We start from the raw sequence: 57,671 nt of genomic DNA, 5'->3' as shown, positions 1-57,671 counted from the left end.
GGCCCGTTTCTACGAGCTTATCTCGCGCCAGACCCGCCTGTGGTCCGAAGACAGCCGTGGCGAGCGCTGGTACGCCGCCGATGCCCTGGCGATGGCCTGGGCGCTGCAGCCGGAAGGCGCGCTGCGGGTCGAATCGCGTCCGCTGAACGTGGAACTGGCCGGCGTGCACAGCCGGGGTGCTACCATTGTCGACTGGAACCGCCAGACCGGGCAGCCTGACAACACTCAGCTGCTGATGGCCTACGACCAGGGTCGCTTCGAGGCCCAGGTGAGGGCGGCACTCGGCGTCTGATGACGCCGCTGCGGCGGACCTTTCGCACGGTTGATGGACCCGGCTTGCCCTTTGCGGCGGCCGGGACTATAATGCCGCTCTTGACCACCAGCCCTTATTACGGTGCGCGCCCATGAAGGCCGATATTCATCCTGCTTACCGCGACGTGGTTTTCCACGACGTTACCTCTGATTTCAAGATCCTGACCCGTTCGACCATGTCCACCAAGGACACGATCAAGTGGGAAGACGGCAACGAGTATCCGCTCGTCAAGGTTGAAATCTCCTCGGCTTCGCATCCGTTCTACACGGGCAAGCACAAGGTGATCGACACCAGCGGCCGTATCGACAAGTTCCAGAAGCGTTTCGGCAAGCCGGCGCCGACCGCGGCCTGATCTGTCGACGCAGCTGCTTGAAAACAACGGTCGCCTCGGCGGCCGTTGTTTTTTGTTGTCCCCGGTTTGCTGAACGCCAGGTGAGGCCTGCATGCCCCGCCGACGGAACGCTGTGTCCGTGCGTTGGCGCGAGCCCTTGCGCGCGCTGGCACAGCGCCTGCGGTGCGGCCTGGAAGCTGCGTCTACGACTTCCGTCCTAGGGCGTCAAAAATGTTGCTGTGCGATAATGGCGGGATCCACGATAATGATCGTGGACTTCCTTCACGTGCCTGACCCATGCGCTTGGGCGGGCGCCTTCCCTCGAGGAGCGCACACAGTGTCCGATCTTGATCAGGTCACGCTCAACGCCGGCGACACGTCGGTTGTTCTGCCAGTCATCAAACCCACGCTCGGCAACGATTGCGTCGATATTTCGAAGCTGACCAAGGAAACCGGTCTCTTCACGTACGACTCCGGCTTCACCGCCACCGCCAGCTGCAAGTCCGCCATCACCTATATCGACGGTGACAAGGGCGTGCTGCTGTATCGCGGCTATCCCATCGAGCAGCTCTCGGAAAAGTCGAGCTACGTCGAAGTGGCCTACCTGCTGATCAACGGCGAGCGTCCGAGCGCCGAGCAGCTGAAGGCCTTCACCGACGAGCTGGCGGCCGAAGCCGATGTGGATCCGTCGATCAACACGCTGATCGGCAGCTTCGCCAAGGATGCCCATCCGATGGCCATCCTGACCGCCGCCATCGCGCAGCTATCGGGCATCTACCACGCCTCGCTGGACCTGTCCGACGCCGAACAGCGTCGCCACGCCGCGGTGCGCCTGATCGCCAAGGTGCCGACCCTGTCGGCCCTGATCTACCGCCACGGCAAGGGCCTGCCGGCCAACAAGCCGGACACCTCGCTGGATTACGTCAGCCGCTTCCTGAAGCAGACCTTCGAGTCCGCCGATGGCCAGTACGAGCTGAACCAGGACGTGGTCAAGGCACTGGATCTGCTGTTCATCCTGCACGCCGACCATGAGCAGAACGCCTCGACCTCGACCGTGCGTCTGGTCGGTTCGACCGGCGCCAACCCGTACGCATCGGTCGCCGCGGGCGTCACCGCGCTGTGGGGTCCGGCCCACGGCGGTGCCAACGAAGCCGTGCTGAAGATGCTGGAAGAGATCGGTTCGGCCGACAACGTCGAGTCCGCCGTGCTCAAGGCCAAGGACAAGACCTCCGGCTTCCGCCTGATGGGCTTCGGCCACCGCGTGTACAAGAACTTCGACCCGCGCGCCAAGGTCATCGGTGAGATGACCGGCAAGGTGCTCAAGCAGCTGGGTGTGCAGGATCCGCTGTTGGACGTGGCCGTCAAGCTGGAACAGGCCGCGCTGCAGGATGACTACTTCGTCGCCCGCAAGCTGTACCCGAACGTCGATTTCTACAGCGGCATCATCTACAAGGCGCTGCAGATCCCGACCGAAATGTTCACCGTCATGTTCGCTCTCGGCCGTACCTCCGGCTGGGTGGCGCATTGGCTGGAACAGCAGGTCGATCCGGAAATGAAGATCGGCCGTCCGCGCCAGGTCTACACCGGCAGCGACGTGCGCGACTACCAGGGCTGATCGCCCCGGCAGGTTGTGATGAAAACGCCCCGCACTGCGGGGCGTTTTTTTTGGGCGCCGCCGGGCACCTCTTTTCGTACTTCTTGCATGGGCCTCACTTCGATCGAGGTACAACCATGGCGGTCACCCTCACGCCCATGGAGTCCCTCATGAATCGTCTGATCGCCGTTGTCCTCATCGCCGCACCGCTGAGCCTGGTCAGCGCCGGCGCACATGCCCAGTACACCGGCCCTGGCGCGACCAGCGCGGTCACCACCGTCGCCGAAGCACGCGACCAGCGCGATGACCAGCCCGTCGTGCTGCAGGGCACGCTGATCGCCAAGATCGGCCACGAACGCTATCGCTTCAAGGATGCCACCGGCGAGATCGACGTCGAGATCGATGACAAGGATCTGCCTGACCGGCAGCCCGTCAGCGCGACGACCGTGGTGGAGTTGCAGGGAGAAGTCGATACCCATCGCTTCAAACCCACCGATATCGATGTGGAGCACGTGCGGATCATCGGCACGCGCTGATCTGCCTGCACCGTCGAACGCCCCGCAGTGCGGGGCGTTCTGCGTTCATCGTCCGGCGGCCCTCAGCGTGTTTCCACATAGCGGCTGGGCGGTTCCCCCAGCACGCGACGGAACGCCGACGAGAACGCACTTGGGCTGGCGTATCCCAGATCCAGTGCGATCCGGGTGACCGGCTGCCCGGCACCCAGGCGTTCGATCGCGGCGAGCAGGCAGACCTGCTGGCGCCATTCGGCAAACCCCACCCCGGTGTCCGCGCGGAACTGGCGGGTGAACGTGCGTCGGCTCATGCCCGCCTCGGCGGCGACCTCATCGAGCGAGGCGGCGATCGAGGGCGCATCGAAGAGCCGCTGGCAGGCGCGCGCCAGGCGCGGGTCGCGGGGCAGCGGTGCATGCAGTGACAGCCGTGGCATCGCAGCGATCTCCGCGACCAGCAACTGCATCAGCCGGCCGGCACGCCCCTCCAGGTCGTACAGTGCCGGCAGATCGACCGCATCGTCCATCAGGTGCCGCAGCAGCGCCGATACGGCATGCACGCCGCAGCGGGCCGGCAACTGGACCGCCGCCACTTCTTCGGCCGCTACGAAGACATTGAGCATCGTGACCGGGCCACGCATCGCCATGGCGTGCGCGACGCCTGCCGGCACCCAGCAGGCACGCTGTGGTGGCACCAGCCAGTGTCCTTCGGGTGTGGTGAGGCTGATGGTGCCGCGCGAGGCAAACGCGAACTGACCGCGCCGATGAGCGTGATCGGGGAAGACGGATCCGGCGGCGTAGTCGTTGGCGGTGACCACCACGGCGCGCGGCAGATCTTCAAAGGGGTCGAGCAGGGTATTGCGCATGGCCCGGATTCTATCGTCATCGGCCTGGCGTCGACGGCGGGCCACGCGCCGCCGCCCTAACATCGCGGCCCAACCTCACGTTTCCATGGTGCCGCCATGCCCACTACCTTTCATCGCGTCGGCACTGGCGCCCATCCTGTCCTGGTCCTGCACGGCTGGTTTGGCGACGCCCATGCCTTCGAACCGATCGAGCCGTGGCTGTCCGGTGAGGTGTTCAGCTACGTCTTCATGGACTGCCGCGGCTACGGCGGGATGCGCGATGTGCGTGGCAGCTACACCATCGACGAGATCGCCAATGACGCACTGACCTTGGCCGACACGCTCGGCATCGAGACCTTCAGCTTGGTCGGGCATTCGATGGGCGGCATGGCCATCGAGCGGATCGCGGTGCTCGCCCCGGATCGCGTGCGCGCGCTGGTCGCCGTCGCGCCCGTGCCCTGCGGTGGCATTGCCTACGATTCCCCGACCCGGCAGTTGCTTGAAGCGGCCGCAGGCAGCGTGAGCATCCGCCGGGGCATCATCGATCGCAGCACCGGTGGGCGGTTGCCCGCCGCGTGGCTGGACTGGAAGGCGCAGTACTCGATGGCGCACGCCTCGCCGGAGGCATTCGCGGCGTACTTCCCGGCCTGGGCGGACACCGATTTCAGCGCGGAGATTGCGGACCGGCATCCGGTGAAGGTGCTGATCGGCGAGCACGATCCTGTGTTCAACGCGGCATTGATGGGCAGGACCTACCTGCGCCGCTATCGGCAGGCGACCGTGGAGGTGCTGGAAAATGCGGGTCACTACCCGATGAACGAAACGCCGCTGGCCCTGGTCGCGGCGATCGAGCGCTTTCTGGTTCCGTTCGCCGAGGCCTGAAGGAGGCCGCGCGTACTCTCAGCGGCTGCCCAGATAGCCCTCGATCTCGCTGTCGGCCAGCAGCTCCCGGACCTGTGCAGCCGACGCACGCCGCATCGGCTTCTCATCGATCGCCGACAGCGGCGGCTGGCGCAGGCCGTCATACGGCAGTACCGCGATGTCGAAGGTCAGGTCTTCGGCGCTGAACACCCAGACCGGGGCGTCCAGGCTGCGCTCGCGGTCCAGCCGCAACCGGCGCGTCCGTGATTCGGCCGGAATGCCGTGCTCATCGAGGTAGCGCTGCACGGCATCGGCATCGTCGCTGTGCACCTGCAGCTGCACGGGGCTGTTGGCGTCGGCGGTGCCGTCCAGTACGGGGCCACACAGGCGGGGTGAGAAACCCTGCAGAAAGTCCATCGCACGCAGGGCGGCCTCGCGGCGCTGGCGCAACTGCGCGCCATGGTCGGCACCGGCGAACAGGCGCTGGTACTCGCGCAGGGCGTCTTCGATCTCGGTGTTGCGGGGCAGGGAGGCATCGTCATGGATGCCGAGCCGGGTGGCCGCCTTGAGCTTGGCTTGGTGATAGTCGCGGATGCCGCCCTCGGCCATCAGCCGGGCGGCTTCGTGCGCCAGCTGGTGGCGGCGCTCACGGGTCTGCGTGGCTGCATGCTGGCGGGCTCGATGCATGACCGGTACTCCTTGGCGACCTGCACGGCAATGTACACCGGCGATGTGACAGGCGGGTAGAGTCGCGCCACAGGCCGACGCCGGGGGACATTCGCCGGCAAGGGCATCGCGGCCCAGCGCCCGACTCCCTGGCCGCCGCGCCTGCAAAGATGCAGAGCGCGCTCCATGCTTGCCATGCTGATGGAAAAGAACCAAAAAAAGGCCGGGCAATGCCCGGCCTGTATTCCATCGCGGCGCCGGGCGTAGCCGGCGCATGCGGTCAGAAGATATCGAACGCGGCGTCGTCGGCCTGTGGCGCATGGCTGTTGAAGTCGTACTCCTCCAGCTTCTCCATGTCCTCCACCTTGACCCACTCGGTCGCGCCGTTGAGCGTGGCCTGAACCATGCCCGAGGGCGGCTCGTTCTGCGCGATCGGGGTGTCCTTCAGCGCCACGCGCATGTACTCGATCCAGATCGGCAGGGCAGCGCGGCCGCCGTACTCGCGGTAGCCGAGCGAGCGGAAGTCGTCGCGGCCGACCCATACGGTGGTCGCGTAGGGGCCACCGAAACCGGAGAACCACGCATCGCGGTGATCGTTGGTCGAGCCGGTCTTGCCGCCCACGTCCTCGCGGCCGAGCACCTTGGCCGCGGTGCCGGTGCCGCGCTGGACCACGTCGCGCATCATGGAGTTGAGCTGATACGCGGTGCGCGCATCGATCGCGCGCGGGGCGACCTTGGCATCCGGGTTCACCGCTACCGGCGTTTCGGCGGCGGCGGTGGACGTGGCCTGCTGCGGCTTGGCCGGCGCGGCATTGGCCGCCGGTGCGGAGCCGAAGTTGAAGCCATCCACCACCTGGCTGACCGGCACGCCGCTGGTGCCGGCGCAGTCGCGGCAGGCGATGGCCGGGTTCTCCTTGAACACTTCCACGCCGTCGCGGTCGGTCACCCGGTCGATCAGCCAGGTGTCCACGCGCGAGCCGCCGTTGGCGAACACCGCGTAACCACGCGCCACCGAGAGCGGGGTCAGCGAGGCGGTGCCCAGCGACATCGACAGGTTCGGCGGCAGCTCGGCCTCGGCGAAGCCGAACTCGCTGATGTACTTGCGCGCGTAATCCACGCCCATGCCATCGAGCAGCCGCACCGAGACCAGGTTGCGCGACTGCACCAGCGCTTCACGCAGGCGCATCGGGCCGCGGAAGCCGCCGCCGTCGTTCTGCGGCGACCAGGTCTTGCCGCGGCGGTCGCGGAACACGACCGGGGCATCGAGCACGATCGAGGCCGGGTTGAAGCCCTTGTCGAAGGCGGCCGCGTAGATGAAGGGCTTGAAGCTCGAGCCCGGCTGGCGACGCGCCTGGGTGGCACGGTTGAACTTGTTGCCGGAGAAGCTGAAGCCGCCCACCAGTGCCTTCAGTGCGCCGTTTTCAGCGTCCAGTGAGACCAGCGCGGCCTGGCCGCGCGGGATCTGGTCGAGCAGCCACTCGCCTTCCTTCTCGCCGGCGCGCACGCGCACGATGTCGCCGCGGGTGACCAGCTTGGCCGGGGTCTTGTTGGTCCAGCGGGCAGCGCTGGCCGGCAGCACCACCTCGCTGCGGTTGCCCAGCACCACGGTCGCGCTGCCATCGGCGGCGGTGGCTGCCACGATCGCCGGCAGCAGGCCGGTCTGGGCCGGAATGCCGGCCAGCTTGGTGGCCAGCGCGGCGGCATCGGCGTCGGCCGGCACCTCCACGTGCTGCTCCACGCCATGCCAGCCGTGGCGGTGGTCGTAGGCCAGCAGGCCATCGCGCACCGACAGGTTGGCCGCGGTCTGCAGCTCGGCGTTGATCGTGGTGGTCACGTGGTAACCCTTGTTGACCACGTCGCCGCCGAAGCGGGCGATCATTTCCTGGCGCACCAGTTCGGCCACGTAAGGCGCTTCGACCTGCACCGGCGGCTCATGCGCGGTGGCGTGCATCGGCACGGCCTTGGCCGCGTCGGCCTCGGCCTGGGAGATGAAGCCCAGGCTGGCCATGCGCTGCAGCACATAGAAGTCACGGCGCTCGCGGGCACGCTCGGGGTTGCTGATCGGGTTGCCCGAGGAAGGGAACTTGGGGATGCCGGCCAGCGAGGCCATCTCATCCAGGTCCAGCTCGCCCAGCTTCTTGCCGTAATAGAACTCGGCCGCGGCGGCCACGCCATACGCGCGGTTACCGAAGAAGCTCTTGTTGAGGTAGAGCTCGAAGATCTCGTCCTTGCTCAGCTCGCTCTCGATCTTGCGTGCCAGCAGGATCTCGGCCAGCTTGCGGGTGTAGCTGTATTCCGAGCTCAGGAAGAACTGGCGGGCGACCTGCTGGGTGATGGTCGAGCCACCGGGCACGCGCCTGTCACTGGTGGTGGCCAGCAGCCAGACCGCGCGGCCGATGCCCTTGTAGTCCACGCCGCCATGCTCGTAGAAGCGCGCATCCTCGGTAGCGAGGAACGCCTGCTTGAGGCGCTCGGGGACGTCCTTCATGGTGATGGGGGTGCGCCGGGTTTCCCCGAACACCGCCATCAGCTTGCCATCGCTGGCATAGACGTACATGGGCTCCTGCATCTCCACGTCGCGCAGGGTCTGCACGTCCGGGAGCTTGGAGGAGACGGCGTAATACAGGCCGCCGGCAACCGCAGCGCCGATCAATGCCAGGACCAGGAACGCGACCAGCATCCAGCGCAGCCAACGGCGAAGACGTGTCATCAGTGACAGATTCCGATTGCGAATTTCGTGGTCGCAGAGTATAGATTACGCAAGGGAACGGCTGGGGGTGTTCCCGGGGAGAGCAGTCGATCACCGTCTGGGGACGCGTGAAACGAGCCGTAGTGCTCGTTTTACAGCTTGACGGTTGCGATTTGCAAAAAAAACGTTATTAATGCGCGGTCGCAGGTTCTGCGTCCAAGTGCCCATCGGCAGGGGAGAAACCGTGGGGCTTATCCCAAAAAGCCAGTCGCCTCTTATCGGCGTCGATATCAGCTCGACTGCAGTAAAGCTGTTGCAGTTATCCCGCAGCGGCAATCGTTTCCGCGTGGAACATTACGCCGTGGAACCACTTCCGCCGAATGCGGTGGTGGAAAAGAACATCGTGGAGGTCGAAGCGGTCGGGGAGGCCATTCGACGCGCCGTGAACCGCTCTGGAACCAAGGCACGGCATGCCGCCGCGGCCGTGGCCGGCTCGGCCGTGATCACCAAGCTGATCCCGATGCCCGCCGATCTGGACGAGAACGACATGGAAGCCCAGGTCGAGCTCGAAGCGGTCAACTACATCCCGTACCCGATCGAGGAAGTGAACCTCGATTTCGAAGTGCTGGGTGCGATTCCGAACAACCCGGAAATGGTCCAGGTGCTGTTGGCCGCTTCGCGTTCAGAGAACGTCGAGCTGCGCCAGTCGGCGCTGGAACTGGGCGGGCTGGTGGCACGGGTCATGGACGTGGAGGCCTTCGCGGTCGAGAACGCCTTTGCCCTGGTCGCCAGCGAGCTGCCGGTGGCCAGTGATGGCGTGGTCGCGCTGGTGGACATCGGCGCCACCATGACCACCCTGAACGTCCTGCGCGGTGGCCGCAGCCTGTACAGCCGCGAGCAGGTATTCGGCGGCAAGCAGCTGACCGACGAAGTGATGCGCCGGTATGGGCTGACCTACGAAGAGGCCGGGCTGGCCAAGCGCCAGGGCGGGTTGCCGGAAAGCTATGAGATGGAAGTGCTGGAGCCGTTCAAGGAAGCCACGGTCCAGCAGATCAGCCGTCTGTTGCAGTTCTTCTATGCAGGCAGCGAGTTCAACCGGGTCGATCACATCGTGCTCGCCGGCGGTTGCGCGGCCCTGACCGGCCTGCCGGATATGGTGGAAGAGCAGCTGGGCGTGGCCACCGTGGTGGCCAACCCGCTGGCACAGATGACGCTCGGCCCGAAGGTGCAGGCACACGCCCTGGCCCAGGATGCCCCGGCGCTGATGATCGCCACCGGTCTGGCGCTGAGGAGCTTTGACTGATGGCGCGCATCAATTTATTGCCCTGGCGCGCCGAACGGCGCAAGCAACGCCAGCGCGACTTCTACGCCATGCTCGGTGCCGCCGCCATCGGTGGGTTGCTGCTCTCGCTGTTGATCTGGTTCTACTACGACCGTCAGGTCAGCGGGCAGAGCGATCGCAACACCTTCCTGCAGGCCGAGATCGAGAAGGTCAAGGAGCAGAACAAGGAAATCGAACGCCTGGACCGCCAGAAGGACCGCCTGCTGGCGCGCAAGGCCGTGATCGAGGAACTGCAGGCCAAGCGCTCGCAGATGGTGCACCTGTTCGATGCGCTGGTCCGGACCATCCCCGACGGGGTGGTGCTGACCACGCTCAAGCAGGAGGGCGACGTGCTCACCCTGGAAGGCCGCACCCAGTCCAATGCCCGTGTCAGTGCCTACATGCGCAACCTGGAAAGCTCGGGCTGGATGACCAATCCGGAGCTGTCGATCATCGAGGCCAAGGCGCCGGAGCGTGACAAGGCCGGTGCCGCCAGCAGCCCGGTGGCGGACATCAAGTCGCTGCCGTACATGTTCGTGGTCAAGGTCAATCTGCCGGCCCAGAGCAGCGTTACCGAGCTGGCCGCCGATGGCAGCGTGATCGAGCCGACCGCCGATCCGGCACCGCCGGGCGCTACCCCGGTTCCGCCGGTGGCCCCGTTGTCGCCGGCCCCGGCGCCCAACGCACCGGCCTCGCCCGATGCCGCTGATCCGGCCCCGCCGGCCGGCAACAGCCGCATCGTGCCGCCCACGCCCACGCCCTCCGCGCAACCTGCACAACCGGCGGCGCCGGCCCCGGCCCAGAAGGGGGCCGCCGCATGAGCCAGAAGATCAACCTCAAAGAGCTGGACTTCAACAACATCGGCAATTGGCCGCAGAAGGCCAAGGTCGTGTTCTGCGCGCTGTTGGCGCTGTTCATCGTGATCATGGCCTGGTTCCTGCTGATCAGCGGCAAGCGCGATGAGCTGGCGTCGCTGGAAAGCACCGAGACCCAGCTGCGCACCGAGTTCGAAAAGGAACAGGGCCGCGCGGTCAATCTGGAGCCGCTCAAGCAGCAGCTGACCCAGATGGAACAGGTGCTGCAGCAGATGCTGCGCCAGCTGCCCAGCAAGACCGAGATGCCCGATCTGATCATCGACATCTCCCAGACCGCGTTGTCCAGTGGCCTGTCCAACGAGTTGTTCCAGCCCGGTGCGGAGCAGCCCAAGGAGTTTTACGCGGAAAAGCCGATCGCCCTGCGCATGGTGGGCAGTTACCACCAGTTCGGCGCGTTCGTCAGTGGTGTGGCCTCGTTGCCGCGCGTGGTCATCCTGACCATGCACGACATCAACCTGAAGCCGAAGGATCCCAAGACCGGCATCACCGCCCGCAGCGGTGCGCTGGAGTTGTCCGGAACGGTCAAGACCTACCGTTACCTGGATGATGTGGAGATGGAAGCCCAGGAGAAGGCCGCCGCCGAGAAAGAAAAGGCTGCGAAGGGAGGCCGGAAATGAGCCCTCTGACGTCGACCGCACGGGTAGGTGGTCTGTTGATGGTCGTGCTGCTGGCCGGCTGCGCACGCGGCGTGACCAGTACGCCCGGCGATGCACCGAACCTGGAGAAGTGGGTGGCCGACGTGCGTGCGCGTCCGGCGCCGCCGCTTGAGCCGCTGCCGGTGATGCAGCAGTTCGAGACGTTTGAATATTCCGCGCAGGGGATGCGCGACCCGTTCACCGACGCCTGGACCAATCCGCAAGGGGGATCGGGGCTGCGTCCGGATCCGAACCGCCGCAAGGAGCCGCTGGAAGATTTCCCGCTGGACAGCCTGGACATGGTGGGTTCGATCGGCCGTGGGGGCGGACTCGTCGTGCTGGTGATGGCACCGGACAAGGTCACCTATCGGGTGCGTCCGGGCGTCTATCTGGGGCAGAGCGACGGGCGGGTGACCGGGGTCTTCGAGGACCGGATTGAGCTGATTGAACTGGTGCCGGATGGCGCGGGTGGCTGGCTGGAACGGCCGGCAACGCTCGCGCTTGAAGATCAATGAATGATTATGGGGATAGCACGATGACTTTTTCCAACGCCATGCGGCTGCGTTCCGTCCGGCGCCAGAAGTTGCTCCACCTGTGCGCGCTGGGAGTCGCGCTCATGGTGGCCAACGGCACGCTGATGGCGGCCACGCCCAGCGGCGCAGTGCCCAAACCGGCGGCCACCACCGCGCCGGCGACCGCGCCGGCCTCGCTGTCGGTGTCCAAGATCGACTTCAAGCGCGGCGACGATGGCGCCGGCCGGCTGATCCTGCAGTTCGATGGCCAGGGCGCGAGCCCGGATCTGCGCAGCCAGGGCAACAGCGTCGTCATCGACGTCGGCAACGCGCGCCTGCCGGAAAACCTGCAGAAGTCGATCAACGTGACCGACTTCGCCACGCCCGTGCAGCGCATCGATCCCAAGCCGTATGGCGGCGGCACGCAGCTGGTGCTCAACACCAACACCGCGTTCGAGTCGCTGGCCTACCAGAGCGGCAACGAATACGTGGTCGAGATCAGCCCGCGCCAGGCCACCCCGGCGACCGGCGCGGTCACCGCCACCTCGGTCAGCCAGGCCGCGGCGGCCCTGGGCCAGCGCGGCTACAGCGGCAAGCCGGTCACCTTCAACTTCCAGGACGTGCCGGTACGCACCGTGCTGCAGCTGGTGGCGGAGGAATCCAACCTCAACGTGGTCGCCTCCGACAGCGTGCAGGGCAACGTGACCCTGCGCCTGATCAACGTGCCGTGGGACCAGGCGCTGGACATCGTGCTGCGGGCCAAGGGCCTGGACAAGCGCCGCGACGGCGGCGTGATCTGGGTGGCACCGCAGCCGGAACTGGCCAAGTTCGAGCAGGACAAGGAAGACGCGCGCATCGCGATCGAGAACCGCGAGGATCTGGTCACCGATTACGTGCAGATCAACTACCACAACGCCGGGGCGATCTTCAAAGCGCTGACCGAAGCCAAGGGTATCGGCGGCGGCAGCGGTGGCAGTGGTGGCAGCTCGCAGGAAGACAGCGGGTTCCTGTCCTCGCGCGGCCGTATCGTGGCCGACGAGCGCACCAACACCCTGATGATCAGCGACATTCCGAAGAAGATCGCGCGCATGCGTGAGCTGATCAGCGTGATCGACCGTCCGGTCGACCAAGTGCTGATCGAAAGCCGGATCGTGATCGCCACCGATACCTTCGCGCGTGAACTCGGCGCCAAGTTCGGCATCAGTGGCAGCCGCCAGGACGTGTTCTTCGGGGCCAACACCGATCAGAACCACAACAACATCAACGACCGCGGCACCAAGGACACCGAGTACCAGAAGGCGATCAACGAGTGGGTGGCCGGTGGCCGCACCGGGGCGATCCCGGTGCGTGGCGCGACCAAGTTCGCCGAAGGCCTGAACTGGAACCTGCCGGTGGCGGCGATCAACAACCCGGGTTCGCTGGCGCTGTCGATCCTCAATGCCGGTTACCTGCTGGATGTGGAGCTTTCGGCGATGCAGGCCGAATCGCGCGGCGAAGTCATCTCCAACCCGCGCGTGGTGACCACCAACCAGCGCGAAGCGGTGATCAAGCAGGGTAAGGAAATCGGCTACGTCACCATCAGCGGTGGTGGTGCGGCCGGCGCCGCGGCCCAGCCCAATGTCCAGTTCAAGGAAGTGGTGCTGGAGCTGAAGGTCACCCCGACCATCACCAACGACAACCGTGTGTTCCTCAACATGGCGGTCAAGAAGGATGAAGTGGAGAGCTACATCCTGCTGGCAGGCTACGGCCAGGTCCCGACCATCAACCGCCGCGAAGTGAACACCGCGGTGCTGGTGGACGACGGCCAGACCGTGGTGATCGGTGGCGTGTACGAGTTCACCGACCGCACCAGCATCAACAAGGTGCCGTTCCTGGGCGACGTGCCGTTCCTGGGCAATCTGTTCAAGAAGCGCAGCCGCAACAAGGACAAGGCCGAACTGCTGGTGTTCGTGACCCCGAAGGTGCTGCGCGTGGCCAAGGCCAATCCGGCCGTCAACTGAGCCGCACCGCTGCTGCAATGACGAAAGGGCCGCCACGTGCGGCCCTTTCTGCGTTCAGCCAATCTTGATGTTGTAACCGGCGCTGTCCTGCCATCATGGCGATGGAACCTCTGCCCACCGTGGAGGTCACATGGATGCCATGAATCTGCCGCCCCCCATGCCCGATACCCCCACGCCCGCTCCGGTGGAGCACGACCGCCTGCACGAGGCCTTCCGCGCGCTGCGTGACGGCCTGTCCTCCGAGATCGTCGGCCAGAGCGCGCTCGTCGAGCGCCTGCTGACCGCATTGCTGGCCGATGGCCACCTGCTGGTCGAGGGCGCCCCCGGCCTGGCCAAGACCACCGCGATCCGTGCGCTGGCCGCCCGGCTCGATGCGGATTTCTCACGCGTGCAGTTCACCCCGGACCTGCTCCCGGCCGATCTGACCGGTACCGAGATCTGGCGCCCGCAGGAAGGTCGCTTTGAATTCGTGCCCGGTCCGATCTTCCATCCGATCCTGCTTGCCGACGAAATCAACCGTGCCCCGGCCAAAGTGCAGTCCGCGCTGCTTGAAGCGATGGGCGAGCGCCAGGTGACCGTCGGCCGCCATACCTATCCGCTGCCGTCGCTGTTCCTGGTGATGGCCACGCAGAACCCGATCGAGCAGGAGGGCACCTTCCCGCTGCCCGAAGCCCAGCTGGACCGCTTCCTGATGCATGTAAGGATCGGTTATCCGGATTCGGAGGCGGAAACCGAAATCCTGCGCCTGGCCCGCGAGCGTGCGCGCGAAGCGCTGTCCACCCCGGCCGCCGCGCCGGCCCGCATGCCGTTGAGCGATGTGTTCGCCGCTCGCAAGGCGGTGCTGTCGCTGCATGTCGCGCCCGCGCTGGAGCGCTATCTCATCGAGATCGTGCTGGCCTCGCGCGATGCCGCGCGTTACGACCCGGCGCTGGCCCGGCGCATCGCCTGGGGCGCGAGCCCCCGTGGCTCCATCGCGCTGGAGCGCTGTGCACGCGCCCGGGCCTGGCTGGCCGGCCGCGACTTCGTCACCCCGGAAGATGTGCGCAACGTCGCGCCCGACGTGCTGCGGCACCGCGTGCTGCCCAGCTATGAAGCCACCGCCGAAGGCTGGGATGGCGAGCGTCTGGTCGCCGAGCTGCTGGCCCGCGTGCCGGCGCCCTGAGCGCGATGGATACGCCCGTGCATACGGCTACGCCGCTGGAAGGTGATGGCCTGCGGCCGAGCCTGGCCGAGCTGGTGGCGCTGCGCCGCAGTGCGCACCGTGCGCCGCCGGCACGGCGTGGCCGGCTGGGTCACGCCGGCAGTGCGCCGTCGCCCGCGCGCGGGCGTGGGATGGAATACGCCGAGTCCCGCGACTATGTGCCGGGCGATGACGCGCGGCATATCGACTGGCGCGTCACCGCGCGTACCGGGCGTGCGCATACCAAACTTTTTCAGGCCGAGCGCGAACGCTTGACGCTGCTGGTCGCCGACACCGATCCGGTGCTGTATTTCGGCACCCGGGTCCGCTTCAAATCCGTGCAGGCCGCGCGCGTCGGTGCGGTGGCGGCGTGGCTGGCGCAGCGCCAGGGTGACCGCCTGGCTGCGGTGCGTGGCAGCACCCAGGAGCCGCCGATCGCACCGGCCGGGGGCACCCGCGGTGTATTGCGCGTGCTTGACGCCCTGACCCGCTGGTATGCCGAGCCGCCTGCCGAAGACGCCGGCCTGGATCGCGCGCTGGAGCAGGCGGCACGTCTGCTGCGCCCCGGTGCCCGGGTGGTGGTGCTGGCCGATCCGGCGCGCGCCGCCACGATCAGCAGTGCACGCTGGGCCGCGTTGGCCATGCACCACGAGGTGGTGGTGATGCTGCTGGTCGATCCGCTGGAGCTGGCACCGCCGGCCGATGCGCTGCCGTTCCTTTCGCAGGGGCGCCGCGTGCTGCTGGATCTGCGCAGCGCCGCGGTGCGTGAGCACTGGCGCGAACGCTTCGTTGCGCCCCTGGAAGCGCTGCAGAGCCGCTTGGCGGCCCGCCGCATCCAGGTGCATGTGGTGGCCACCGACGATGCCAGCGACAGCTGGCTCAGCCCCTTGCCGACGGCGGTGGTGGCATGAGCGCCGCCGCCTCGCTGCCGCTGCGCGATGTGCAGCTGCCGCCGTCACCGCCTTGGTGGCCGCCCGCGCCGGGCTGGTGGCTGGTGTTCGGCGCGATCGTGCTGGTGGTGGCGGGAATCTGGGTCTGGTACTGGCGCCGGCGGCGTGCGCGCCAGCGCTGGCTGGATCTGTTCGATGCACAGGTCGCCCAGGCCGGTTCGCCGGTGCGGGAGGTGGCGGCGATCGCCGAGCTGTTGCGCCGCGCGGCACGTCAGTACCAGCCCGGGGCGGAACGTCTGCAGGGCAACGCGTGGCTGGCGTTCCTGGATGAGAAGAACAGCCGGGCGTTTTCCGAGGGCGATGGTGCGCTGCTGCTCGATGGTGGCTATCGACCGAGCGTGGATGCCGAGGCGGTGCAGCGGCTGCGCGTGCTGGCCCGCCGCCGCTATCTGTCGCTGCTGACGGAGCGCGGCCGATGATCGCGATGACGGTGCCCACGTGGTTGAGCTGGGTGGACAGCCTGGCGTGGCCGTGGATGTTGTGGGCGCTGCCCTTGCCGATCCTGATGCGCTGGTGGCCATCGCGGCCCGGCGCGGGGGCCGCGCTGCGGGTGCCGTATGCGGCCGATCAGCTGCAATCGCTCGGGGCTGCCTCGGGCGGCGCCGGGCCACGACTGGGGCGCGCGCTGCTGTGGCTGGCGTGGGCCTGCCTGTGCGTGGCCGCCGCGCGACCGCAGCAGCTGGGCGAAGCGGTGACGCCGCCACAGCAGGGCCGGCAGATGATGCTTGCGGTGGACGTCTCCGGCAGCATGAGCGAAGCGGACATGATGCTTGGCAATCAGGTGGTCGAGCGGCTGACCGCGGCCAAGGCCGTGCTCGCCGATTTCCTCGACCGCCGTGTGGGTGATCGTGTCGGCCTGCTGATCTTCGGTGAGCGTGCCTATACGCTGACCCCGTTGACGGCCGACCTCACCAGCGTGCGTGACCAGCTGCGCGACAGCGTGGTCGGCCTGGCCGGGCGCGAGACCGCGATCGGCGATGCGATCGCGCTGGCAGTCAAACGCCTGCGCGAACAGCCGGAAGGGCAGCGCGTGCTGATCCTGCTCACCGACGGGGTCAGCAATGCCGGCGTGCTTGAACCGCTGCGCGCGGCCGAGCTGGCCCAGGCCGAAGGTGTGCGCGTCTATACGGTGGCCTTCGGCGGCGACGGGGGCATCAGCCTGTTTGGCGTGCAGATCGCCCCCGGCGAAGACCCGGTCGACGAAGCGACTCTGAACAAGATTGCCGAGCTCACCGGCGGGCGCTCGTTCCGTGCGCGCAATACCGATGAGCTGGCCGGCATCTATGCCGAGCTGGAACGGCTGGAGCCGGTCAAATCGGCCGGCCCGGCGGTGCGGCCGCGGATCGAACGCTACGCCCCGCCGCTGGCGCTGGCGTTGCTGCTGGCCGGCTTGGCGTGGCTGTTGCCGAGGCGCTGGACATGAGCGCGAGCTGGAACGCCCTGCATTTTGTCCGCCCCGATGCCTTGTGGGCGCTGCTCGTGCTGCCGCTGCTGGTGGCGATCTGGTGGCTGCGTCGCCATCGCGCCAATGTCTGGCGCCAGACGGTGGATGCGCATCTGCTGCGCCATCTCCTGGTCGGCCGCGACCGTCGCGCCTGGGGCGGGTTGATCCTGCTGTTGCTCGGCACGGCGATCGCCATCGTGGCGCTGGCCGGTCCTTCGTGGCGACAGATCGCGCAGCCGCTGTGGCAGACGCCGTCGCCGCTGGTGGTCGCGCTGGATCTCTCTTCGCGGGTGACCGCGACCGATCTGCCACCGTCGCGTCTGCTGCAGGCGCGCGCCAAGCTGGCCACGCTGCTGCGCGAGCGCCAGGGCGGCGAAGTCGCGCTGCTTGTGTACGCCGACGACGCGTATACCGTGGCCCCGCTGACCGACGACATGGCCAATGTCGCGCTGTATCTGGATGCGCTGGCACCGGAGGTGATGCCGCGCGATGGCCAGCGTGCCGACCGTGCGCTGGAGACGGCGGTGAAGCTGCTGCAGCAATCCGGCGCACGCGGTGGCGACATTCTCCTGCTGACCGATCGCGCCGATGCGGATGCCGAACAGGCCGCTGCCTCGGCACGCGCGCAGGGCTTCGTGGTCTCCGTGCTCGGGCTGGGTACGCCGCAGGGCGCGGCCTACCGCAACGGCGAGGGTCAGATCGTGCCGGCGCGCTTGGAGGAGGGCACGCTGCGGGGTGTCGCCAGCCGTGGCGGCGGCCGCTATGCGCGTATCGCCTCCGATGACAAGGATCTCGCGGCGCTCGACGTATTGACCCCGCGGGTCAGTGCCGATGACAGCCGCGAAGGGCAGGGCCGCACGTGGCGCGATGAAGGGTTCTGGCTGTTGCCACCGCTGATGCTGCTGGCCCTGTTCGCCTTCCGGCGGCGCGGCGCGTTGGCGGTGCTGGCGATGATGGCGGCGCTGCCGATGGCGCTGCCGACGACGGCCCACGCCGCCGAGGGAACGTGGTGGCAACGCGCCGACCAGATCGATCAGCAACGCCTGTCCACCGGCGTGGATGCCTACCGCAAGGGCGACTTCAAGGCGGCGCAGCAGCAGTTCGAGGGCATCGATACCGATGCCGGCTGGTACAACCTGGGCAACGCGCTGGCGAAACAGGGCCAGTACGATGCCGCCCTCGAGGCCTACGACCGTGCGCTGAAACAGCATCCGGGCATGGCCGATGCGGTCGCCAACCGCGCCGCCGTCGATGCCGCCCGCAAGCGCAGGCCGCCACAGAACAACGATCAGAACAACGATCAGAAGGACGGAAAAAAGCCGCCCTCCGACCAGCCCGATCCCAGCAAGAACCCGGGTCAAGGCAAGGATGGGGACGCGTCGCCTCCGCAGGACAAGGGCGAACAGGGGCAGTCACCGCCGTCCGCATCCGCTGATGCAAAGGATGGCCAATCCAAGGGCGGCAAGTCGCCGCAGGCCGCCGACAGCCAGGCGCAGGCCGAGGCTGACGCGGCCCAGCGCGAGCGCATGCAGCAGGCGATGCAGCACCAGGGGCAGAACGACGGCAACGACAAGGCGCAGGGCCAGGTCAGCGGCACCCCGCAGCAGCGCGAGCAGCAGCAGGCGGTCGAGGCCTGGATGCGGCGGGTACCGGATGACCCCGGCAGCCTGCTGCGGGCCAAGTTCCAGCTGGAAAACGAACGCAGGAAACGGGAAGGGCGATGACACATTCCACGATACAGCGCTGGTTGCGCGCAGGGCTTGCCCTGCTGCTGTGCGCGAGCATGGCCGCGCACGCGCAGACCCGCGCCTGGCTCGACCGCGAGCAGATCACCGACAGCGATACCGTCACCCTCAACATCGAATCCGATGCGGGCGGCGGCGCGCCGGATTATGGCCCGCTGCGGACCGACTTCGATCTCAGCAGCCAGACCAGCAGCCGCCAGGTGCAGTGGAGCAATGGCGCGATGACCGCGCGCGCGCTGTATGCCGTCGCGCTCAGCCCGAAGCGCACCGGCACCCTGCAGATACCTGCCCTGCAGGTGGGCAGCAGCCGCACCCAGCCGCTGACCCTGCAGGTCGGCGCCAGCAGCGCGTCCGCGCCCGCGGCGGCCAGTGGTGATGCTGCGGCCTTCCTCGAAACCGAGGTCGACGATCCCACGCCCTATGTGCAGCAGAGTGTCGGCGTGGTGGTGCGCCTGTTCTACGCCGCGCAACTGCTCAGTGGCGAACTGGTGCTCGATACACCGGCCGGCGCCTCGCTGCAGCGGGTGGGCGATGACCGCACCCTGGTGCGCGAGGTCAATGGGCGCCGCTACAACGTGGTGGAACGGCGCTTCCTGCTGATTCCCGAGCGCAGCGGGCCGCTGGTGCTGCCGGCGGCACAGTTCAACGGGCGCAGCGCGGGCGGCTTCTTCAATGACATGTTCGGCGGCGATGGCCGCCTGCGTGCCGCATCGGCCGAGCGCACGCTGCAGGTCCAGGCGCAACCCGCCTCTGCACCGCAACCGTGGCTGCCGCTGCACGGGCTGCGCCTGCGCTACACCGCAGCGCCCACCACCGGCCGTGCCGGTGAGGCGGCCACGATCGTGGTGGAGGCCGTGGCCGAGGGCGCGACCAAGGCGCAGTTCCCTGAACTGCCCGTGCCCGATGTCGGCCCCGGCGCGCAGGTGTTTGCCGAGCCGCCGCAGTTCGATGAAACCTTCAACGGCACCACCCCGCAGCTCAAGCTGACCCGGCGGTTTGCGATCGTGCCGCGTCAGGCCGGGCCGCTGACCGTGCCGGGGCTGCGCATGGCGTGGTGGGATGTGGCGGCCGGGCAGCCGCGCAATGCCAGCCTGCCGGACCTGCAGCTGGACATCGCCGCCGGTGTGGCCGGCAGTACCGCGCCGGCGCTGCCGGTGGACACCACCTCGGCGCTGCCGGGCGAACCGGCGGCGGCCTCCACCGATCTGCAGCTGGCGCCGGCGCAGGGCGCACCGCGGCCGTGGGGCTGGATCGCACTGTCGGCGGGCCTGGCCGTGCTGTGGCTGCTGACCCTGCTCTGGGGCTGGCGCCGTCGCGGTCGTCGTGTCGCCGTGCGCGATGCCGAAGCGGGCGTGCCCGTCGCTTCGTCCGGAAGCCCGTACACACGTGCCGACCTGCGCCGGGCGATGGAAGCCGGCGGCCTGGACGAGATCATCGCCGTGCTGGCTGGCATGGGCGGTGTGCAGACCTTCGAGCAGGTGCTGGAGCGCCTCGACAACGCACAACAGCGCGAGACGTTGATCCAGATGCAGGCGGTCCGCTGGGGCGGGCAGGGCGGTGATGTGGGCCAGGCAAGGCAGGCGCTGCGGCGCGCCTTTCATGACGGACCGCACTGGCGGGCCCGTGCGGGCACGCAGAACAATGGCCTCGCGCCGTTGTACCCATCCGCGCATTCATAAAAAGGCGTGTCGGTCAGGGCGGCCGGCTTTGCTAAGCTGATTTCATTTTTTCGAGGAACGCCGCTCCATGACTGAGGCCGCAACGACCCGGCAGAAACTGCCTTTGCACTGGAAAATGGGCATTGGCTTCATCATCGGCCTGGTCCTCGGGCTGACTGTCCATGCCCTCGGTGGCAGCATCGACGGCCTGCATACCGGTGCCAAGTGGGTGATGGATTACATCACCACCCCGGCCTCGGGCCTGTTCCTCAATCTGATCTTCATGCTGATCGTGCCGCTGATCTTCTCGGCGCTGATCATGGGCGTGTCGGAGATGGGCGACATCCGCGCCCTTGGCCGCATCGGCTGGAAGACGCTGGCGTACACCATCGTGCTGTCCGGGATCGCCGTGGGCATCGGCCTGGTGCTGGTCAACGTGCTCAAGCCCGGCGTGGGCGTGGACCCGGTCGTGGCCGCGCAGATGCTGGCCGAGAACGCCGAACGCAGCAAGGAAATCGTCGCCGGTATCCATGGCACGCCGAAGGGCATGGACATGCTGCTGTCGATCGTGCCGGGCAACGTGGTCGAGGCGGCCTCCAGCAACAGCGCGATCCTGTCGCTGATGTTCTTCGCGCTGATGTTCGGCATCGGCATGGTGCTTTCGCCTGAAGAGAAGGTGGCCCCGCTGCGTCGTGCCATCGAAGGCATCTTCGAAGTCTCGATGACGCTGATCAATCTGGTCATCCGCCTGGCCCCGTACGCGGTGGCCTGCTTCATGTTCAACCTGGCCGCACTGTTCGGCTTCGAGCTGATCATCCGCCTGGGCGCCTACGTGGGCGTGGTGGTGCTGGCGCTGGGCCTGCACATGGTGGTGACCTACGGCGTGGCCGTGTGGCTCTCCGGGCGCTCGCCGCTGGCGTTCTTCCGCGACACCCAGGAGGCCACCGTGATGGCCTTCTCCACCGCCTCCAGCAACGCCACCCTGCCGACCGCGCTGCGCGTGGCCGACCAGATGGGCCTGCCGCAGAAGGTCTCGCGCTTCGTGCTGACCGTGGGCGCCACCGCCAACCAGAACGGCACCGCACTGTTCGAGGGCGTGACTGTCATCTTCCTGGCGCAGTTCTTCGGCGTGGACCTGAGCATCGGCCAGCAGTTCATGGTCATGGCCGTCTGCATCCTGGGCGGCATCGGCACCGCCGGCGTGCCCTCCGGCTCGCTGCCGGTGGTGGCGATGATCTGCGCCATGGTCGGCGTGAACCCGCTGGGCATCGGCCTGATCCTGGGCGTGAACCACTTCCTGGACATGTGCCGTACCGCGCTGAACGTCACCGGCGATCTGGCCCTGACCACCCTGGTGGCCAAGGGCGAGGTGGACGATGGTCCGGTCGTGGCCGCGGTGGCCCCGGCCCCGGCACCCGCCCCGCGCGACTAAGCCCGCGCAGGCCTGCAGGTTCCCGACGCCCCGCCTTGTGCGGGGCGTTGTCGTTAAGGGCCTGGCCTGTCTCCGGCCTGACCCCGCCGATCACCTGTGGGACAATGGGCTGCCCGCAGCTCCGCGGGAGCCTCCCGACTCCGACAGAACCATGACGCAGCCTACCCGCCGCCAGTTGGCCAATGCCATCCGCTTCCTTGCCGCTGATGCGGTCGAAACCGCCAAGTCCGGTCACCCCGGCATGCCGATGGGCATGGCCGACATCGCCGAAGTGCTCTGGAACGACTATCTCCGTCACAACCCGAAGAATCCCAAGTGGTTCAACCGCGACCGCTTCGTGCTGTCCAACGGCCACGGCTCGATGCTGCAGTACGCGCTGCTGCACCTGAGCGGCTACGACCTGCCGATCGAGCAGCTCAAGCAGTTCCGCCAGCTGGGCAGCAAGACCGCCGGCCACCCGGAGCACCATGAAACCCCCGGCGTGGAGACGACCACCGGTCCGCTGGGTCAGGGTCTGGCCAACGCCGTGGGCTTCGCCCTGGCCGAGAAGCTGCTGGCACAGCGCTACAACCGCCCGGAACACGAGATCGTCGACCACCGCACCTGGGTGTTCCTGGGCGATGGCTGCCTGATGGAAGGCATCTCGCATGAAGTCGCCTCGCTGGCCGGCACCTGGGGCCTGTCCAAGCTGGTCTGCTTCTGGGACGACAACCACATCTCCATCGACGGCAACACCGATGGCTGGTTCACCGACAACACCCCCGAGCGTTTCGAAGCCTATGGCTGGAACGTGGTGCGCGGCGTCGATGGCCACGATCCGGACAGCATCAAGGCCGCCATCGACAGCGCGCTGTCGCAGTTCGACAAGCCGACCCTGATCTGCTGCCGCACCACCATCGGCTTCGGTTCACCGAACAAGGCCGGCAAGGAATCCAGCCACGGCGCCCCGCTGGGCAAGGATGAGCTGGAAGCGACCCGCAAGCAGCTGGGCTGGCCGTACGGCCCGTTCGAGATTCCGGAAGAAATCTACGCCGGCTGGCGTGCCGGCGGTACCGGCACCCTGCGCCAGGCCGAGTGGGAACAGCAGTTCGACAAGTACGCCGCGCAGTTCCCGGCCGAAGCCGATGAGCTGATCCGTCGTTCCCACGGCGAGCTGCCGGCCGATTTCATCGCCAAGGCCGATGCCTACATCGCCCAGGTCCAGGCCGATGGCCAGACCATCGCCTCGCGCAAGGCCTCGCAGCTGGCGATCGAAGCGTTCGCGCCGCTGCTGCCGGAACTGGTGGGCGGTTCGGCTGATCTGGCGCACTCCAACCTGACCCTGTGGAAGGCCAGCAAGTCGGTCGCCACCGATGACCCGAACGCCAACTACGTGTACTACGGCGTGCGCGAGTTCGGCATGACCGCGATCGCCAACGGCCTGGCCCTGCATGGCGGGTTCATTCCGTTCGACGCCACCTTCCTGGTGTTCAGCGATTACGCCCGCAACGGCGTGCGCATGAGCGCGCTGATCCCGGCCCACGCGATCCACGTGTACACGCACGATTCGATCGGCCTCGGCGAAGACGGCCCGACCCACCAGCCGGTGGAACATCTGGCCTCGCTGCGCTATATCCCGAACAACGATGTGTGGCGCCCGTGCGATGCGGTCGAATCGGCGGTCAGCTGGAAGGCCGCGATCACCCGCAAGGACGGCCCGAGCTGCCTGGTGTTCAGCCGCCAGAACCTGCCGCACCAGCCGCGCAGCACCGAGCAGGTCGCCCAGATCGCGCGCGGTGGGTATGTGCTGGCCGATGCGGAAGGTGGCGTGCCGGACGTGATCCTGATCGGCACCGGTTCGGAAGTGGGCCTGGCCGTGACCGCCAAGGCGGAACTGGATGCCGCCGGCATCAAGACCCGCGTGGTGTCGATGCCGTCGACCGATGTCTTCGAGCGTCAGGACGCGGCGTACCGTGAGTCCGTGCTGCCCAACGCCGTGCGCAACCGCGTGGCCGTGGAAGCCGGCGTCACCGGTTTCTGGCGCCAGTACGTGGGCCTGGACGGTGCGGTGGTGGGTATCGATACCTTCGGTGCGTCGGCCCCGGCGGAGGCGCTGTACAAGCACTTCGGCATCACCGCCGAGCACGTCGTGGCTGCGGCCAAGGCGCAGCTGGCGAACTGATGGTGGCGCCGGGCGCTGCCCGGTAGCTGCAACGCGAAAGGCCGGGGATCTCCCCGGCCTTTCGCGTGTTGAAGGGCAAACACCACGCCCTCCTTGATCGAGTGTAGATCCGCGCATGGCGTGGATCTACACATCACCCGGCCGCAGTGCGCGCCAACCCCAGCCGCAGCAACCGCGCCTCGATGCGTTCGCCGAACGTCGTCGGCGCCTCCAGCCCCATCCGCTGCAGATAGGCCTGATCGCCATCGCCGGCGGGTTGCGTCACCGCTGACAGCACCGTGCGCAGCTTGGCCATCGGTGTCTGGGTGTTCTGCTTGAGCCAGCCCAAAGCTTTGACGAGATGCTGCTCGACCTCGGTGAAATCACTGCCCAGCGGATAGTCCGGCAGCAGGCCGGACTGGCGGAACGGTGCCAGCGCGGCACTGACGGCGGCGGCCGTGTTGCGCTGCCCATCACCGGTCGCGGTGAAACCAGTCGCCAGCTTCTTCGAGGCCTTCGCCTTGTCCAGCAAAGCGGCCTGGAACTGTGCATCGGTGATCGCAGCCATGGCGATCACGCAGTCCTCGTCGGTCATGTTGCGCAGGTCGGCGATGCCGTACTCGTTGATGTACAGATCGCGCAGATGCCGTGGGATCGTGGCGTGCCCGTAGTTCCAGCGCACGTTGGAGTGCAGGACGCCCTTGTCCTCGCGGGTGGCGCGGAAGATCAGCGCGCTGCGTGCACCGGGCAGGGCATGCGCCATCGCCACGAAGTTGTACTGGCCGCCCACGCCGGAGACCACGCGGCCGTCTTCCAGCGCATCGGAGACGGCGGCGCCGAGCGCGGTGGCCATCATGCAGGAGTTGAAGAAGCGCGCATCGCGGCGCTGCATGCGCTCCAGCGTTTCATCGCCGCCGTAGAGCTGGTTGATCTCGCTGATGCGGCGCATGCCGATCGCACTGCGTTCCTCATCGGGCAGGTCGCGCAGCCACTGGTAGAACTCCGGCGAGCCCAGGTAGAACGCGCCGTGCAGGTACTCGCCCTCGGCCTCGAGCGTGGCGTAATCGGTGGTCCACGCGGTGCCGTTCTCGATCCGCTGCAACAAGGCCAGATCGTCATGCACCTTGCGCCGGATCACCCCGGTCTGGACCAGCCGGCGGAAGCCTTCGTTGAGCATTTCGCTGCAGCCATACAGGCCGATCTCGAACGGCTCCAGGCCACCGCATTCCAGCACGGTCGGGTGGTTGGCCAGACCGGGATCCAGCGCCTGCAGAATCTGGCGGTAACGCGCATTGTCGGTATGCCGCAGCACCAGCGCATGGCTGAGCGCATCGGCCAGCGTGCCGATGCCGATCTGCAGCGTGCCGCCATCGCGCACCAGCGTGCTGGCGTACAGGCCGATCGCGTAGTCGGCATCGCTGACCGGTTGGCGGGGCAGGCCGAACAGCGCCGGGTAGGGCCCCGGGGGCGTGATCACCAGATCGAAGAACGACACATCCACCGTGGCCGAGCCGGCCAGATAGGGCAGCTGCGGATCGATCTCGGCGATCATCAGCGGGCGTGGCAGCCCGCGCGCGACCATCGCATCCAGTGTGTCCTGGGTGATGTCGTTGTTGCACGACAGCGACAGGCGCCGATCATTCGCGCGCATCGCTACTTTCTGCACGATTGCATGCGGCGCGCGCTGCGCCACCGCATCGGCGGCGTGCGTGTAGTTCAGGCTGGTGTAGCTGCGCTGGGCCTGCGAGGAATTCAACAATGCGCCGGACTGCATGTAGAACTCTTCCACCTGCACATGCGACGGCAGCTGATCGCGCACCATTGCATCGGCGTAGGCCAGCCGCGGGAAGTCCTCACCGAAATGACGCTCGGCGAACGGCTTCATGAAGCGTGCTTCCAGCCCGGCACCGCCGCGCGGCGGGTTCAGTGACAGCGCGGTATACAGCTGCAGCGGCCGCGAGGCGTCGTTTTCCACACGGGCATACAGGGCGTTGAGCAGCCGGTGCGGCTTGCCCAGGGCGAGTGGGGCGCCAATGCGCAGGGGGCCATCGACCCGCTGCAGCAGCCAGTCGACGGCGGCGTCCAGGTCGGTCAGGTGTTCGGTCATGCGGCGCTATCCTGCGAAATCATGCGGGTCATTACAGCATTTCCGGTTTGAACAGACGGCGACGCGAGACTTCATCGAATGGTCGGTAGCGTCTCATCGAGGGCTCCGTGGGGCATGCGCCGATGCTGGCAGCGGCTGCATGAACCGGCCGTCGAAGGGTTGACACCGGTGCTGATTACGGGCGTAATCGAATCGTCGATTACGGATGTAAATGATGAGCCAGATCAGTGAAGCCGAAGCCGTGGTGATGGAGGTGCTGTGGCGCAGCCACCCGCTGGGCGCCGACGAGGTGGTCGCCGCGCTGGCCAGCCGGGACTGGGCCGAGCCCACCATCAAGACCCTGCTCAACCGGCTGCTGACCAAGGGCGCGATCAGCGCCGGCCGTGAGGGGCGCCGGTATCTGTACTCGCCGGTGCTGCAGCGCCAGGCCTGGGTGGCCGAGCAGAGCGAAGGCTTCCTGGGCCGTGTCTTCGACGGCCGCATCGCGCCACTGGTGGCGCATTTCAGCCAGCGCGGCGAGCTCAGCGCGCAGGACATCGCCGAACTGAAGCAGCTGATCCAGGCGCTGGACCATGACTGAGCTGCTCGATGGACTGCTGCAGGCCAGCGTATGGCTGTCGGTGGCGACGCTGGTAGTGGCCGCCGCCAGGCCCCTGCTGCTGCGCCTGGGGGGCGCAGCGCTGGCCTACCGCAGCTGGTGGTTGCTGCCGCTGATGCTGATTGTCCCGTACCTGCCGGTGCCGCCGCTGACGATCACCGAGACCGCCCCGGTGATGGCCATGGCCTCGGCCCTGCGCGCGCCGGCCGTGCCCACCGACGCCTCGCAGTGGCCGCTGCTGCTGTTGACGGTGTGGCTGCTGGGCGCGGTGGCGATGGCTGGCATCAGTTGGCGCGCGCAGCGCCGCTTCGAGCATGCCCTGGGCGCGCTGCAGCCGCGCACGGATGGCAGCTGGCAGGCCAGTGGCGACCCGGGCCTGCCGGCGCTGGTTGGGCTGTGGCGGCCGCGGATCGTGGTGGGCCCGGACTTCGAGCAGCGCTTCAGCCCCGCCGAGCAGGACCTGATCCTGCGTCACGAACAGAGCCATCGCCGCCATGGCGATCCCTGGGCGAACGCCGCGCTGGCCGCGCTGCGTTGCGTGTTCTGGTTCCACCCGTTGCTGCCGTGGGCGGCGCGCCGCTTCCTGCGTGACCAGGAACTGGCCTGCGACGCGCGCACGGTCGATCCGCATCCGGCCCTGCGCCGGCTCTACGCCAACGCGCTGCTCAAGGCGCAGTTGGTCCACCCGGTTGCACCGATGGCCTGCCACTGGCGCAGCCAACCGATGTTGAAGGAGCGTATTGCCATGTTGAAGGAACACAAGCGGAAGGCATTGCCGTGGATGACCGGCCAAGTGCTGGTGGTCGGGCTGTGTGTCGGGCTGGGCACCGTGGCGTGGGCCAGCCAGGGCGGCGCGGGTGCCGAGCCGGCGCAGGCCAAAGCGGCAACGAGCGATGTGGGCGCGCAGGCCCGTGACCTGACGCCGCCGACGTATCCCAAGGCGGCGTTCGATCAGGGCATTTCCGGCAGCGTGATGTTGCGCGTGGAGGTCGATGCGGCTGGCAAGCCGGGCGATGTCCGGGTACTCAGTTCGACACCGGCCGGCGTGTTCGACGAGGCCTCGATCGCTGCAGCCAAGCAATGGACGTTCGAACCGGCGCGCCGGAATGGACAGGCCGTTGCCTCGGCGTTGAAGATTCCGATGACATTCGAACTCGATGCGTCGGACCCGACGCTGTGAAGCGGGGGCCGCTGGCCGTGGTCCTGGCGATGCTGGTGGCAGGCTGTGCCAGTCACCCCTCGTCGACCACGGTGGACACGCGTGCCGAGAACGTGGATCACCAGCGTCTGGATCCGAACGTCGGCGCTCAGGGGAGCGGAAAGGTGGAGACGTATCAGCTGGGGCCGACCGAAGGTTACCGGATGCCGCAGCTCAATGCGGGGCCGGACCCGGCGGTCGGTGATCGCGATCCGCGCCGCGCGCTGGCACCGACGACGGTGTGCCTGCAACTGGTGATCGATGCGGAAGGCAAGGTCGAACGCAGTCTGCCAGTGATCGATCGCAGTGACTGTGCCGCCGGCAATGCGCCGGAGAACGCGCCCCTCATGCAGGCTGCCCAGGAAGCGGTGGCGATGTGGCGCTTTGTGCCCGCGGCCGTCTGTCATTTCACTCCGCAGCGCGTGCCGACGGATCGGGGCAACTGCGAGGGCGCCGAGCGCATCGAACCGGTGCCGGTAAGTCTGCTGTACGGCTTCACGTTCGAGATCGTGAAAGGGCAGCACGTGGTGCGCCGGCAAGGACGCTGAACAGGTAAGGCGTACTGTGCCAACCGGGCAATAAGGGGTGCCGGCCAGCGGCCGGCGCTACCTTTCCGGACCGCCCTGTATGTTCGCCTTCACCGAAGGCTCCATCAGCTTCGGTTCGGCCAGCGTGGCATCGCGCGCCTGGCGCGTGGCGACAAACTCGGCTTCGCTGACGCCGTCATGCAGGTGGATGTTGTGCGCGCGCTGCGCGCCGATCGTGGTCTGATTGGCGACCTCGCGGCCCCCTGGGCCGTAGTCGTGACAGATGAACACACGGGTCGCATCGGGCAATGCCAACATCCGTTGGATCGAGCGGTACAGCTGCGCCGCGTCACCGCCCGGGAAGTCGCAGCGAGCGGTGCCGCCGTCGGGCATGAACAGCGAGTCGCCGGTGAACAGCGCATCGCCGATGCGATAGGCGACGCTGTCGCTGGTGTGCCCCGGCACTGCGATCACTTCGGTGTCGATATCACCGAGGGTGAAGCGCTCGCCATCGGCGAACAGATGGTCGAACTGCGAGCCATCGGTCGGTACATCCAGCGCGTAGCGTGGCGCGAAGGTGCGCTGCACCTGCACGATGCCCTGGCCCATCGCCAGCGTCGCATCCGGCCACTGGGATTTCAGCCAGCGCCCGGCGCTGACATGGTCGGCGTGGGCATGGGTGTCCAGCAGCCAGCGCACCTGCAGGCCGTGCCCGCGCACATGCGCAAGCAACGGCTGCAGCGGCCCGGCGCCGAGTGCATCGGTGTCCGGGTCGTAATCCAGCACCGGGTCGATCACCGCCGCCTGCAACGTCGCCGGGTCATGCACCACGTAGCTGAAGGTGTGGCTGTCCGGGTGGAAGAAACTGGCGACGTGCAGTGACATGGTGCAGACCTCAGCGTTTGCCCAGGGTGTCGTTGAGCAGCACGGCCAAGCGTTCACCGGCCACGCGCAGCTCGCGCTCGGCGACCGGGCGGTAGGTCGCCGCATAGCTGGGGCCCAGCGTACGCTTGTCCGGGTAAACGCCAGGTGCAATGGCGATCCGGCAGCTGGCTTCGGCCCACTGCGCGGCGTCGACAGTGATGTTGGAGCGCTTGCCGAATGCGGGCTTGGGCAGGGCGAGGAGGCGCTTGAGGTACTGGTCGTCATCCAGCGTCTGCTCGTTCAGCATGCCGCTGTCCCACAGCGAGTGCAGGTTGGTACCGCGGTTGTTGAACTGCACCTGGAAATCGTTGCCACCCTTGTCGTGGCCGTAGCCGGCATGCATCGGCTGGTGGATGTCGCCGGCGAAATGCACGACGAACTTCAGCGCCTGCGCGCGCTCTGCATCGGACTTGCTGCGGTCGCCGAGAATCGCGGTCTGTACCTTCAGCGCCTCCACCACGCAGTTGCCGTTCTTGCAGTGCTTCTGCACTTCATAGTGGCAATCGTCTTCGCCGATGTTGACGTAATGCCAGCCGGCCGAGCGCTTGCCCAGATCCGGATCCTTGGCGCGCAGCTGATCGGCCCAAGGGGCGATGGCGTGCAGTGTCGGGTCCGGCTCGGCGGCGAGCAGACGGTCAACCTCGGCTTGGGTCTGCGGGGTCAGCCGGGTCTCGGCGATCCGCGCCACCAGGCGGTGGCCCTGTGCGCCCCAGGCCAGGGCATCGGTGGAAACGAAGGTGAGGGCCAGCGCGAGGGCGGTGGCCGGGAGCAGGGAAGGCATTTTCATCCGCGGCATTCTAGCGGGCCGGCCGCGCGCGGGCTTGCCGGGATCTGGCCGGCTGCAGCGTCCGGCGGCTTGCGCTAGGCTCGCCGGGTCCCCGCATCGGGCGGAATCCGGAGGTCCCCATGGCCCACATCGTTGGCCTGATCGGCGGCATGAGCTGGGAAAGCTCGGCCCACTATTACCGCCTGATCAACGCGCACGTGCGCGACACCTTGGGCGGCCTGCACTCGGGCCGGATCCTGCTGTGGTCGTTCGATTTCGCCGAGATCGAGGCACTGCAGCATGCCGGCGACTGGGACACCGCGACCCAGCGGATGATCGATGCGGCCCAGCGCCTGCAGGGCGCGGGTGCGACGGCCATCGTGATCTGCACCAACACCATGCATCGCATGGCCGACGCGGTGCAGGCGGCGATCCCGATTCCCCTGCTGCACATCGCCGATCCCACGGCCGAGGCGATCAAGGCCGCCGGGCTGCAACGGGTGGGGTTGCTGGGCACGGCGTTCACCATGGAGCAGGATTTCTACACGGGGCGGCTCACGCAGGCGCATGGCCTGGAGGTGCTGATTCCCGAGGCCGATGACCGCGCGGCGGTGCATCGGATCATCTATGGCGAGCTGGTGAAGGGGCAGGTGCTGCCGGCCTCGCGCGAGACCTACCGGGCGGTGATGCAGCGACTGGTGGATCGCGGTGCGCAGGGCATCATCCTGGGCTGCACGGAGATCATGCTGCTGGTCGGCGCGCAGGATGCAACGGTGCCGGTGTTCGATACGACCACGCTGCATGCGCAGGCGGCGGCGCGGCATCTGTTGGCCGAATGAGCCAAAAAAAACCCCGGCCGAAGCCGGGGAAACTGTCTTGCTGCGAGGGTGTTGCCTTGTTGGGTTCTGATCCGCCGATCAGAACTTGAACACGTACGACACGCCGTAGGCGAGCGGGTCGATGTTGACGGTGCCGATCTTTTCACCGTTGAGCTTGACCTTGCTGTCGATGTCCATCCAGCGCACATCAACGCGCAGCGAGCCCTTGTCGTTGATCGCGAAATCCAGGCCGGCATGGGCGGCCAGGCCCCAGGAGTCTTCCATCTTCAGCGTGCTGCCAGCCAGCGCGCCGCCGGTCTTCTCGCTGAAGAACGTGGTGTAGTTGATGCCGGCGCCCAGGAACGGGGAGACCTTGCCCTTGCTGTTGAAGTGATACTGCAGCGACACCACCGGCGGCAGGTGCTTGGTGCTGCCCACGTTGCCCAGGCCGGCGATGTTGATGTCGTGCTTGAACGGCAGCGCGGCCAGGAGCTCGATGCCCAGGTTGTCGGCGATGAAGTACTCACCGGTGATGGTCGGCTTGATGTCGTTGTCCACATCGACCTTCAGCGTGCCGCCGGCCAGCGAGCCGTTGTTGGACTTCGGGGCGACCTGGTGCACGCCGGCACCGATCGTCCAGTCACCCTTGGACTGGGCCATGGCGGGGGCGGCGGCCAGCGCCAGGGCGGCGGCCAGGCTGGAGAGCAGGAGGGGGGAGGTCTTGCGCATGAGACGGTCTCGTGGCGGGTTGGAATGGCGCCAGTTTTCCCGTCCATGCGCCTGCGCGCCTTGATCCGGATCAATCCGGGTATTTACCGTTGTAACCGGTTCCCATTCGTCTTCCCCGGGCCGGGCCGGTTCCGGCCCTGCTAGAATGAACGCCCCTTTCCATCGGCGCCGCACCGTCGCGGCTGCAGGAGCTTGTGAACATGGCAATCAAGGTTGGCATCAACGGTTTCGGTCGCATCGGGCGCAACGTACTGCGCTCGGCCGTGCTGAACTTCGGCAATGACATCGAAATCGTCGCCATCAACGATCTGCTGGAGCCGGACTACCTGGCGTACATGCTGAAGTACGACTCCGTGCATGGCCGCTTCAAGGCCGATGTGGAAGTCTCCGGCAACGACCTGCTGGTCAACGGCAAGAAGATCCGCCTGACCCAGGAACGCGACCCGGCCAACCTGAAGTGGGACGAGGTCGGCGTGGACGTCGTCATCGAATCCACCGGCCTGTTCCTGACCAAGGAAACCGCGCAGAAGCACATCGACGCGGGCGCCAAGAAGGTGATCCTGTCGGCACCGTCGAAGGACGACACCCCGATGTTCGTGTTCGGCGTGAACGACAAGACCTATGCCGGCCAGGCGATCGTCTCCAACGCGTCGTGCACCACCAACTGCCTGGCCCCGCTGGCCAAGGTCATCAACGACAAGTGGGGCATCAAGCGTGGCCTGATGACCACCGTGCACGCCGCGACCGCCACCCAGAAGACCGTCGATGGCCCGTCCAACAAGGACTGGCGCGGTGGCCGTGGCATCCTGGAAAACATCATCCCGTCCTCCACCGGTGCGGCCAAGGCCGTCGGCGTGGTGATCCCGGAATTGAACAAGAAGCTGACCGGCATGAGCTTCCGCGTGCCGACCTCGGACGTGTCGGTGGTCGATCTGACCGTCGAGCTGGAAAAGGAAGCCACCTACGCCGAGATCTGCGCTGAAGTGAAGGCGCAGAGCGAAGGCGCGCTGAAGGGCATCCTGGGCTACACCGAAGACAAGGTCGTGGCGACCGACTTCCGCGGTGAAACCCACACTTCGGTGTTCGACGCCGATGCCGGCATCGCGCTGGACAGCACCTTCGTCAAGCTGGTGTCGTGGTACGACAACGAATGGGGCTACTCCAACAAGTGCCTGGAAATGGTCAAGGTCGTCGCGGCGTAAGCCAGCGCTGCCCTGCGTCATTCCACAGACCCCGGCCCCGTGCCGGGGTCTGTCGTTTCAGGGGCGCCCGCCAGGGCGTGATCCCGCGTGTGCCGCCGATCCTTTAGCATGGCCCGCGTGCCCTGGCACTGCGCCTGCCGGGTGCAGCCGGGGCGACCTCTTGAGGATGGCCTGGAATGGAAGCTCTGATTGTCCTGCTGGTGCTGGTACTGCTGGCGATCCCGCTGCTGCTGATCGTGGCGCTGGTGATGATCGCCGGCCTGCGCCGCCGCGTCGCCGCGCTGGAGCAACGCGCGGCAGGCTCGGCCTGGGACGCCACGCCGGCACCCGCCGCGCCCGAACGGCCGCTGCGCTGGGCCGACATTGCGTCGGTCGACACCGTGTCCCCGCCGTTGGATGCCGCGCCGCGCACACCGGACGCGTCACCCATTGCGGTGACTGCCCCCGCTGCCCGCGTTGCGCCACTGGACGAACCGGCGCAGCCGCCCCCGCTGCCGCCCCGGTCTGCACCACCGCCGGCACCTGCCGCACCTCAGGGACCGGGCATCGGCGAGCGCATCATCGGCACCCTCAAACAGTGGTTCACCGAGGGCAATGTGCCGGTCAAGATCGGCATGCTGGTGCTGCTGGCCGGTGTGGCCGCGCTGCTCAAGTACGCCAGCGACCAGGGCTGGTTGAACGCACCGATCGAGCTGCGCCTGGCCGCCATCGCGCTGGCGGCGCTGGCCGGGCTGGTGTTCGGCTGGGTGCAGCGCGATACCCGGCACCTGTTCGCGCTGGCGCTGCAGGGCGGGGCAATCGGCATCCTGCTGCTGACCATTTTCGCCGCGTTCAAGCGCTATGACCTGATCCCCCCCGCGCCGGCGTTCGCGCTCAGCGTGCTGCTGATCGCCGGCATGGGCGTGCTGGCGGTGGTGCAGAACTCGCGCACGCTGGCCGTGCTCGGCATCCTGGCCGGCTTCATGGCGCCGATCTGGCTGTCCACCGGCAGCGGCAATCATGTCGCGCTGTTCTCGTATTACGCGGTGCTCAATGCGGCGATCCTGGCGATTGCCTGGTGGCGACCGTGGCGCGCGCTGAACCTGCTCGGCTTTGTCTTCACCTTCGGCATCGGTACCGCCTGGGGCGTGCTCCAGTACAGCCCGGACAAGTTCGCCAGCACCGAGCCGTTCCTGCTGCTGTTCTTCGCCTTCTACCTGCTGATTCCGATCCTCTATGCGCGCCGGCAGCGTGCGGAGAAACGCGATCTGATCGATGGCAGCCTGGTGTTCGGTACGCCGCTGATCGCGTTTTCGTTGCAGGCCGGTCTGCTGCACGACGATCGCCTGCTGCTGGCGTTGTGCTCGCTGGCACTGGCCGCGTTGTATGCGGGATTGGCGTGGGTGCTGATCAAGCGCGAGCGCTATGCCGCACTGGGTCAGTCGCATGCGGTGCTCGCGGTGGGCTTTGCGACGCTGGCGGTGCCGCTGGCGCTGTCTGCACGGGCCACCGCCAGCGTGTTCGCGCTGGAAGGGGCGGCCCTGGCCTGGCTGGGGCTGCGACAGCAGCGCTGGCTGCCGCAGGTCACCGGTGCGTTGTTGACCCTGGGCGCGGCGTTCGGCTTCGTGGTCGGCGCCGATTACTGGCATCTGGACGCCACGGCCATCGCCAACCCGACCTTCATGAGCGGCCTGCTGCTGGCGGTGGCTGGTTTCGCGGCGGCCTTCAGCTATCGCCGCGCGCAGCAGCAGTCGCCGGCCATCGTGTACTACCTGTGGGGCTTGCTGTGGTGGCTGGGCAGTATCAGCCACGAGATCCTGCGCTTCGTCGCCCACCGCAGCGAGCCCGATGCGCTGCTGATCGCCGCGGCCGTCACCGGTTGGCTGGCCGCCGAGATGCATCGGCGCTGGCCGGCACGCGCACTGGTGCTCACCACGCTGGCGATGGTGCTGGCTGCGTTCCCGTTGGCGCTGTGGCAGGCCGATGTGCATGACCAGCCGTTCGCCGGTTATGGCGCACTGGCCTGGGCGGTGTTCGCGCTGCTGGGCGTGCGCAGCCTGTGGTGTCTGCGCGCAGGCGACGACCGCACGTCGCTGGCGGCGCAGTTCCTGTGGTGGTTGCTGTGGCCGTCCGTGGTGTCGCTGGCCTGCCTGTGGCTGGCCGACCGTTTCGCGCTGGCACAGGGTTGGGGCCTGGCCCTGATGCTGTTGCCGTGGCTGCTCGTCACCGCCGTGGCGCTGTTGCGCTGGCGCTGGCTGACGGTGCCGCTTGGCGAACGCTTCGATCCGATGCGCACGCCGCTGCAGGGCACGTTGTTCGCGGTGCTTGGCGTGAGCTGGGCGGGCCTGTTGCTGGTCCCGGCCGGCGCAGCACCGCTGCCGTGGCTGCCGCTGCTCAACCCGGTGGAACTGGCGCAGCTCGCCGTTCTGGTGCTCGCTGCGCGCTGGCTGTGGTCTGCGCAGGCGCCGGATGGCCTGCGTGCGATGCGCATACCGGTGCTGGCGATTGCCGGCTTCGTCGCCCTGACCAGCATCACCCTGCACGCCGTGCATCACTGGGGCGGGGTGCCGTGGAACGAGCGCTTGTGGTCTTCGACCCTCGCCCAGACCAGCCTGACCGTGGTGTGGAGCGTGCTCGGCGTGATCAGCTGGGTGTGGGGCTCGCGCCGCGGGCAACGCGTGCTGTGGCTGGTCGGCGCGGTGCTGATGGGCGTGGTGCTGGCCAAGCTGGTGCTGATCGACCGCCAGCACCTAGGCAACCTGTTGGGCATTTCTTCTTTCATCGCCTACGGCCTGCTGTGCACGGTCGTGGGCTATCTGGCACCGGCGCCGCCGCGCGCGCCGGACCCCGCCGTGGAGCCGCAGTCTTGATGACCTTTCGCCCGCTGATCCTCTTCACCGCGCTGGCGCTTCCGGCGCTGGCCCAGGCCCAGGCCGCCGATGACCGCCAGGCCTATCGCCAGCAATGGCCGCTGCAGCTCGCGCAGCCGCAGGCCGGTGCCTACCGGCTGACGCTCGACGATGGCGTCTACCGCACCGCGGTGTCGCCACGCCTGGCCGACGTGCAGGTGTTCAACGCACAAGGCCAGGCACTGCCTTCGGCGCTGCTGGCTGCCGATCAGCCACTGGCGCAGGCGCCACAATGGCAGACGCTGTCCTGGTTCCCATTGCCGCCGATGGCCGGTACCTCCGGCGATGATCTGCAGCTGCTGACCGAGCGCAATACCGACGGCAGCGTGCGCCGGGTGGAAGCGCGGCTGGGACGCGGTGGCGCGGCCGGGCAACCGGCCGGCTGGCTGATCGACGCCAGCGCGCTGAAGACCGGCGTGCAGGCGCTGCGCCTGGACTGGCAGACACAGTCGCCACTGCAGGCGCGCGTTCGCGTGGAGATGAGCAACGATCTGCGCGATTGGCTGCGCATCGCCGACGATGTGCCGCTGGTGGACCTGCAGCACGAAGGCCGCCGCCTGCAGCAGCGCCGCATCGAGATCGCGCGCCAGGCCAAGTACTTCCGGATCCTGCCGATCGGCGCCGATGCCTTGCCGGCGCTGTCCACGGTGCAGGCCGAGTTGGCGCCGGCCGCGCAGGCGATCGCGTGGCGCTGGCAGTCGCTGACCGGTACCGCCGGCAAACCTGGCGAGTTCGAGTATCAGCTGGAAGGGCGCTTCCCGATCGCGCAGGCCGATATCGCCACCGCCGACAACAGCGTGGTGCAGTGGACGCTGTTGAGCCGCGACGATGCCGATCAACCGTGGCAGGTGCGCGCCGGCCCGTGGGTGGCCTATCAGCTGCAGGACGCCGCCGACCGTCGCCAATCGCAGACCCAGCCACTGGCACGCAGTACGCGTGATCGTTACTGGAAGCTGGTGGCCGGCCAGCCGCAGTCGATGCCGGCACCGACGCTCAAGCTTGGCTACCAGCCCGAAGCGCTGGTGTTCCTCAGCCAGGGCGAGCCGCCGTTTGCGGTGGCCGCCGGCAGCGTGCGTGCCGAGCGCCAGGATGCGCCGGTGGCCACGGTGATCGCGCAGCTGCGCGAGCAGCATGGCGCGCAGTGGCAACCGGCGCAGGCAAGCGTGCAGGGCGCACCGGAAGTGCTCGCTGGCGATGCCGCAGTGGCCCCGCAGCGTGACTGGAAACAGTGGCTGCTGTGGGCGCTGCTGGTGATCGGCGTGCTGATCGTCGGTGGCTTCGCGGTCAGCCTGCTGCGCCAGCCGCGTCTTAACGGGGACGGGGGTAGTTAAGCGCGCTTAACTACCTCCGTCCCTGTTATGGATTTGCGATGCACCCGCGCAGCCGGGACAATGATCGTCTGCGCCGCACGGCGCCCTTCCTTCTTCAGAGCCAAAGAGTTGCTTATGTCCATCGTTCGCATGACCGACCTCGATCTCTCCGGCAAGCGCGTGCTGATCCGCCAGGATCTGAACGTGCCGATCGACAACGGCCAGATCACTTCCGAGCAGCGCATCACCGCGTCGCTGCCGACGCTGAAGCTGGCGCTGGAGAAGGGCGCCGCCGTGATGGTGACCTCGCATCTGGGGCGTCCGAAGGAAGGCGTGTGGAGTGAAGCCGAATCGCTGGCCCCGGTGGCGCTGCGCCTGTCGCAGCTGCTGGGTGTCCAGGTGCCGCTGGTGCGTGATTGGGTCGATGGCGTGGACGTCGCACCGGGTTCCATCGTGCTGCTGGAAAACTGCCGCATGAATGTCGGCGAAGGCAAGGACGATGAAGCGCTGGCGAAGAAGTACGCCGCGCTGTGCGATGTGTTCGTCATGGATGCCTTCGGCACCGCGCACCGCGCGCAGGCCTCCACCCACGGCGTGATCCGCTTCGCTCCGGTCGCCGCTGGCGGTCCGCTGCTGATGGCCGAACTGGACGCGCTGGCCAAGGCGCTGCTCGCCCCGGCCCCGCCGCTGCTGGCGATCGTGGCCGGCAGCAAGGTCAGCACCAAGCTCGAACTGCTCTCCAGCCTGGTCGGCAAGGTCGATCAGCTGATCGTCGGCGGTGGCATCGCCAACACCTTCATCGCGGCCGCCGGTTACCCGGTCGGCAAGTCGCTGTATGAGCCGGACCTGCTGGACACCGCCAAGAAGATCGTGGCCGATGCCAAGGCGCGTGGCGCGGACATCCCGCTGCCGACCGACGTGGTCGTGGCCAAGCAGTTCCTGCCGGACGCCGACGCCACGGTGAAGGCCGTCGCCGACGTGGCCGAGGATGACCTGATCCTGGATATCGGCCCGGACACGGCCCAGCACTACGCGGGCCTGATCGCCAAGGCCGGCACCGTGGTCTGGAACGGCCCGGTCGGCGTGTTCGAGTTCGAGGCCTTCAGCCATGGCACCGAAGCGCTGGCCCGTGCCATCGCGGCCTCGCCGGCGTTCTCGATCGCCGGCGGCGGCGACACCCTGGCCGCGGTGGACAAGTACGACATCGCGGGCGAGGTGAGCTACATCTCCACCGGTGGCGGCGCGTTCCTGGAGTTCCTGGAAGGCAAGACCCTGCCGGCCGTCGCCGCGCTGGAGGCCCGCGGCTCGTGAGCCGCGATGTGCTGTTCTTCGATCTCGACGGCACGCTGATCGATTCGGCCGTCGGGATCACCGGGTGCGTGGCGCATGCGCTCACGCAGATGGGCCAACCGGTCCCGCCACAGGCCGAACTGCGGCGCTGGATCGGGCCGTCGTTGCGCACCAGCTTCGCGCCGTTGTTCAACGATCCGGCCCAGGTCGAACAGGCGGTGACGTATTACCGCGAGCGCTTCGACGTGGTCGGCTGGCGCGAGCATGAGGTCTACCCGCGGATCGGCCAGGTCGTGCAGGCCTTGAAGGATCGCGGCCATCGGCTGGCGATCGTCACCGCCAAGAACGAGCCGCACGCCCGGCGCATCGTCGAGCACCTGCCGTTCGGTCACTGCTTCGAGGACGTGATCGGCGCGAGCCCGGATGGCAGCCGCAGCGAGAAGCCGCAGCTGGTGGCCGAGGCCCTGCGCCGGCTGTCGCTGACCCCGGCGCAGTGCTGGATGATCGGCGACCGGCGCATGGATATCGAAGGCGCGCGTCATCACGGGCTGCGCAATATCGGCGTGTTGTGGGGCTTCGGCGGTGCCGAAGAGCTCACAGCGGCCGGGGCGGCGCACCTCGCGCAGGCACCGGACGACCTGCTCACCCTGATCGATTGAGGGCCGCGGCGGCGATCCGTACGCCGCCGCATGTCCTGCGCAAAGCCCCGCCGCGATTGGCGCTGGCCGGCGGGCGGTCAGATGACTGTCCGCCCGGTCGTCTCGGGCTGTCTGCAGGACAACGGTGAAACCCAAGCGTGCCAGCGGTGTAATCGTATTCATGGGACGTGATGGGTGTGCTAATTTCACTCCTTTAACGGGAGCCCATTAACCATGATTGAGCGTCAGCGTCGCACCAAGATCCTTGCCACCCTCGGACCGGCGACCGACCCGCCGGGCGTGCTGGAGGATCTCTTCCGCGCCGGCGTGAACGTGGTTCGCCTCAACTTCAGCCACGGTGACCCGTCCGGCCAGGCCAAGCGCGCTGCCGATGTACGTGCCGCCGCCGCCCGCGTGGGCGTGGAAGTGGGCATCCTGGCCGATCTGCCGGGCCCGAAGATCCGCATCGAGCGTTTCGCCGAAGGCAAGATCAAGCTCAAGGCGGGCGACCGCTTCGACCTGGTCGCCTCACCGAACGCACCGGCCGGCGACACCACCCAGGTGGGCGTGAGCTACCTCGGCCTGCCGCAGGACGTGGTGGCCGGTGACATCCTGCTGCTCGACGATGGCCTGATGCAGCTGCAGGTCACCGAAGTGCAGGGCGAGCGCATCATCAACACCGTGCTCAACGATGGCGTGCTGTCCGACCGCAAGGGCCTGAACAAGCAGGGCGGTGGCCTGTCGCTGGGCGCTCTGACCGAGCGCGACAAGGAACTGATCGGCATCGTGGCCAAGATCGGCGTGGATTTCATCGCCGTCTCCTTCTGCCGCAATGCGCAGGACATGAACGACGCGCGCGAGATCGCCGAGTCGCACGGCTGCTACGCCGCGCTGGTTTCCAAGATCGAGCGCACCGAAGCGATCGACAACCTGGAAGAGATCGTCGACGCCAGTGACGTGGTCATGGTCGCGCGTGGCGATCTGGGCGTGGAAATCGGCGATGCCGAACTGCCGGGCCTGCAGAAGAAAATCATCAAGGCCTCGCTGGCGCAGAACAAGGTGGTGATCACCGCCACCCAGATGCTGCAGTCGATGGTCGAAAGCCCGATCCCGACCCGCGCCGAAGTGCTGGACGTGGCCAACTCGGTCATCGACGGTACCGATGCGGTGATGCTCTCGGCCGAAACCGCCGCGGGCATGTACCCGGTCAAGGCGGTCGAAGCGATGGCGCGTATCTGCCTCGGTGCCGAACGCCAGTTCCAGACCGAGACCGATTTCGGCGCCTCGCCGCGCAATCTGGAACGTGCCGACCAGGCGATCGCCATGGCCACCATGTTCCTGTCCCAGCACGTAGGCGTGCGCGCGATCGTGGCGATGACCGAATCCGGTGGCACCGCGCGGTACCTGTCGCGCTTCCGTGCCTCGGCACCGGTGTTCGCGGTGACCCGCCATGACGGCGCCCGCCGCCAGATGGCGCTGATGCGCGATGTGTTCCCGATCAACTTCGACAGCCGCGGCCTGACCCCGCGCGAAGCCGCGCGCGGCAGCATCCGCCTGCTGTTCGAAGCGAACCAGCTGCAGAGCGGCGACCGCGTCGTCTTCACCAGCGGCGAGCACATGGAAACCCATGGCGCCACGAACACGCTGCGCCTGCTGGAAGTGGGCGAAGACGGCCGTGCGAGCGGCCTGGGCGAACTCTAAGGGTACGCGTCATCGCATACGCGCTGTCGCCCCACGGTTTGCGCTGCAAACCGTGGGCCCCTTCTTACCATCTCCCAGACCCCCGCCGCTTCGCGGCCGCCCCCTCACTCAGGGGGCTTTCCCCCAGACACATTCGCTCCCCTGGCCCCGTTTAGGGATGGAATCGTTTCCAGATTCCGTGGACGGTCAGTTCACGGGAGGCGGGGTCTATAATTGGGGTTTTCCCGCACCCGCCACAGGAAGTACATGAGCATCGAACAGCTGGCTGAAACCGCACAGGCCATGGTCGCCCCGGGCAAGGGCATCATCGCGATCGACGAATCCACCGGCACCATCGGCAAGCGCTTCGCCAGCGTCGGTCTGGAGAACACCGAGGAGAACCGTCGCGCCTACCGCGAACTGCTGCTCACCACGCCCAAGCTGAACGAGCACATCTCCGGCGCGATCCTGTACGACGAGACCATCCGTCAGTCCACCAAGGACGGCGTCCCGTTCGCCAAGTACATGGCGGCCCAGGGCATCATCCCGGGCATCAAGGTCGACAAGGGTGCGCATGCCCTGGCCGGCTGCCCGGGCGAGCTGGTCACCGAAGGCCTGGACGGCCTGCGCGAGCGCCTGCAGGAGTACTACAAGCTGGGTGCGCGCTTCGCCAAGTGGCGTGCAGTCATCAACATCGGTGAAAGCATCCCGTCGGGCACCTGCATCGAGTCCAATGCCCACGCGCTGGCCCGTTATGCGGCGCTGTGCCAGGAATGCGGCCTGGTGCCGATGGTCGAGCCGGAAGTAATCATGGACGGCGACCACGACATCGAGACCTGCTACGAAGTCACCGAAGCCACCCTGCGTTCGCTGTTCGACGCGCTGTACCAGCAGAACGTGCTGCTTGAAGGCACCATCCTGAAGGCCTCGATGGTCATCTCCGGCAAGGGCTGCGAAGAGCAGGCCGACGTCGAGGAAGTGGCCGAGTCGACCGTGATGTGCCTCAAGAGCACCGTGCCGGCGATCCTGCCGGGCGTGGTGTTCCTGTCCGGTGGCCAGAGCGATGAGCAGTCCACCGCGCATCTGAACGCCATGAACCAGATGGGCAACCTGCCGTGGCCGCTGAGCTTCTCCTACGGCCGCGCCATGCAGCAGGCCGCGCTGAAGCTGTGGGCCAAGGACACCAAGGCCAACGTTGCCAAGGCGCAGCAGACGATCTTCGATCGCGCCAAGGAAAACGGCCAGGCCGCCCTGGGCAAGTGGAACGGCTGATTCACGCCTGACCACCGTCAACGGAAACGCCGGCCTTGTGCCGGCGTTTTTGTTTGCGCGGTGGTCTGCTCAGTGCGCCGCCGCCGCCGGCGGCAACCCGAGCGCCAGTGGCGCGAAGATCGCCGAGGTTGACGGTTCGACCGGCTGACCCAGCGCGGCCAGCGCCGACTGGTAGGCCTTGTACGTCGCCGCGTTGTAGGCCACCAGGATGATCCGGCGCGGCTGGCGATGCGAGCGCTGCCAGGTCAGGGTTTCGGTGGCGGCGATGTGGGCGGCCTGGTGCAGCGGATAGCCGAACACGCCGCAGCTGATCGCCGGGAAGGCGATCGATTCCAGATCCAGCTTTTCGGCCAGCTGCAGCGATTTCCAGTAGCAATTGGCCAGCAGTGCCGGCTCGTCGCGCAGACCGTCCTGCCAGACCGGGCCGACGGTGTGCAACACATGCCTGGCCGGCAGCTCGAAGGCGGGCGTCTGGCGCACCTCACCGGTCGGGCAGCGCATGCCGGGGCGGATCTCCGGCAGGGCGCGGCAGGCGTCGAGCAGCTGCGGACCGGCCGCGCGATGGATCGCGCCGTCCACGCCGCCGCCGCCCAGCAGGGATTCGTTGGCCGCATTGACGATCGCATCCACCGCCAGGGTCGTGATGTCGCCCTGCCACACTTCGATCTTCATGCGTACCGCTCCTTACGTACTGATACCGGGTCCATACAACGAAATGACGTGCCTGACCTGCACCGTAACCTGCAGGACATCTAGGCTGCGTCATCGTCGTCTCAGGCAGTGCGACCCGGCGAGCGCTGGCTGACCTTCACACGATGCTGCCGGATCGCTTCACCGCAGATGAAGCGCCCCATGCAAAACGCCCGCCGATGAGGGCGGGCGCTTCCTTCCTGCGGACCAACGGGCAGATCAGGGCAGACCGGCCAGCCAGTCGTCATCGGAGCCTTCGTTGATGTCGGCAAACAGCGGGGTGGAGAAGTAGCGCTCACCCGTGTCGGGCAGCATCGCCAGGATCACCGCGCCGGGTGTGGCCTTGGCGGCGATGTCCAGCGCGCTGGCGACCGTGGCACCGGCCGAGATGCCCACGAAGATGCCTTCCTCGGCCGCGAGCCGGCGCGAGGTCTCGATGGCGCGCGCGTCGTCGATGGTCAGCAGTTCATCGTAGACACCGCGGTTGAGCACTTCCGGCACGAAGTCGGGGGTCCAGCCCTGGATCTTGTGCGGCTTCCACTCATCGCCCTTGAGCAGGGCGGCGCCTTCCGGCTCGGTGGCGACGATGCGGGTCTCGGGTCGCGCGACCTTGAGCACTTCGCCGACCCCGGTCAGGGTGCCGCCGGTGCCCCAGCCGGTCACGAAGTAGTCCAGCCGCTTGCCGGCGAAGTCGCGCAGGATTTCCGGCGCCGTGGTGTTGCGGTGATAGGCGGGGTTGGCAGGGTTGGCGAACTGGCTGGCCAGGAACCAGCCGTGTTCCTCGGCCAGTTCCTTCGCACGGCGGACCATGCCCGAGCCGCGCTCGGCGGCCGGGGTCAGGATCACCTTGGCGCCGTAGGCGCGCATGAGCTTGCGGCGCTCGATCGAGAAGGTCTCCACCATCGTGGCCACGAACTTGTAGCCGCGCGCGGCGGCCACCATCGCCAGCGCCACGCCGGTGTTGCCCGAGGTCGCTTCCACGATGGTATCGCCGGGCTTGAGCAGGCCCTTGGCCTCGGCGTCGAGAATGATCGCCAGCGCCAGGCGGTCCTTGACCGAGCCGCCGGGATTGAACGACTCGACCTTCGCATACAGGGTGACGTGCTCGGGGGCGAGACGGTGCAGGCGCACCACCGGGGTGTTGCCGATGGTGTCCAGGATGGAGTCGTACAGGGCCATGGGAATGCTCCGCAGAAGTCGTTGCCGCCCGGGGGCCGTGCGGCAGGGGAAAGGGTCGGGCCGGTGGCGGCGCAAGGCGCCCGCGCGCGGCCGGGCCGGGGTCGGTCAGACCGTACCGCTGGCATATGACCGCGCGAAATGACCTGATTACCTTCTTAAACAACGTTTGGTTATAAGCTGGTGACGGCATTTGCCCTACAGTCGGATGGCCCCTCTCCATGCGCCGTATCGCCCGCCCATGACGCTGACCCAACTTCGCTACCTGGTCGCCATTGCCGACGCCGAGCTGAACATCACGCTGGCGGCGTCCCGTGTGCACGCCACCCAGCCCGGCCTGTCCAAACAGCTCAAGCAGCTGGAGGATGAACTCGGGTTCCTGCTGTTCGTGCGCAAGGGCCGCAGCCTGGAAGCGGTGACCCCGGCCGGCGTGGAAGTGATCGGCCGCGCCCGCGCTGTCCTGGGCGAGGCCAACAACATCCGCACCTATGCGGCCAACCAGCGCCGTGAAAGCCAGGGCCAGCTGGTGCTCACCACCACGCATACCCAGGCGCGCTTCGTGCTGCCGCCGGCAGTGGCGCGGATCAAGCAGGCCTACCCGCAGGTCAGCGTGCATCTGCAGCAGGCTGCCGAAAGCGACGCGCTGGACCTGCTCAGCCAGGGCGACGCGGACATCGCCATCATCAGCACCGCCGGCGGTGAGCCCACTGCCGGCCTGGCCATTCCGCTGTACCGCTGGCGCCGGCTGGTGCTGGTGCCGCGCGGGCACGCGCTGGACCGCCCGGGCGCCGCGCCGGACCTGCAGGCGCTCGCCAGCCACCCGCTGATCAGCTACGAATCCTCCACCCGCGGCAGCTCCTCGCTGCAGCGCGCCTTCGCCAGCGCCGGGCTGACCCCGGACATCGCCTTGACCGCCCTCGATGCGGATCTGATCAAGACGTATGTGCGCACCGGCCTGGGCGTGGGCCTGCTGGCGGAAATGGCGGTCAACGCCAGCGATGAAGACCTGCGGTCCTGGCCGGCCCCGGCGCCGATCGACGAGTGCATCGCCTGGGCCGTGCTGCCGCGCGATCGCGTGCTGCGCGATTACGCGCTGGAACTGGTGCATGTGCTCGCCCCACAGATCGACACCCGCGACCTGCGCCGGGTGATCGACGGCAACCAGGAAGCCAACTGGCCGCTGCCGCCGACCTGGGAATCACTGACGCAGACCATCACCGTATAGCGACGGTGATGGCTGCCCGCGCATTCCCCCTCTACCCCGCGCCGTTGGCGCGCCCCCTTCAACAGAAGGGGGCTTTTCTCCAGAGGGGGTGAGGGATTTGGTGGGCGCTTCAAATGGGCTGCTGCGACGGTTGGTCGCAGGGCTTCGGGCTGCCCTGCCAACGGTCGGGCGCTACCATGACGGGGTGAACGTCCGCCGTCGCCCGTATGCCGTTTTTCTGCAGCTTGCCTTCGTGGCGACGCTGCTGATGGCGCTGGCGCCGCTGGTCAGCCGCTGGCAGCAGGCGCATGCCGAGGCGCCGGTGATGCTGATGCCGACCGGCATGACCCACGCGGTGCCGGTGCCGCCCGATGCCCACGCCGGGCACGACATGCAGCACGACATCGCGCAGCGCGACGTGCACCACCACGACATGCAGCAGCACGACATGGCGCGCCATGACATGGCGATGCAGCCCATGCCGATGCACGCCCTGCCAAGCGCCCACGACACCCCCGCATCGTCGCCACCGATGAGCGAGCATGCCGGGCATGGCGACGCCTGCGAGTACTGCATGATGGCCTCGCGGCTGATGCCGTGGCTGGCGGTGCTGATCCTGCTGTTGCCGGCGATGCCGGTCATTGCACCGCGCGTGCTGCGCGCGGTGCCCACGCCACGCAGCCTGCGCTGGCCCGCCCACGCCGCACGCGGCCCGCCCGCGATCTCCTGAATCCACCGCCTTTTCTGCCTGTGTCGCCGTGATGGCGGCGCGTGCCTGCGTGCTTTTCTGGAGTTCCACCATGAACGTTTCTTCCCGCAGCGCGGGCGCACTGACGCGCCTGTCTGTTTCCCTGTCGCTGGCCCTGGTCGCGCTGCCGCTGCATGCCGCCAACGACGACGCCCGCACCCTCGATACGCTGGTCGTCACCGCCACCGCGCCCTCATCGCCGCTGCACTGGGTCACCGATCCGCGCCTGCCGCGGCAGCCGGTGCCGGCCAGCGATGGCGCTGATTATCTGAAGACGGTTCCCGGCTTCTCGGCGATCCGCAACGGCGGCACCAACGGCGATCCGGTGCTGCGCGGCATGTTCGGTTCGCGCCTGAACATCGTCAGCAACGAAGGCAATCTGATCGGTGCCTGCCCCTCGCGCATGGACAACCCGCTGTCCTACATCGCCCCGGAAACCTTCGATCGGTTGACCATCATCAAGGGACCGCAGAGCGTGCGCTGGGGCGCCGGTGCCTCGGCCGGCACGGTGCGCTTCGAGCGCGATACCCCGCGTTTCGATCAGCCGGGCATGGATATCAACGCCAGCGCCCTGGTCGGCTCGCGCAACCGCAATGACCAGGTGCTGGATCTCACCGCCGGCGCTTCGCCGGGCTATGTGCGCGTCAACGGCAACCGCTCCGAATCGGATGACTACAAGGACGGCAACGGGGATGTGGTGCCCTCCAAGTGGCGCAAGTGGAACAGCGATGTCGCCGTCGGCTGGACACCTGATGCCGATACCGTGCTGGAACTCTCGGCCGGCACCGGCGATGCGATCGCGCGCTACGCCGGCCGCGGCATGGACGGTGCCGCGTTCAAGCGCACCAGCTACGCCGCCCGCTTCGAGAAGGACAACCTGCCCGGTGCATGGGACAAGCTGCAGGCCAACGTGTACTACAACGACGCCGACCACGTGATGGACAACTACACGCTGCGCACGCCGAACCCGGCCAGCAGCATGCCGATGCCGATGGCCTCCAATGTCGATCGCCGCACCACCGGTGGGCGTATCGCCTCGGAATGGCGCTGGCAGGACATTGCCATCGTGGCCGGCGTGGATGCGCAGGACAGCCGCCATCGCAGCCGCAACGCGATGGGTCGCAACGTGTACCGCCAGCAGCCGTGGCGTACCGATGCACGCTTTGAGAACCTCGGGGCGTTCACCGAGATCACGCTGGGCGAGGGCACCGCGCAACGCTGGGTCGGTGGCCTGCGCATCGACCGTGCCGAGGTGAAGGATGAGCGCGCCACCGCCGGCATGATGGCGATGCCGAACCCGACCGCCGGGCAGACCCGTCGCGAGAACCTCGGCAGCGGCTTCGTGCGGTTCGAGCGCGACATCGCACCCGCGTTGACCTGGTACGCCGGCGTCGGCCACAGCGAGCGCATGCCCGACTACTGGGAACTGTTCTCGCCGAATCTCGGCCCGGCCGGCGCGATCAACGCCTTCACCGGCGTGCAGCCGGAAAAAACCACCCAGCTCGATCTGGGCCTGCAGTACCGCACCGACCGCCTCAACGCCTGGGTCTCGGCGTATGCCGGGCGCCTCCAGGACTACATCCTGTTCACCTACCGCGACGGCGGCATGATGGGCAGCACCAGCCAGGCCAGCAATGTCGATGCGCGCATTGCCGGCGCCGAGGCGGGCGCGGAGTGGCAGCTGGCGCAGCAGTGGAAACTCGGCGGCACGCTGGCCTATGCCTGGGGCGAGAACCGCAGTGACGGCCGCGCGCTGCCGCAGATGCCGCCGCTGGAAGCCCGGCTCAGCACCGCCTGGGAAGGCGAGCGCTGGACCGTGGGGGCGCTGGCACGCGCGGTCTCGCGTCAGGGCCGGGTCGCGGCGGGGCAGGGCAACGTGGTCGCCCGCGATCTCGGCCCCAGCGCCGGCTTCGCCACCCTGGCCGTGAACGCCAGCTACCGGGTCAACGAGGCGCTGCTGGTGAGTGCAGGCGTGGACAACCTGTTCGACCGCGCCTACAGCGAGCATCTGAACCTGGCCGGCAGCGCCGATTTCGGCTTCCCGGCCGATCCGGTGCGCATCAACGAACCTGGCCGCACCGCCTGGCTGAAAGTGAACTATCGTTACTGAGTACGCTGGCCGGGCGGGGGACCTGTCTCCCGCCCGGCGCCCGGCGCCGCCGGATCCGACACCCCGGCGCGTGCCGCGCACTTCGACATGCGTCGATACATGGCGATACATCCTGTGCAGGCCCCAGCACGGAAAGGCCTTCGCCCGTCACCGGCAGATGTGAACAGGCCGGTAAACGCTTGACACATATGCCCCGGCTCGACCCCTCTATACACTCGGCGGTCGAGAAACAACCGGGATTGCATCACATGTTGGGACACATCGCAGCGCGCTTCGCCGCTGGCATCGCCTTGGTCGCTTTGGCAGGGTGTGGCAGTAAAGACGAGGCCGCTCGCCGGCAGGCAGACGCCGTACCGGTCACCACCCAGGTGGTGAAGGCTTCGGCATGGAGCGACACGCTGCAGGCACTGGGCACGGCGAAGGCGCGCGAGTCGGTGACGGTTACCGCCAAGGTCAGCGAAATCATCGAGACGGTGCACTTCGAAAGTGGCCAGCAGGTCAGTGCCGGCACGCCGCTGGTCACCCTGCGCGGCCAGGCCCAGGAAGCCGCGCTGCTGCAGGCCCAGGCCACGTTCCTGGAGGCGGACCAGCTGTACAAGCGCCAGCGCGAACTCGCCGCCCAGCAACTGGTGGCCAGCTCCACGCTGGACACGCAGCGCGCCATCCGCGACGCCGCTGATGCCCGCGTGCGCGAAATGCAGTCCGACATCGGCGACCGCCGGGTGCGTGCGCCGTTCGCCGGCGTGCTGGGCATCCGCCAGGTCAGCGCCGGTTCGCTGGTCACCCCCAGCACCGCGATCACCACGCTCGATGACATCGAGCGCATGCACGTGGACTTCCAGGTGCCCGAAGCCGAGTTGGCTTCGCTGAGCACCGGCGACAAGGTCAACGCGACCAGCGTGGCGTATCCGGGCCGCAACTTCGAAGGCAAGGTCGCCACCATCGATACCCGCGTGGATCCGGGCACGCGTGCGGTCACCGTGCGTGCGGACTTCATCAATGCCGATCACGCACTGCGCCCGGGCATGCTGCTGGATGTGCGCATGTTCCGCCCCGAGCGCCAGGCGCTGGTCATCCCTGAAATCGCGGTCGTCCAGGTCGGACGCGATTCCTACGTGTTCAGGGTCACGCCGGACCAGAGCGTGGAGCGTGCCGACATCGTCGCCGGCGGGCGCCGCAGCGGTGTGGTGGAAATCCGCGAAGGCCTCGCCGTGGGTGACCGCATCGTGGTGGACGGCACCGGCAAGCTGCGCCCGGGCCTGAAGATCCAGGCCGAAGACGCTGCACCGGTCGCGCCGGCCGCGGCCGCGTCGGCCGAACCGGACACCGCCGGATGAAGCTTTCCGACGTTTCCATCCAGCGGCCGGTCTTCGCCGTGGTGATGAGCCTGCTGCTGGTCGTGCTGGGCTTCATGTCATTCACGCGTTTGACCCTGCGCGAACTGCCTGCGATCGATCCGCCGATCGTCTCGGTCTCGGTCGATTACACCGGCGCGTCGGCAGCGGTCATCGAAAGCCGCATCACCCAGGTACTGGAAGATGCGCTGGCCGGCATCGAAGGCATCGATACGATCAACGCGCGCAGCTCCAACGGGCGCTCGCAGGTCAGTATCGAATTCACGTCCAACCGCGATATCGAAGCGGCCGCCAACGATGTGCGCGATGCGGTCAGCCGCGTTGCCGACCGCATGCCCGAAGAGGCGCGGCCGCCGGAAATCGCCAAGGTCGAGAGCGACGCCGACCCCATCATCTGGCTCAACATGAGCTCGACCTCGATGGATACGCTGGAGCTGAGCGACTACGCCGACCGCTACATCGTCGACCGCTTCTCCAGCCTGGATGGCGTGGCCCAGGTCCGCATCGGTGGCCGCCAGCGCTATGCGATGCGGATCTGGCTGGACCGCGACCAGCTCGCCGCGCGCGGCCTCACCGTGGGCGATGTGGAAACCGCGCTGCGCAACGAGAACGTGGAACTGCCGGCTGGCCGCATCGAATCGGCCGATCGCGATTTCACCCTGCGCGTGGAGCGCAACTACGTCAAACCCGAGGACTTCGCCGGCATCCCGCTGGGCAAGGGCACTGATGGGTACGTGGTGCGCATGGGCGATGTGGCCAAGATCGAACTGGCCTCGTCTGAGCGCCGGGCCTACTACCGCAGCAATGGCGAGCCGAACATCGGCCTGGGCATCGTCAAGACCTCCACCGCCAACGCGCTGGATGTCGCCCGTGAAGCGCGCGCGGAAGCCGACCGGATCAGCAGCACGCTGCCGGAAGGCACCCGCATCTTCGTGGCCTTCGACAACACCACCTTCATCGAGGCCGCGGTCGATCGCGTGTACGCCACGCTGGTCGAGGCGATGCTGCTGGTGCTGGCGGTGATCTGGCTGTTCCTGGGCAGTTTCCGCGCCGCGTTGATTCCCGCGGTGACGGTGCCGGTCTGTCTGATCGCGGCCTTCATCGCGCTGTATGCCTTCGGTTTTTCGATCAATCTGCTGACCCTGCTCGCGCTGGTACTGTGTATCGGCCTGGTGGTGGATGACGCCATCGTCGTGGTGGAGAACGTGCAGCGCCGCATCGATCTGGGCGAGCCGCCGCTGGTCGCCTCCAAACGCGGCACCACCCAGGTGGCGTTCGCGGTGATCGCCACCACCGCGGTGCTGGTCGCGGTGTTCCTGCCGGTCGGCTTCCTGGAAGGTAATACCGGCCGACTGTTCCGCGAGCTGGCCGTCGCACTGGCCGCGGCGGTGGCGCTGTCGGCGTTCGTGTCGCTCACGCTGACCCCGATGATGGCCTCCAAGCTGCTCAAGCCGCATACCGGCCAGGCACCGAAGGGCCTGCACGGGGTGATCAACCGCAATCTGGATCGCCTGTCGGCCGCCTACGGGCGTTTCCTGGAAGCGCATGTGACCCGCACCTGGGTCTACATCGTGGTGATGATCCTCTCGTTGCTGGCCAGCGCGCTGCTGCTCAAGGTGCTGCCCTCCGAACTGGCCCCGGCCGAAGACCGCGGCTCCTTCCAGATCATGATCGATGGCCCGGAAGGTGCGGGCTTCGATTACACCGTCGGCCAGGTCCAGCAGGTCGAGAAGATCGTCTCCGGTTTCGTCGGCGAAGATGAGCCGATCGTGCGTGCCAACCCGCGCGTGCCCGGCGGCTGGGGCTCCAGCGAGGAAATGCATACCGGCCGTATCAGCGTGTTCCTGCAGCCCTGGCGTCAGCGCGATGTCTCCACCCCGGATGTAGCGGCCGAGCTGCAGACCCACCTCAATGACCTGCGGGGCGTGCGCGTGCGTACCCAGGTGGGTGGCGGCCTGGTGCGCAGCCAGGGCCAGCCGTTCCAGATCGTGCTGGGTGGCCCGGAATACGCGGAGATCGCGCAGTGGCGTGACCGCATGCTGCTGCGCATGGCCGACAACCCTGGCCTGGTCGGTGCGGACTCGGATTACAAGGAAACCCGCCCGCAGATGCGCGTGAACATCGATCGCCAGCGTGCGGCCGATCTGGGCGTATCGGTCACCGCGATCGGCAGCGCGCTGGAAACCATGATGGGCTCGCGCCGCGTCACCACCTTCGTCGACAACGGCGAGGAGTACGACGTGCTGGTCCAGGCCGGGCGCGACGGCCGCGCCTCGCCGTCGGATCTGGCCGCGATCCGCGTGCGTGCCAGTGGCGGCGAACTGGTCCCGCTGTCCAACCTGGTCACGCTCAGCGAAGTGGCCGAAGCCGGCAGCCTCAACCGCTTCAACCGGCTGCGCTCGATCACCATCAACGCCGGCCTGGCCCCGGGCTATCCGCTGGGCGAGGCCATCGCCTGGGCCCAGCAGGTGGCCAGTGAAGAGCTGCCGCAGCATGCGCAGATCAGCTGGAAGGGCGAATCGCGCGAGTACCAGAACGCGGGCAGCGCCGTGCTGCTGACCTTCGCGATGGCCCTGCTGGTGGTGTTCCTGGTGCTGGCTGCGCAGTTCGAGAGCTTCATCCACCCGCTGGTGATCATGCTGACGGTGCCGCTGGGCGTGCTCGGCGCGCTGCTGGGGCTGTATGTCAGTGGTGGCACGATCAACCTGTTCAGCCAGATCGGCATCGTGATGCTGGTGGGCCTGGCGGCCAAGAACGGCATCCTGATCGTGGAGTTCGCCAACCAGTTGCGCGATGAGGGCCGCAACGTGCACCAGGCCATCGTCGAATCGGCGATGGTGCGCCTGCGCCCGATCCTGATGACCTCCATCGCCACCGTGGTCGGTGCGATCCCGCTGGTGGTGGCCGGTGGCCCGGGTTCGGCCAGCCGCGGCACGATCGGCGTGGTGGTGATCTTCGGCGTGACCGTGTCCACGTTCCTGTCGCTGTTCGTGGTGCCGGCGTTCTACTCGCTGCTGGCCCCGTACACCCGCTCGCCGGAAGCCGTGGCGCGTGAACTGGCCCGCCAGGAAGCGCAAACGCCCTCGGTCGGCGGCCATGCCTGACCCGAATGGGCGGCATTGCCGCCCATTCATCGAAATTGCCACTACGCACTCCGGCGCGGATCGTGGAGAATCGACCGGGTCCCAGCCGACGGGGACGTTCCTTTTGTTTCCGCCGACTGGAGAGAGCGCGTGGAAGAAGTAGTCAGTTTCATCAACGGGATCATCTGGAGCAAAGCTCTGATCTTCCTGTGTCTTGCCGCAGGCCTGTACTTCAGTGCCCGTACCCGGTTCATGCAGATCCGTGGGTTCGTGGAAATGTGCCGGCTCACCGTGCAGGGTGAGAAATCCGACGCGGGCGTGTCTTCGTTCCAGGCGCTGGCCATGTCCATGGCCGGCCGGATGGGCATCGGCAACATCGCCGGTGTGGCCACCGCGATCGCCTTCGGCGGCCCCGGTGCGATCTTCTGGATGTGGGTGATGGGCTTCCTTGGTGCGTCCACCTCGTATGTGGAATGCACCCTGGCGCAGATCTACAAGACCAAGGATGCCGAAGGCCGCTACCGCGGTGGCCCGGCGTATTACATCGAAAAGGCCATGGGCCTGAAGTGGTACGCCCTGGCCTTCGCCGTGGCGACCATCATCGCCGCCGGCTTCCTGATGCCGGGCGTGCAGGCCAATGCCATCGCCGACAGCATCATCAACGCCTGCCGCGGCGGCGCCCTGTGCGGGCCGCTGGATGGCCAGTTCATGGGCCTGGAATCGGTGCAGGCGCTCAAGCTGGGCATCGGTATCGTGGTCGCGCTGCTGCTGTCGGTGGTGATCTTCGGCGGCGTCAAGCGCATCGCCAACTTCGCCGAGGTGGTCGTTCCGTTCATGGCCGCCGCCTTCATCCTGATGGCCATCACCATCATGATCATCAACTACGACCGCGTGCCGGACATGTTCCGCACGGTGTTCAGCAGCGCCTTCGGTGCGCATGCCGCGTTCGGCGCGATGATGGGTCTGGCGGTGGAGTGGGGCGTCAAGCGCGGCATCTACGCCAACGAGGCCGGCCAGGGTACCGGCCCGCATGCGGCCGCCGCCTCGGAGGTTTCGCACCCGGCCAAGCAGGGTTACGTGCAGGCCTTCGCGATCTACTTCGACACCATGATGGTGTGCACCGCCACCGCGTTCCTGATCCTGGCCGCGGGCACCTACAACGTGTATTCCCCGGTCCCGGGCGGCGCGCCCGTGTTCGCCGGCCTGGCCGGTGTCGCCGAAGGCGCGGGCTACGCGCAGGCGGCGGTGGAAACCGTCATCCCGGGCTTCGGTGCGGCCTTCGTGGCGATCGCGATCTTCTTCTTCGCCTTCACCACGATCATGGCCTATTACTACATGGCCGAGACCAACCTGACCTACGTCAACAACAACGCCAAGCGCCCGCTGACCGTCCTGCTGCTCCGCCTGGGCATCATCGGCATGGTGATCTTCGGTGCATTCCACAATGCCGGCATGGCGTGGGCGCTGGGCGACATCGGCGTAGGCCTGATGGCGTGGTTGAACATCATCGCGATCCTGATCGTGCAGAAGCCGGCGATGCTGGCCCTGCGCGACTACGAACGTCAAAAGAAGCTCGGCCTGGATCCGACCTTCGACCCCGATGCACTTGGCATCAAGAACGCCGATTTCTGGCGTACCCGCAAGCTGGAGCTGTCCCGTAGTGAATGATCCCTGGAAGAATGCGCGCCGTCCGTCCTCGCGGCCGCCGCGCGCCACGCCGTTGCCGCCCCGCGAAGGTGGCACGCCGCCGCCGCCCGGCCGCGGCAACGACGAGCTGCGCCTGTACGGCTGGAATGCCGTGCAGGCCCTGTTCGAGCATCGCCCGCAGGCGCTGCGCAAGCTGTACCTGACCGAGGCGCTGATCCCGCGCATGCAGCCAGTGCTGAAATGGTGCGTGGCCAACCGCGTCGGTTACCGCGTGGTGGAAGACGGCGATCTGAACAAGCTCGCCGCGACGACCCACCACGAGGGTCTGGTGGCCGACGTGCTGCGTGCGCCGATGCTGGCGCTGGACGAATGGCTGGCCACGCTGCCGGCCGACAAGCCGGTGCTGGCGCTGTGGCTGGATGGCGTGGGCAACCCGCACAACTTCGGCGCGATCCTGCGCTCGGCGGCGCACTTCGGTGTGGCCGGGCTGCTGCTGCCACCGGATTCCACGCTGGCGCTGTCCGGTGCGGCCGCGCGCGTGGCCGAAGGTGGCGCCGAGGCGGTGCCGCTGGTGCGTCTGCCGGAACTGCCCGAGGCGATGGCGCAGCTGCGCGCGGCCGGGTTGAGTCTGGCTGCCACGCTGGTGGAAGGCGGGGATGATCTGTTCGCCACTACGCTGCCGTCGCGGTTGGTCTACGTCATGGGCGCCGAAGGCGAGGGCATGGATCGCGAGCTGGCGCAGGACTGCGACCACCAGGTTTCCATCCCGGGCACCGGTGCCGTGGAAAGCCTCAACGTCGCCTCGGCGACGGCCGTATTGTTGGCGCAGTGGTACGGACGCAGTCGCGTTTGACCACTGCGAGCGTTTTCGGGGGGAGCGCGGCGTCATTCGCGCCACCCACGGTGTGATCGGTTTCACCGAAATCGTCGTGACTACATCCGATTCGGATTAATCGCATAGTGCATGCAGTGCAAACTGCGCACAGTGCCGGGCGGGCGCTGTGCTGCGTGGGTGAGGAGAGACACCCCCGCAGCGCGGCGATCCGCTTGTCCGGACCGCGAAGGTCTAGCGGCGCTCACCGCGTGGGGTGTGACGTTATCCCGGTAGCCCGGTCGCATTGCGACCGGGCTTTTTTTTTATTCGCTCGGCGGCGTGGTCGGCTTGGCTTCGCTGCCGAAGCTGCCCTCGGCTTCGGCGGCGAGATAGGCGAATACGGTGTAGGCCGCCACGTTCTGCGCCAGTGCGGCCGGGTCGATCTTGTCGAGCGTGTCGTCTGCGGTGTGGTGCAGGTGGAAGTAGTCGCTGCCGTCCTGCGCCAGCCATGCCCAGGCGCCGCCCTTGGCCGCCAGCGGACCCACGTCCGGGCCCGGGCCACCCTTGTCGGCGGCGTACTCGATGCCGAGCGGCTTGAGCACCTCGGCGATCTGGCGGGTGGCTTCGCGCGAGGTGGCCGGGTTCGGTGAGCCGGTGTTGAAGGCGTAGATGCGGCCCGCGCCGAAATCGCTCTCGGCCGCGAGCTGGTGCAGCACCACATCCTTGGCGTGCGCTTCGGCATACGCTTTGCCGCCGTACAGGCCCTGCTCCTCGTTGGCGAAGGCGATCACGCGGATGGTGCGCTTGGGCGCCTGCTTGAGCTGGCCGATCAGATGGCCGGCCGCCATGGTGATGCCCACGCCGGCGCCGTCATCCACCGCGCCGGTGCCCAGGTCCCAGGAATCGAGGTGACCGCCGATCACCACCACTTCCTTGGGCAGGCTGCGCCCGGTGATCTCGCCGATCACGTTGTACGAGGTCGCCTTGCCGTCCCAGCCGCAATCCAGGCTGAGTTTGAGCGTGGTGCTGCCGAGCGCGACCAGGCGCGCCAGCTGGTTGGCATCGGGCACCGACAGCGCGGCAGCCGGGACCGGGGTCAGGCCGTCATCGAAGCGGGTGATGCCGGTGTGCGGCACGCGGTGCGAATCGGTGCCGGCCGAGCGCATCACGAAGCCGATCGCGCCCTTGCGGATCGCCTCGGACGGGCCCTTGCTGCGCACCGCGCCACCGTTGCCGTAATCACGGCCATCGCGGTAGGCGGTCATCTGGTAATCGACGAAGGCGATCTTGCCCTTCAGCGAGCCGGCCGGCGCGGCCTGCAGCGCGGCCAGATCGGCGAAGCGCACCACCTCGGCCTCCACCGTGCCGCCCGGGCTGCCGCCCAGTGCGGTGATGGTCAGCGGCTGGGCGTGCTTGCCCATCACTTCGGCGTGCTCACTGCGGCGCTCCCACTTGGGGAAGGTGACCGGCTCGGTCCAGACCTTGTCGAAGCCCAGTGATTTGAACTTCGCCACCGCCCAGGCCACGGCGCGTGCGTCGGCTTCACTGCCGGCGATGCGCGGGCCGATCTCGGTGGTCAGCGATTCGACCACCTTCCAGCCGGTGTCGTCCTTGAGGGCCTGCTCGCGCAGCTCGGCGGCGGTGGCCAGCGAGGTCGGCGGCAGCGTGGTGATACCGGTCGCCGCGAACGCGGGCGCGGCCAGCAGGGCGAGGGAAGATGCGATGGCAAGGACGCGGCGACGCATGGACGAACTCCGGGAAACGGGGCGGAAGCGTCCGAGCTTACCAGCCTCTCCCGCACGCACATGGGCGGGACGTCATGCTCCGGCAGATACTGTTTTCCAAAAGCGAAAGCCCCGCCGGAGCGGGGCTTTCGGCACTACCGGTGGTGCTGCCTCAGTGCTTGAGGTTGTCACGGATCTCGCGCAGCAGCAGCACTTCTTCACTCGGCGCGGCCGGGGCGGCCGGCTCGGCCTGCTTCTTGCGGGCCAGGCGGTTGATGAACTTGACCACCATGAAGATCGCAAAGGCCACGATCACGAACTGCACCACGGTGTTGAGGAAATCGCCGTAGCCGATCACTACCGCCGGAATCTCTTTGCCATCGGCGGCAATCCGGGCCGGGGCGAGGGTCCAGGCCAGCTCGGAGAAGTCCACCCGGCCGATCATCCAGCCCAACGGCGGCATGATGATCTTGTCCACCAGTGCGGTGACGATCTTGCCGAACGCCGCACCGATGACCACACCCACGGCCAGATCGATGACGTTGCCACGCATGGCGAATTCTTTGAACTCAGTCAGTACACCCATCGGGCTCTCCTGTCGCAGTGGGGAAAAAGACGCAGCAGCGTAACGCAGCGGATGTCATCCAGCGATGATGCCGTGGCGCTCGGCCACGTTTTCCAGGCGCGCGCTGAAACGGTCGCCCGGCTTCAATGCGGCCACGCCCGAGGGCGTGCCCATGAAGACCAGATCGCCCGCGCGCAGTGCCCACAGCTTGGAGAGCTCGTGCAGGATCTCCGGCACGTTCCAGATCATCTGGTCCAGCAGTGATTGCTGACGCACCTCGCCATTGATCTCCAGCGACAGATTGAGGGCGGCCAGATCGCCGACTTCACCGGCCGGCACCAGCTCGCTCACGGGGGCGGACTGGTCAAAACCCTTGGCCGGATCCCACGGGTGGCCCTTGGCTTTGGCCTGCGCCTGCAGATCGCGGCGGGTCAGGTCCAGGCCGACGCCGTAGCCGAACACCAGCGCCTCGGCCTGGTCGACCGGCAACTCGCCGGCAGGCGCGTCCTTGCCGATCGCCACCACCAGCTCCACCTCGTGGTGCAGGTCCTGGGTGGCGAGCGGGTAGGGGATCACATCGTCATGGCCGACCACGATCGCATCGGCCGGCTTGCTGAAGAACATCGGGCGGCCGCGATCGTCGGCAGACGGCACGGCCGCGCCCATTTCGCGCGCGTGATCAGCGAAATTGCGGCCCACACAGTAGATGCGACGCACCGGGAAGGTACCGCCGCCGGCGACCGGAATGCGGGGCTGCTCGGGCGTGGGGATTACATCGGTCATGCGCGCGTCCTGTGGAGAGGTTTCGCCGCAGTCTAGAGCGTTTTCCCGCCGCCACAAACAGAAACGGGCCCGCCGGGCGCGGCCGGGATCAGGAGCAAAGCGCGGGGTTCAAAGCCCCCAAGGCC

48 protein-coding genes (1 of these 48 running past the window's edge) are annotated in these 57,671 nt (G+C 67.5%); 36 read left to right on the top strand and 12 right to left on the bottom strand.

The genetic code is table 11. The features are described from left to right. From QMX81_RS04495 to QMX81_RS04480, 4 genes are all read left to right on the top strand, one after another. Positions 1-292, top strand: the final stretch of a protein-coding gene (locus tag QMX81_RS04495; protein ID WP_088432679.1) for a nucleoside hydrolase. It extends 644 nt beyond the left edge of the window; only the last 292 of its 936 coding nucleotides appear in the window; its start codon lies beyond the left edge, outside the window; it ends in the stop codon at positions 290-292. A gap of 112 nt (positions 293-404) precedes the next feature. Next, positions 405-665 carry a type B 50S ribosomal protein L31 gene (locus QMX81_RS04490; protein WP_019183873.1) on the top strand — a complete coding sequence of 87 codons (261 nt, stop codon included), beginning with the start codon at positions 405-407 and terminating at the stop codon, positions 663-665. Positions 666-981: 316 nt separating this feature from the next. Beyond that, positions 982-2,259: a citrate synthase gene (locus tag QMX81_RS04485; protein ID WP_121039442.1), complete on the top strand. Its 1,278-nt coding sequence runs from the start codon at positions 982-984 to the stop codon at positions 2,257-2,259. A gap of 149 nt (positions 2,260-2,408) precedes the next feature. Beyond that, complete coding sequence (locus tag QMX81_RS04480) at positions 2,409-2,774, top strand: NirD/YgiW/YdeI family stress tolerance protein (protein WP_259259272.1); 366 nt, start codon at positions 2,409-2,411, stop codon at positions 2,772-2,774. A gap of 62 nt (positions 2,775-2,836) precedes the next feature. Here the strand turns inward: QMX81_RS04480 and QMX81_RS04475 are convergent, their stop codons facing one another. After that, positions 2,837-3,613 (bottom strand): helix-turn-helix transcriptional regulator, encoded by a 777-nt coding sequence (locus QMX81_RS04475; protein WP_121039436.1) that lies wholly within the window; start codon positions 3,611-3,613, stop codon positions 2,837-2,839. 96 nt (positions 3,614-3,709) lie between these two features. On the opposite strand from QMX81_RS04475, the gene QMX81_RS04470 reads away from it, so the two are divergent. After that, the gene (locus QMX81_RS04470) at positions 3,710-4,474 is read left to right on the top strand and encodes an alpha/beta hydrolase (protein WP_282259047.1); all 765 of its coding nucleotides are present in this window, start codon (positions 3,710-3,712) and stop codon (positions 4,472-4,474) included. Between the two features lie 18 nt (positions 4,475-4,492). Here the strand turns inward: QMX81_RS04470 and QMX81_RS04465 are convergent, their stop codons facing one another. Next, positions 4,493-5,140, bottom strand: coding sequence for a hypothetical protein (locus tag QMX81_RS04465; RefSeq protein ID WP_121039430.1), 648 nt, complete (start codon positions 5,138-5,140; stop codon positions 4,493-4,495). Between the two features lie 259 nt (positions 5,141-5,399). Next, a complete protein-coding gene (locus QMX81_RS04460; RefSeq protein WP_152152542.1) occupies positions 5,400-7,829 on the bottom strand; it encodes a penicillin-binding protein 1A in 2,430 nt (809 codons plus the stop codon). 223 nt (positions 7,830-8,052) lie between these two features. Between QMX81_RS04460 and QMX81_RS04455 the strand changes: the two genes are divergently transcribed. The 13 genes from QMX81_RS04455 to tkt all read left to right on the top strand — a co-directional run bounded on the left by QMX81_RS04455 (position 8,053) and on the right by tkt (position 23,721). Continuing rightward, on the top strand, positions 8,053-9,111 hold the full coding sequence (locus tag QMX81_RS04455) for a pilus assembly protein PilM (RefSeq protein WP_019183880.1): 1,059 nt from the start codon (positions 8,053-8,055) through the stop codon (positions 9,109-9,111). Then, on the top strand, positions 9,111-9,950 hold the full coding sequence (locus QMX81_RS04450; protein ID WP_282259043.1) for a PilN domain-containing protein: 840 nt from the start codon (positions 9,111-9,113) through the stop codon (positions 9,948-9,950). Before QMX81_RS04455 ends, QMX81_RS04450 begins: the two co-directional genes overlap by 1 nt. Then, positions 9,947-10,621, top strand: coding sequence for a type 4a pilus biogenesis protein PilO (locus QMX81_RS04445; RefSeq protein WP_121039421.1), 675 nt, complete (start codon positions 9,947-9,949; stop codon positions 10,619-10,621). The genes QMX81_RS04450 and QMX81_RS04445 overlap by 4 nt, the downstream gene beginning before the upstream one ends. 38 nt (positions 10,622-10,659) lie before the next feature. Then, positions 10,660-11,154 carry a pilus assembly protein PilP gene (locus tag QMX81_RS04440; RefSeq protein ID WP_226956626.1) on the top strand — a complete coding sequence of 165 codons (495 nt, stop codon included), beginning with the start codon at positions 10,660-10,662 and terminating at the stop codon, positions 11,152-11,154. Between the two features lie 20 nt (positions 11,155-11,174). Continuing rightward, positions 11,175-13,151 carry a type IV pilus secretin PilQ family protein gene (locus QMX81_RS04435; protein WP_121039415.1) on the top strand — a complete coding sequence of 659 codons (1,977 nt, stop codon included), beginning with the start codon at positions 11,175-11,177 and terminating at the stop codon, positions 13,149-13,151. 139 nt (positions 13,152-13,290) lie between these two features. Further along, entirely contained in the window at positions 13,291-14,313 is a 1,023-nt protein-coding gene (locus QMX81_RS04430; RefSeq protein ID WP_121041204.1) for a MoxR family ATPase, read from the top strand. Between the two features lie 5 nt (positions 14,314-14,318). Continuing rightward, the gene (locus QMX81_RS04425; protein WP_152152540.1) at positions 14,319-15,242 is read left to right on the top strand and encodes a DUF58 domain-containing protein; all 924 of its coding nucleotides are present in this window, start codon (positions 14,319-14,321) and stop codon (positions 15,240-15,242) included. Beyond that, the gene (locus tag QMX81_RS04420; protein WP_121039409.1) at positions 15,239-15,700 is read left to right on the top strand and encodes a DUF4381 domain-containing protein; all 462 of its coding nucleotides are present in this window, start codon (positions 15,239-15,241) and stop codon (positions 15,698-15,700) included. Before QMX81_RS04425 ends, QMX81_RS04420 begins: the two co-directional genes overlap by 4 nt. Positions 15,701-15,705: 5 nt before the next feature. After that, entirely contained in the window at positions 15,706-16,704 is a 999-nt protein-coding gene (locus tag QMX81_RS04415) for a VWA domain-containing protein (protein WP_282259120.1), read from the top strand. Beyond that, positions 16,701-18,449 (top strand): VWA domain-containing protein, encoded by a 1,749-nt coding sequence (locus QMX81_RS04410; protein ID WP_282259116.1) that lies wholly within the window; start codon positions 16,701-16,703, stop codon positions 18,447-18,449. The genes QMX81_RS04415 and QMX81_RS04410 overlap by 4 nt, the downstream gene beginning before the upstream one ends. Beyond that, positions 18,446-20,149, top strand: a complete 1,704-nt coding sequence (locus tag QMX81_RS04405) for a BatD family protein (RefSeq protein WP_282259035.1) — start codon at positions 18,446-18,448, stop codon at positions 20,147-20,149. Before QMX81_RS04410 ends, QMX81_RS04405 begins: the two co-directional genes overlap by 4 nt. A gap of 67 nt (positions 20,150-20,216) precedes the next feature. Beyond that, positions 20,217-21,560 (top strand): dicarboxylate/amino acid:cation symporter, encoded by a 1,344-nt coding sequence (locus QMX81_RS04400; protein WP_152152534.1) that lies wholly within the window; start codon positions 20,217-20,219, stop codon positions 21,558-21,560. A 151-nt stretch (positions 21,561-21,711) separates the two neighbouring features. Beyond that, on the top strand, positions 21,712-23,721 hold the full coding sequence (gene tkt, locus QMX81_RS04395) for a transketolase (RefSeq protein WP_121039397.1): 2,010 nt from the start codon (positions 21,712-21,714) through the stop codon (positions 23,719-23,721). A gap of 133 nt (positions 23,722-23,854) precedes the next feature. Here the strand turns inward: tkt and QMX81_RS04390 are convergent, their stop codons facing one another. Next, positions 23,855-25,807, bottom strand: coding sequence for an acetyl-CoA hydrolase/transferase C-terminal domain-containing protein (locus tag QMX81_RS04390; RefSeq protein WP_121039394.1), 1,953 nt, complete (start codon positions 25,805-25,807; stop codon positions 23,855-23,857). A 214-nt stretch (positions 25,808-26,021) separates the two neighbouring features. Between QMX81_RS04390 and QMX81_RS04385 the strand changes: the two genes are divergently transcribed. The 3 genes from QMX81_RS04385 to QMX81_RS04375 are packed head-to-tail and all read left to right on the top strand — an operon-like array spanning position 26,022 to position 28,151. Next, the gene (locus tag QMX81_RS04385) at positions 26,022-26,387 is read left to right on the top strand and encodes a BlaI/MecI/CopY family transcriptional regulator (protein ID WP_121039391.1); all 366 of its coding nucleotides are present in this window, start codon (positions 26,022-26,024) and stop codon (positions 26,385-26,387) included. After that, positions 26,380-27,585, top strand: coding sequence for a TonB family protein (locus QMX81_RS04380; RefSeq protein ID WP_282259028.1), 1,206 nt, complete (start codon positions 26,380-26,382; stop codon positions 27,583-27,585). Before QMX81_RS04385 ends, QMX81_RS04380 begins: the two co-directional genes overlap by 8 nt. Then, the gene (locus QMX81_RS04375) at positions 27,582-28,151 is read left to right on the top strand and encodes a hypothetical protein (protein WP_121039385.1); all 570 of its coding nucleotides are present in this window, start codon (positions 27,582-27,584) and stop codon (positions 28,149-28,151) included. The genes QMX81_RS04380 and QMX81_RS04375 overlap by 4 nt, the downstream gene beginning before the upstream one ends. Positions 28,152-28,208: 57 nt before the next feature. Here the strand turns inward: QMX81_RS04375 and QMX81_RS04370 are convergent, their stop codons facing one another. Then, positions 28,209-29,015, bottom strand: coding sequence for an MBL fold metallo-hydrolase (locus QMX81_RS04370; protein WP_282259024.1), 807 nt, complete (start codon positions 29,013-29,015; stop codon positions 28,209-28,211). Positions 29,016-29,025: 10 nt separating this feature from the next. Then, positions 29,026-29,841, bottom strand: coding sequence for a S1/P1 nuclease (locus tag QMX81_RS04365; protein ID WP_282259022.1), 816 nt, complete (start codon positions 29,839-29,841; stop codon positions 29,026-29,028). A 119-nt stretch (positions 29,842-29,960) separates the two neighbouring features. Here QMX81_RS04365 and QMX81_RS04360 point away from each other — a divergent pair, with 119 nt between their 5' ends. After that, the gene (locus QMX81_RS04360) at positions 29,961-30,659 is read left to right on the top strand and encodes an aspartate/glutamate racemase family protein (protein ID WP_282259020.1); all 699 of its coding nucleotides are present in this window, start codon (positions 29,961-29,963) and stop codon (positions 30,657-30,659) included. A 78-nt stretch (positions 30,660-30,737) separates the two neighbouring features. On the opposite strand, the gene QMX81_RS04355 is transcribed toward QMX81_RS04360, so the two are convergent. Next, positions 30,738-31,367 carry an OmpW family outer membrane protein gene (locus QMX81_RS04355; RefSeq protein WP_121039374.1) on the bottom strand — a complete coding sequence of 210 codons (630 nt, stop codon included), beginning with the start codon at positions 31,365-31,367 and terminating at the stop codon, positions 30,738-30,740. Between the two features lie 200 nt (positions 31,368-31,567). Between QMX81_RS04355 and gap the strand changes: the two genes are divergently transcribed. From gap to QMX81_RS04320, 7 genes are all read left to right on the top strand, one after another. Further along, positions 31,568-32,569 (top strand): type I glyceraldehyde-3-phosphate dehydrogenase, encoded by a 1,002-nt coding sequence (gap, locus tag QMX81_RS04350; RefSeq protein WP_121039371.1) that lies wholly within the window; start codon positions 31,568-31,570, stop codon positions 32,567-32,569. Positions 32,570-32,745: 176 nt separating this feature from the next. Beyond that, positions 32,746-35,418, top strand: a complete 2,673-nt coding sequence (locus QMX81_RS04345) for a DUF2339 domain-containing protein (protein ID WP_282259017.1) — start codon at positions 32,746-32,748, stop codon at positions 35,416-35,418. After that, positions 35,418-36,788: a DUF3999 domain-containing protein gene (locus QMX81_RS04340; protein WP_282259015.1), complete on the top strand. Its 1,371-nt coding sequence runs from the start codon at positions 35,418-35,420 to the stop codon at positions 36,786-36,788. The genes QMX81_RS04345 and QMX81_RS04340 overlap by 1 nt, the downstream gene beginning before the upstream one ends. Positions 36,789-36,902: 114 nt before the next feature. Next, entirely contained in the window at positions 36,903-38,078 is a 1,176-nt protein-coding gene (locus QMX81_RS04335; protein ID WP_282259014.1) for a phosphoglycerate kinase, read from the top strand. Beyond that, on the top strand, positions 38,075-38,716 hold the full coding sequence (locus QMX81_RS04330) for an HAD hydrolase-like protein (protein WP_282259012.1): 642 nt from the start codon (positions 38,075-38,077) through the stop codon (positions 38,714-38,716). The genes QMX81_RS04335 and QMX81_RS04330 overlap by 4 nt, the downstream gene beginning before the upstream one ends. Positions 38,717-38,929: 213 nt before the next feature. Beyond that, complete coding sequence (pyk, locus tag QMX81_RS04325) at positions 38,930-40,396, top strand: pyruvate kinase (protein WP_121039358.1); 1,467 nt, start codon at positions 38,930-38,932, stop codon at positions 40,394-40,396. 246 nt (positions 40,397-40,642) lie between these two features. After that, complete coding sequence (locus QMX81_RS04320) at positions 40,643-41,647, top strand: class I fructose-bisphosphate aldolase (protein WP_121039354.1); 1,005 nt, start codon at positions 40,643-40,645, stop codon at positions 41,645-41,647. Positions 41,648-41,716: 69 nt separating this feature from the next. Here the strand turns inward: QMX81_RS04320 and QMX81_RS04315 are convergent, their stop codons facing one another. Together QMX81_RS04315 and cysK are read right to left on the bottom strand one after the other, a co-directional pair. After that, complete coding sequence (locus QMX81_RS04315) at positions 41,717-42,319, bottom strand: O-acetyl-ADP-ribose deacetylase (RefSeq protein ID WP_282259005.1); 603 nt, start codon at positions 42,317-42,319, stop codon at positions 41,717-41,719. A 237-nt stretch (positions 42,320-42,556) separates the two neighbouring features. Continuing rightward, positions 42,557-43,516, bottom strand: a complete 960-nt coding sequence (gene cysK, locus QMX81_RS04310) for a cysteine synthase A (protein WP_282259002.1) — start codon at positions 43,514-43,516, stop codon at positions 42,557-42,559. 238 nt (positions 43,517-43,754) lie between these two features. Here cysK and QMX81_RS04305 point away from each other — a divergent pair, with 238 nt between their 5' ends. The 7 genes from QMX81_RS04305 (at position 43,755) to QMX81_RS04275 (ending at position 54,513) form a co-directional block, all read left to right on the top strand. Further along, positions 43,755-44,738 carry a LysR family transcriptional regulator gene (locus tag QMX81_RS04305; protein ID WP_121039345.1) on the top strand — a complete coding sequence of 328 codons (984 nt, stop codon included), beginning with the start codon at positions 43,755-43,757 and terminating at the stop codon, positions 44,736-44,738. A gap of 184 nt (positions 44,739-44,922) precedes the next feature. Next, positions 44,923-45,447, top strand: coding sequence for a hypothetical protein (locus tag QMX81_RS04300; protein WP_282258997.1), 525 nt, complete (start codon positions 44,923-44,925; stop codon positions 45,445-45,447). Between the two features lie 70 nt (positions 45,448-45,517). Beyond that, positions 45,518-47,575, top strand: a complete 2,058-nt coding sequence (locus QMX81_RS04295) for a TonB-dependent copper receptor (RefSeq protein WP_282258995.1) — start codon at positions 45,518-45,520, stop codon at positions 47,573-47,575. 248 nt (positions 47,576-47,823) lie between these two features. Continuing rightward, complete coding sequence (locus QMX81_RS04290; protein ID WP_282258993.1) at positions 47,824-48,912, top strand: efflux RND transporter periplasmic adaptor subunit; 1,089 nt, start codon at positions 47,824-47,826, stop codon at positions 48,910-48,912. Continuing rightward, the gene (locus tag QMX81_RS04285; RefSeq protein WP_152152503.1) at positions 48,909-52,034 is read left to right on the top strand and encodes an efflux RND transporter permease subunit; all 3,126 of its coding nucleotides are present in this window, start codon (positions 48,909-48,911) and stop codon (positions 52,032-52,034) included. Before QMX81_RS04290 ends, QMX81_RS04285 begins: the two co-directional genes overlap by 4 nt. Before the next feature lie 129 nt (positions 52,035-52,163). Next, complete coding sequence (locus QMX81_RS04280; protein WP_121039334.1) at positions 52,164-53,681, top strand: alanine/glycine:cation symporter family protein; 1,518 nt, start codon at positions 52,164-52,166, stop codon at positions 53,679-53,681. Next, positions 53,674-54,513, top strand: coding sequence for a TrmH family RNA methyltransferase (locus QMX81_RS04275; RefSeq protein ID WP_121039331.1), 840 nt, complete (start codon positions 53,674-53,676; stop codon positions 54,511-54,513). The genes QMX81_RS04280 and QMX81_RS04275 overlap by 8 nt, the downstream gene beginning before the upstream one ends. Before the next feature lie 284 nt (positions 54,514-54,797). Here QMX81_RS04275 and QMX81_RS04270 read toward each other — a convergent pair whose 3' ends face one another. From QMX81_RS04270 to QMX81_RS04260, 3 genes are all read right to left on the bottom strand, one after another. Next, complete coding sequence (locus QMX81_RS04270; protein ID WP_152152499.1) at positions 54,798-56,219, bottom strand: M28 family peptidase; 1,422 nt, start codon at positions 56,217-56,219, stop codon at positions 54,798-54,800. Positions 56,220-56,370: 151 nt separating this feature from the next. Continuing rightward, a complete protein-coding gene (gene mscL, locus QMX81_RS04265; protein ID WP_121039325.1) occupies positions 56,371-56,784 on the bottom strand; it encodes a large-conductance mechanosensitive channel protein MscL in 414 nt (137 codons plus the stop codon). Between the two features lie 54 nt (positions 56,785-56,838). Next, the gene (locus QMX81_RS04260) at positions 56,839-57,546 is read right to left on the bottom strand and encodes a fumarylacetoacetate hydrolase family protein (RefSeq protein WP_121039322.1); all 708 of its coding nucleotides are present in this window, start codon (positions 57,544-57,546) and stop codon (positions 56,839-56,841) included. Positions 57,547-57,671: the final 125 nt, after the last annotated feature.

Source organism: Stenotrophomonas sp. PS02301 (genome assembly GCF_029959485.1).
Lineage (GTDB): Bacteria > Pseudomonadota > Gammaproteobacteria > Xanthomonadales > Xanthomonadaceae > Stenotrophomonas > Stenotrophomonas maltophilia_Z.
The sequence above is the reverse complement of the archived record's forward strand: the minus strand, read 5'-3'. Positions and strand labels throughout refer to the sequence as shown.

Bases quoted from the DNA above. Each gene is read 5' to 3' on its own strand.
- QMX81_RS04390 (WP_121039394.1), bottom strand. From the start codon at position 25,807: ATGACCGAACACCTGACCGACCTGGACGCCGCCGTCGACTGGCTGCTG.
- gap (WP_121039371.1), top strand. From the start codon at position 31,568: ATGGCAATCAAGGTTGGCATCAACGGTTTCGGTCGCATCGGGCGCAAC.
- QMX81_RS04470 (WP_282259047.1), top strand. From the start codon at position 3,710: ATGCCCACTACCTTTCATCGCGTCGGCACTGGCGCCCATCCTGTCCTG.
- QMX81_RS04320 (WP_121039354.1), top strand. From the start codon at position 40,643: ATGAGCATCGAACAGCTGGCTGAAACCGCACAGGCCATGGTCGCCCCG.
- QMX81_RS04315 (WP_282259005.1), bottom strand. From the start codon at position 42,319: ATGAAGATCGAAGTGTGGCAGGGCGACATCACGACCCTGGCGGTGGAT.
- QMX81_RS04475 (WP_121039436.1), bottom strand. From the start codon at position 3,613: ATGCGCAATACCCTGCTCGACCCCTTTGAAGATCTGCCGCGCGCCGTG.
- QMX81_RS04465 (WP_121039430.1), bottom strand. From the start codon at position 5,140: ATGCATCGAGCCCGCCAGCATGCAGCCACGCAGACCCGTGAGCGCCGC.
- QMX81_RS04450 (WP_282259043.1), top strand. From the start codon at position 9,111: ATGGCGCGCATCAATTTATTGCCCTGGCGCGCCGAACGGCGCAAGCAA.
- QMX81_RS04355 (WP_121039374.1), bottom strand. From the start codon at position 31,367: ATGCGCAAGACCTCCCCCCTCCTGCTCTCCAGCCTGGCCGCCGCCCTG.
- QMX81_RS04335 (WP_282259014.1), top strand. From the start codon at position 36,903: ATGTCCATCGTTCGCATGACCGACCTCGATCTCTCCGGCAAGCGCGTG.
- QMX81_RS04415 (WP_282259120.1), top strand. From the start codon at position 15,706: ATGACGGTGCCCACGTGGTTGAGCTGGGTGGACAGCCTGGCGTGGCCG.
- QMX81_RS04435 (WP_121039415.1), top strand. From the start codon at position 11,175: ATGACTTTTTCCAACGCCATGCGGCTGCGTTCCGTCCGGCGCCAGAAG.
- QMX81_RS04285 (WP_152152503.1), top strand. From the start codon at position 48,909: ATGAAGCTTTCCGACGTTTCCATCCAGCGGCCGGTCTTCGCCGTGGTG.
- QMX81_RS04480 (WP_259259272.1), top strand. From the start codon at position 2,409: ATGAATCGTCTGATCGCCGTTGTCCTCATCGCCGCACCGCTGAGCCTG.
- cysK (WP_282259002.1), bottom strand. From the start codon at position 43,516: ATGGCCCTGTACGACTCCATCCTGGACACCATCGGCAACACCCCGGTG.
- pyk (WP_121039358.1), top strand. From the start codon at position 38,930: ATGATTGAGCGTCAGCGTCGCACCAAGATCCTTGCCACCCTCGGACCG.
- QMX81_RS04430 (WP_121041204.1), top strand. From the start codon at position 13,291: ATGAATCTGCCGCCCCCCATGCCCGATACCCCCACGCCCGCTCCGGTG.
- QMX81_RS04260 (WP_121039322.1), bottom strand. From the start codon at position 57,546: ATGACCGATGTAATCCCCACGCCCGAGCAGCCCCGCATTCCGGTCGCC.
- QMX81_RS04460 (WP_152152542.1), bottom strand. From the start codon at position 7,829: ATGACACGTCTTCGCCGTTGGCTGCGCTGGATGCTGGTCGCGTTCCTG.
- QMX81_RS04490 (WP_019183873.1), top strand. From the start codon at position 405: ATGAAGGCCGATATTCATCCTGCTTACCGCGACGTGGTTTTCCACGAC.
- QMX81_RS04425 (WP_152152540.1), top strand. From the start codon at position 14,319: ATGGATACGCCCGTGCATACGGCTACGCCGCTGGAAGGTGATGGCCTG.
- QMX81_RS04400 (WP_152152534.1), top strand. From the start codon at position 20,217: ATGACTGAGGCCGCAACGACCCGGCAGAAACTGCCTTTGCACTGGAAA.
- QMX81_RS04420 (WP_121039409.1), top strand. From the start codon at position 15,239: ATGAGCGCCGCCGCCTCGCTGCCGCTGCGCGATGTGCAGCTGCCGCCG.
- QMX81_RS04380 (WP_282259028.1), top strand. From the start codon at position 26,380: ATGACTGAGCTGCTCGATGGACTGCTGCAGGCCAGCGTATGGCTGTCG.
- QMX81_RS04370 (WP_282259024.1), bottom strand. From the start codon at position 29,015: ATGTCACTGCACGTCGCCAGTTTCTTCCACCCGGACAGCCACACCTTC.
- QMX81_RS04340 (WP_282259015.1), top strand. From the start codon at position 35,418: ATGACCTTTCGCCCGCTGATCCTCTTCACCGCGCTGGCGCTTCCGGCG.
- mscL (WP_121039325.1), bottom strand. From the start codon at position 56,784: ATGGGTGTACTGACTGAGTTCAAAGAATTCGCCATGCGTGGCAACGTC.
- QMX81_RS04345 (WP_282259017.1), top strand. From the start codon at position 32,746: ATGGAAGCTCTGATTGTCCTGCTGGTGCTGGTACTGCTGGCGATCCCG.
- QMX81_RS04295 (WP_282258995.1), top strand. From the start codon at position 45,518: ATGAACGTTTCTTCCCGCAGCGCGGGCGCACTGACGCGCCTGTCTGTT.
- tkt (WP_121039397.1), top strand. From the start codon at position 21,712: ATGACGCAGCCTACCCGCCGCCAGTTGGCCAATGCCATCCGCTTCCTT.
- QMX81_RS04410 (WP_282259116.1), top strand. From the start codon at position 16,701: ATGAGCGCGAGCTGGAACGCCCTGCATTTTGTCCGCCCCGATGCCTTG.
- QMX81_RS04405 (WP_282259035.1), top strand. From the start codon at position 18,446: ATGACACATTCCACGATACAGCGCTGGTTGCGCGCAGGGCTTGCCCTG.
- QMX81_RS04440 (WP_226956626.1), top strand. From the start codon at position 10,660: ATGGTCGTGCTGCTGGCCGGCTGCGCACGCGGCGTGACCAGTACGCCC.
- QMX81_RS04385 (WP_121039391.1), top strand. From the start codon at position 26,022: ATGAGCCAGATCAGTGAAGCCGAAGCCGTGGTGATGGAGGTGCTGTGG.
- QMX81_RS04360 (WP_282259020.1), top strand. From the start codon at position 29,961: ATGGCCCACATCGTTGGCCTGATCGGCGGCATGAGCTGGGAAAGCTCG.
- QMX81_RS04365 (WP_282259022.1), bottom strand. From the start codon at position 29,841: ATGAAAATGCCTTCCCTGCTCCCGGCCACCGCCCTCGCGCTGGCCCTC.
- QMX81_RS04290 (WP_282258993.1), top strand. From the start codon at position 47,824: ATGTTGGGACACATCGCAGCGCGCTTCGCCGCTGGCATCGCCTTGGTC.
- QMX81_RS04270 (WP_152152499.1), bottom strand. From the start codon at position 56,219: ATGCGTCGCCGCGTCCTTGCCATCGCATCTTCCCTCGCCCTGCTGGCC.
- QMX81_RS04305 (WP_121039345.1), top strand. From the start codon at position 43,755: ATGACGCTGACCCAACTTCGCTACCTGGTCGCCATTGCCGACGCCGAG.
- QMX81_RS04445 (WP_121039421.1), top strand. From the start codon at position 9,947: ATGAGCCAGAAGATCAACCTCAAAGAGCTGGACTTCAACAACATCGGC.